Annotated in this window: 34 protein-coding genes (1 of these 34 running past the window's edge); 6 read left to right on the top strand and 28 right to left on the bottom strand. The window is 35.7% G+C overall.

All coding sequences use genetic code 11. The features are described from left to right. Positions 1 to 449 carry the 5' portion of a hypothetical protein gene (locus tag A8L32_RS15640; RefSeq protein ID WP_075590963.1) on the bottom strand. It extends 172 nt beyond the left edge of the window, so 449 of the gene's 621 nt are visible here — the first part of the coding sequence; it begins with the start codon at positions 447 to 449; the stop codon falls past the left edge of the window. A gap of 208 nt (positions 450 to 657) precedes the next feature. Between A8L32_RS15640 and A8L32_RS15635 the strand changes: the two genes are divergently transcribed. Beyond that, positions 658 to 2,094, top strand: a complete 1,437-nt coding sequence (locus A8L32_RS15635) for an alpha-L-fucosidase (RefSeq protein WP_075590962.1) — start codon at positions 658 to 660, stop codon at positions 2,092 to 2,094. Positions 2,095 to 2,201: 107 nt separating this feature from the next. Here the strand turns inward: A8L32_RS15635 and A8L32_RS15630 are convergent, their stop codons facing one another. Then, positions 2,202 to 3,749, bottom strand: coding sequence for a sulfatase-like hydrolase/transferase (locus tag A8L32_RS15630; protein WP_075590961.1), 1,548 nt, complete (start codon positions 3,747 to 3,749; stop codon positions 2,202 to 2,204). A 223-nt stretch (positions 3,750 to 3,972) separates the two neighbouring features. Between A8L32_RS15630 and A8L32_RS15625 the strand changes: the two genes are divergently transcribed. Both A8L32_RS15625 and A8L32_RS15620 read left to right on the top strand, forming a co-directional pair. Further along, positions 3,973 to 6,531 (top strand): glycoside hydrolase family 2 TIM barrel-domain containing protein, encoded by a 2,559-nt coding sequence (locus tag A8L32_RS15625; protein ID WP_075590960.1) that lies wholly within the window; start codon positions 3,973 to 3,975, stop codon positions 6,529 to 6,531. Between the two features lie 7 nt (positions 6,532 to 6,538). Next, complete coding sequence (locus tag A8L32_RS15620) at positions 6,539 to 7,498, top strand: family 16 glycosylhydrolase (protein ID WP_198931797.1); 960 nt, start codon at positions 6,539 to 6,541, stop codon at positions 7,496 to 7,498. Between the two features lie 318 nt (positions 7,499 to 7,816). On the opposite strand, the gene A8L32_RS15615 is transcribed toward A8L32_RS15620, so the two are convergent. The 9 genes from A8L32_RS15615 to A8L32_RS15575 form a co-directional block, all read right to left on the bottom strand. Then, entirely contained in the window at positions 7,817 to 8,689 is an 873-nt protein-coding gene (locus A8L32_RS15615; protein ID WP_075590959.1) for a B12-binding domain-containing radical SAM protein, read from the bottom strand. 321 nt (positions 8,690 to 9,010) lie between these two features. Beyond that, positions 9,011 to 9,997, bottom strand: coding sequence for a zinc-dependent alcohol dehydrogenase family protein (locus A8L32_RS15610; protein ID WP_075590958.1), 987 nt, complete (start codon positions 9,995 to 9,997; stop codon positions 9,011 to 9,013). A 170-nt stretch (positions 9,998 to 10,167) separates the two neighbouring features. Beyond that, a complete protein-coding gene (locus A8L32_RS15605) occupies positions 10,168 to 11,115 on the bottom strand; it encodes an LLM class oxidoreductase (protein WP_075590957.1) in 948 nt (315 codons plus the stop codon). An 81-nt stretch (positions 11,116 to 11,196) separates the two neighbouring features. Then, positions 11,197 to 12,042 carry an enoyl-CoA hydratase/isomerase family protein gene (locus A8L32_RS15600; RefSeq protein ID WP_075590956.1) on the bottom strand — a complete coding sequence of 282 codons (846 nt, stop codon included), beginning with the start codon at positions 12,040 to 12,042 and terminating at the stop codon, positions 11,197 to 11,199. A 20-nt stretch (positions 12,043 to 12,062) separates the two neighbouring features. Continuing rightward, positions 12,063 to 12,401, bottom strand: a complete 339-nt coding sequence (locus A8L32_RS15595) for a nuclear transport factor 2 family protein (protein ID WP_075590955.1) — start codon at positions 12,399 to 12,401, stop codon at positions 12,063 to 12,065. A gap of 179 nt (positions 12,402 to 12,580) precedes the next feature. Then, a complete protein-coding gene (locus A8L32_RS15590; protein ID WP_075590954.1) occupies positions 12,581 to 13,432 on the bottom strand; it encodes an AraC family transcriptional regulator in 852 nt (283 codons plus the stop codon). A gap of 240 nt (positions 13,433 to 13,672) precedes the next feature. After that, the gene (locus A8L32_RS15585; protein ID WP_075590953.1) at positions 13,673 to 15,292 is read right to left on the bottom strand and encodes a sulfatase family protein; all 1,620 of its coding nucleotides are present in this window, start codon (positions 15,290 to 15,292) and stop codon (positions 13,673 to 13,675) included. Positions 15,293 to 15,313: 21 nt separating this feature from the next. Continuing rightward, the gene (locus tag A8L32_RS15580; RefSeq protein ID WP_075590952.1) at positions 15,314 to 16,927 is read right to left on the bottom strand and encodes a sulfatase family protein; all 1,614 of its coding nucleotides are present in this window, start codon (positions 16,925 to 16,927) and stop codon (positions 15,314 to 15,316) included. A gap of 161 nt (positions 16,928 to 17,088) precedes the next feature. Beyond that, a complete protein-coding gene (locus tag A8L32_RS15575) occupies positions 17,089 to 18,684 on the bottom strand; it encodes a helix-turn-helix transcriptional regulator (protein ID WP_075590951.1) in 1,596 nt (531 codons plus the stop codon). Positions 18,685 to 18,951: 267 nt separating this feature from the next. Between A8L32_RS15575 and A8L32_RS15570 the strand changes: the two genes are divergently transcribed. Both A8L32_RS15570 and A8L32_RS15565 read left to right on the top strand, forming a co-directional pair. Further along, positions 18,952 to 20,541 carry an alpha-L-fucosidase gene (locus tag A8L32_RS15570; RefSeq protein WP_075590950.1) on the top strand — a complete coding sequence of 530 codons (1,590 nt, stop codon included), beginning with the start codon at positions 18,952 to 18,954 and terminating at the stop codon, positions 20,539 to 20,541. A 116-nt stretch (positions 20,542 to 20,657) separates the two neighbouring features. After that, positions 20,658 to 22,256, top strand: coding sequence for an alpha-L-fucosidase (locus tag A8L32_RS15565; protein ID WP_075590949.1), 1,599 nt, complete (start codon positions 20,658 to 20,660; stop codon positions 22,254 to 22,256). Between the two features lie 59 nt (positions 22,257 to 22,315). Here the strand turns inward: A8L32_RS15565 and A8L32_RS15560 are convergent, their stop codons facing one another. The 17 genes from A8L32_RS15560 to A8L32_RS15480 form a co-directional block, all read right to left on the bottom strand. Next, the gene (locus A8L32_RS15560) at positions 22,316 to 24,487 is read right to left on the bottom strand and encodes a sulfatase-like hydrolase/transferase (RefSeq protein ID WP_075590948.1); all 2,172 of its coding nucleotides are present in this window, start codon (positions 24,485 to 24,487) and stop codon (positions 22,316 to 22,318) included. Between the two features lie 135 nt (positions 24,488 to 24,622). Further along, a complete protein-coding gene (locus tag A8L32_RS15555) occupies positions 24,623 to 25,999 on the bottom strand; it encodes a cellulase family glycosylhydrolase (RefSeq protein WP_075590947.1) in 1,377 nt (458 codons plus the stop codon). Positions 26,000 to 26,013: 14 nt separating this feature from the next. Next, entirely contained in the window at positions 26,014 to 26,985 is a 972-nt protein-coding gene (locus A8L32_RS15550; RefSeq protein WP_083631369.1) for a cellulase family glycosylhydrolase, read from the bottom strand. 13 nt (positions 26,986 to 26,998) lie between these two features. Continuing rightward, positions 26,999 to 28,627, bottom strand: coding sequence for a glycoside hydrolase family 9 protein (locus A8L32_RS15545; protein ID WP_075590945.1), 1,629 nt, complete (start codon positions 28,625 to 28,627; stop codon positions 26,999 to 27,001). A gap of 11 nt (positions 28,628 to 28,638) precedes the next feature. Beyond that, positions 28,639 to 29,868 (bottom strand): AGE family epimerase/isomerase, encoded by a 1,230-nt coding sequence (locus A8L32_RS15540; protein WP_233145493.1) that lies wholly within the window; start codon positions 29,866 to 29,868, stop codon positions 28,639 to 28,641. Beyond that, positions 29,868 to 31,253 (bottom strand): sialate O-acetylesterase, encoded by a 1,386-nt coding sequence (locus A8L32_RS15535; protein ID WP_075590944.1) that lies wholly within the window; start codon positions 31,251 to 31,253, stop codon positions 29,868 to 29,870. Before A8L32_RS15535 ends, A8L32_RS15540 begins: the two co-directional genes overlap by 1 nt. A gap of 12 nt (positions 31,254 to 31,265) precedes the next feature. After that, the gene (locus tag A8L32_RS15530; RefSeq protein WP_198931796.1) at positions 31,266 to 32,663 is read right to left on the bottom strand and encodes a glycosyl hydrolase; all 1,398 of its coding nucleotides are present in this window, start codon (positions 32,661 to 32,663) and stop codon (positions 31,266 to 31,268) included. An 89-nt stretch (positions 32,664 to 32,752) separates the two neighbouring features. Then, positions 32,753 to 34,912, bottom strand: coding sequence for a glycan-binding surface protein (locus A8L32_RS15525; RefSeq protein ID WP_075590943.1), 2,160 nt, complete (start codon positions 34,910 to 34,912; stop codon positions 32,753 to 32,755). 29 nt (positions 34,913 to 34,941) lie between these two features. After that, a complete protein-coding gene (locus tag A8L32_RS15520; RefSeq protein ID WP_075590942.1) occupies positions 34,942 to 36,174 on the bottom strand; it encodes a glycan-binding surface protein in 1,233 nt (410 codons plus the stop codon). Positions 36,175 to 36,193: 19 nt separating this feature from the next. Beyond that, positions 36,194 to 37,894 (bottom strand): RagB/SusD family nutrient uptake outer membrane protein, encoded by a 1,701-nt coding sequence (locus A8L32_RS15515; RefSeq protein ID WP_075590941.1) that lies wholly within the window; start codon positions 37,892 to 37,894, stop codon positions 36,194 to 36,196. Positions 37,895 to 37,906: 12 nt separating this feature from the next. Further along, the gene (locus A8L32_RS15510; protein ID WP_075590940.1) at positions 37,907 to 41,122 is read right to left on the bottom strand and encodes a SusC/RagA family TonB-linked outer membrane protein; all 3,216 of its coding nucleotides are present in this window, start codon (positions 41,120 to 41,122) and stop codon (positions 37,907 to 37,909) included. A 209-nt stretch (positions 41,123 to 41,331) separates the two neighbouring features. Further along, the gene (locus A8L32_RS15505; protein ID WP_075590939.1) at positions 41,332 to 43,914 is read right to left on the bottom strand and encodes a beta-mannosidase; all 2,583 of its coding nucleotides are present in this window, start codon (positions 43,912 to 43,914) and stop codon (positions 41,332 to 41,334) included. Between the two features lie 16 nt (positions 43,915 to 43,930). Then, positions 43,931 to 45,304: an MFS transporter gene (locus A8L32_RS15500; protein ID WP_075590938.1), complete on the bottom strand. Its 1,374-nt coding sequence runs from the start codon at positions 45,302 to 45,304 to the stop codon at positions 43,931 to 43,933. A gap of 27 nt (positions 45,305 to 45,331) precedes the next feature. Continuing rightward, complete coding sequence (locus A8L32_RS15495) at positions 45,332 to 46,522, bottom strand: glycoside hydrolase family 130 protein (RefSeq protein WP_075590937.1); 1,191 nt, start codon at positions 46,520 to 46,522, stop codon at positions 45,332 to 45,334. 47 nt (positions 46,523 to 46,569) lie between these two features. Further along, complete coding sequence (locus A8L32_RS15490; RefSeq protein WP_075590936.1) at positions 46,570 to 47,664, bottom strand: glycoside hydrolase family 26 protein; 1,095 nt, start codon at positions 47,662 to 47,664, stop codon at positions 46,570 to 46,572. Between the two features lie 129 nt (positions 47,665 to 47,793). Continuing rightward, positions 47,794 to 50,229 carry a GH36-type glycosyl hydrolase domain-containing protein gene (locus A8L32_RS15485; RefSeq protein ID WP_075590935.1) on the bottom strand — a complete coding sequence of 812 codons (2,436 nt, stop codon included), beginning with the start codon at positions 50,227 to 50,229 and terminating at the stop codon, positions 47,794 to 47,796. Positions 50,230 to 50,555: 326 nt separating this feature from the next. Continuing rightward, positions 50,556 to 54,638, bottom strand: coding sequence for a hybrid sensor histidine kinase/response regulator transcription factor (locus tag A8L32_RS15480; RefSeq protein WP_075590934.1), 4,083 nt, complete (start codon positions 54,636 to 54,638; stop codon positions 50,556 to 50,558). A 440-nt stretch (positions 54,639 to 55,078) separates the two neighbouring features. Between A8L32_RS15480 and A8L32_RS15475 the strand changes: the two genes are divergently transcribed. Beyond that, entirely contained in the window at positions 55,079 to 57,520 is a 2,442-nt protein-coding gene (locus A8L32_RS15475; protein WP_083631368.1) for a T9SS type A sorting domain-containing protein, read from the top strand. The last annotated feature ends 151 nt before the right edge of the window (positions 57,521 to 57,671 follow it).

Raw genomic sequence — 57,671 nt, 5'->3', positions numbered from 1 at the left:
TAAATATCATATTCCTCCATGATTGGTACCATCATAAATGTAGTTACATCTCCACTTGTGATAGGGAACATTACAAAACCACTAAATTCAGTTTTCGAATCTATTAGTGTTGGAATTCCGGACATGATTGTACTCTGAGCTATTTCACTTTTACTTTCCACTTCTGTTGGTAATAAGTAATTAGATTTATATTTGAGATAGCTTTTATGAAGTTTTGAATCTAGTTTAAAAATAATATCTGCTTTATCCGTCTGACTTAATTTAAGTAAAGACATCTCTAAAAATAGAATCAGATGCTGCTTATCATTAAATATGCCACCTACTTTACCCAGTTCTGCCTGATTAATTTGTCCGTCATTAGCCTTGGTAAATAGGTTATAAAACCTACCTCCATTATCCAAGTTATGCAATGCTTCTTCTAAATTATGATATGGTTCTATTTTTTTCATTATTAAATCTTTTTAATGCAAAAGCATACTTAATATGCTCTCCTTGAATCATAAAACAATATAATGCTTTTCACGAATTATTATGCTGTGTGACTTCTATATATGATAAGATTGTCTAATGTATTCGTAAATAAATCCAAAGGATTTTGACATTCTTTCATGATATTTGCATTAATTGTAAATAAAATCATCCATACTCATTTTTAATATGAAACAAATCCTTATCATATCATTTGCACTCTTCTTCCTTATAGGCTGTAATAAAGAGCAAAAACTCGATAATAAAGCAAAACATCAGCAAAGACTCCAAGAGTTTGTTGATATGCGCTTTGGAATGTTTATATGTTACAACATTATGTCGTATGGTGCTAAATGGGGAGAAGCAAACTATCCAATTGATTCTTTTAATCCGCAAGATTTAGATTGCGCCCAATGGGCAGATGCTGCTGTCTCTGCAGGTATGAAATTTGGTTTACTAACAACCAAACATCACGAAGGTTTTTGTTTGTGGGATAGTCAGTATACAGAATATGACGTGGCTTCAACTCCATACAAAAAGGACATTGTAAAACAATATGTAGATGCATTTAGGGATAAGGGGTTAGAACCAGGATTATATTATTCAATTTGGGACTCTAGTAATAATATTGATAAAGGCCAGATCGATGATAAGGCAATTAAATTTATAAAGGGTCAGCTAACTGAATTATTAACGAATTATGGTAAAATTAAATACTTGGTTTTTGATGGTTGGTTTTGGCGATTTGGGCATAACAAAGTTCCTTTTAACGAAATAAGAGATCATGTTCGTAAACTTCAACCAGATTGCTTAATTACAGATCACACGCATATGCAATCTACGTTTCATGTAGATATTCCATATTTTGAGGGACCATTTGGCGCTTTTCCTAAAGAGACCAACTCAATGGCTTCTGCGTTGGGACATTGCAGTGTAAAAGGGAATGGTTGGTTTTGGAGCGATAAAACACCCCATGGCTTAATAAAAGGAGAGTCGGCTGCTACTATAAGTAATAAACTAAAGATGCTTGAAAGTAGATATTGTAATTTCCTTTTGAATTGCATGCCTAATCGAGATGGTTTATTAGATACATTATATATTGATTTATTAGAGGAAATTGGAACCTCGTGGAGCCCCAATTCCTCTCGACCAATACTTCCTCAACAAGTACCTCCGGTTATATATGAAGTTCGTCCGGTTGCAGCCATAGCTACAAGTGGTGAAGCCGAGCATGCTTTTGACGCTTCTAAAATTGCAGGAAAGAACTATTACGACTGGCTACCAACCAATGATGGTATTCAGTCCATCACTTTTGACTTAGGAAAAGTGTATAACGGTATTGAGTTAATGCAAATTACACAAAACCATCGATGTAAACCAGCTCCAGAAACAAGTTTAATAGATGGCAACATTAAGCATTGTAAACTATACGGAAGTACAAATGGAGATTCATTTAAACTTATTTCGGAAGAGAAATGGAAAGCAGATGGTGACATGAAAAGCATAGAATTTAACAGTTCAAATATCCGTTATTTAAAACTTGAAATTTTGGATTATGAAGGTAAAAATGCTATTGTAAATGAAATAATTATTGGTGCGCACTCAGAAATACCGACAGTTCGATAAACAGACTTATGACTTTGCAGTTTATAATACCTTGCTGTGACTAAAAAAAAAGAGGCTGAATCAGTTTATTCTGAGACAGCCTCTTTTTTTATGCTTATAAATTATATTTAATACTCAAGATATCCTTCGCATATTTTCTGTATCGCCCATTTATCTTCAATGGCGATTAATTGTTTTACCAAAATTTTCTTCCACTCTTCAACCAGTTCCAAATTCATTTGGTCTCCTTTAATTTTATGCAGCTGATATGGATCTTTTACATTATCGTAATAAAAGGCTTCTTTAAAATCAACGCCGTTAGAGGTTTTAACTACAAAAGTATAATCTCCTAAATATAATCCTCGTTGATTATAATCGAAATATAAAACTGCATTGGGTCTTTGGGTAATATTACTTTCAGGATCTTTAATAATACTTGCAAAATTAGTCCCTTGTACTGTTGCTGGAATAATATCCTCCAATCCTACTAAAGCTAATAGTGTAGGCATTACATCCGGAACACTTAATATTAAATCCTCTACTCTATGGTTTAATTCTTTACCCCACTTTAAAATAAAAGGTATATTAAAAGCTTCCGATTCAGGGTAAGGTTTACCTTTATGTCCGTGGCTCCCTAACATTTCACCATGGTCAGAACTAAAAACGATAATGGTATTATCGGCTACTCCCATTTTTTCTAGTTTATCCAAAACAAGTCCTATGTAGTAATCTACCGCACTTACATTGGCGAAATAATAAGGAGCGTATTCCCCCACTTCCTTATCAGCATTACCTCTTAAAAGTAAATCGTCAATCTCTATATTTCCTTGATTGGTATATTGAGGAAAGAACTTCATATCAGTACTTTCTTCATCCCATGGATTATGCGGTGGGTTTAATGACCAGGTAACAAAAAATGGTTTATCCATATCGCGCTGCCCATGTGTGTTATCTAGATAATTCAATAGCGCCTCTGACTCAAACTCGGCACTAAACCGTTTGGGTTGATATAATTCACCTTCTTTAAAACCTTCAATGGCTTTAGGGTCGTTAGAGTAACAAAGCGGATCTTTGTGTGTATCCCGCAAGGTTTGAAAGAAATATTTATAACCCAAGCGTGGTCCACCAGGAGGCACGTAGGTATCATATCTGTTGATGTAATGACCTCCAGGAGCTTCTGTTGTACCGTGATAAGTTCCTTTTTCATCAAACATAGGAACGGTCTTTTGCCAATGACATTTTCCAAAATAAGCTGTTTCATAGCCACCTTGGGTAAAAACATTAGCTATTGCTTTACCATCTACCTTGATACCTACTTCTCTATCTTTACGACAATTAGCTGTTAATCCATTTTTTGTTGGATACTGCCCCGAAAGTAACATACCTCTATATGGACTACAAAGCGGAAAATTACTCATGGCTCTACTAAATACAACACCATCGTTGGCTAATTTATCCAACGCTGGTGTATTAACCGGATCTGGTTTACCATGAATATATTTGGCATTATCTCCTTGAGACCAAAAACCTAAACTGAACTGACGATATTGGTCTGGAAAAATAATAATAACATTAGGTTTTTCTTCCTGTTTGGCTTCCCCCTTCTTTATATTTGTGCATGAAAATATCATGATAGTAGAAAGTAGAAGTAACCCGTATCTTTTTAAATATTGCATGTGATTGTAATTTATTGAAACATTCGATTCAAAAATAGCCTAATTATAAGTTTCAACAGGTGCATTTTTGTACACAAAATGAATAGAATTGTACTTAGTCTTCTTTCAAACTTATTTGGGTAATTTTATACCATTCACGGGTAATTTTTGCACTCTTCATTCTGTGTACTTATCGTATTTTTCAATCTTTCATTTCTAAAAATTTAAACTTGATAAAATCAAAATGAAGTCGAAGCTATTACCATTATTATTATATATTTTGTGTGGTACATTAATACAAAGTATCGCGCAAAATACAAATCCTATTAGCTTTAATAACGATTGGTTATTTACGCTTTCCGATTCGCCAGAATATAGTTTAACGACATACGACCCTAGTTATTGGAGAAAGCTAGATTTACCTCACGATTGGAGTATTGAATCTGATTTTTCTGAAGAGTTAGAAGGGTGTACAGCATTTATGCCAGGAGGAATTGGTTGGTATTCAAAGTTATTTAATACGGAGATTACTAAAAATCAGAAATGTTATATCATTTTTGATGGTGTTTATAATAATGCTGAATTCTGGTTAAATGGAATGCGCATTGGAAATCATCCATATGGGTATGCTCCTATTTATTATGATTTAACCGATTTATTGGCTCCTCAAGGGCAAGAAAACAGACTTTCTGTACGTGTTGATCATAGCCGCTATGCCGATTCAAGATGGTATACTGGTTCCGGTATATATCGCAATGTTCAAATGCTCATAGTTGATAAATTGCATATTCCGGTATGGGGAACATTTGTTACTACTCCAGAAGTTACCCAAGAAAGAGCCCGGGTAAATATTAAGGTTCAACTAAAAAATGATTATAGCAGCTCAAAAGAAGGACATCTTGTAACCACGATTTTAAATAATGATGGAGAAAAAGTAACTGAGCAAACCACAACAATATCATTAGGAGCATTAAAAAATGATATTTTCAATCAAGACATTGAGCTTAAAAATCCCATTCTCTGGGATGTGGATTCTCCCCAAATGTATATGGCTCAAACAAGCATCGTTGTTGATGGAAAAGTTATAGAAGAACGAAATACTCGTTTTGGAATTAGAACTATATATTTTGATAAGGACAAAGGTTTCTTTTTAAATGGAAAGAACATGAAGATTAAAGGTGTTTGTTTGCACCATGATGCTGGATTGGTTGGAACTGCCGTACCTAAAGATGTGTGGAAGCGACGTTTAGCATTACTAAAAGAAGGTGGTTGTAATGCCATCCGTTGTTCTCACAACCCTGCTTCAGACGAATTTTTGGACCTATGCGATGAAATGGGTTTTCTAGTCCAAAATGAGTTTTACGATGAGTGGGATTTACCCAAAGACAAGCGTTTTAACATGCAAGACAAAGAGGTGGATTACATTACTCGTGGTCATTCTGAGCATTTTCAACTATGGGCCGAAGAGGATTTAAAGAACACCATGTTATCAAGTCGTAACCATCCCTCTATTTTTCAATGGAGTATTGGTAACGAAATAGAGTGGACCTACGCAGGAAATAGAGGAGCAACAGGTATTTTTAAAGAAAGTGATAAGGATAATAAAATGGATTGGACTCTTTGGCGCACAGAGGTACCTCCACATACTCCACAAGAAGTTCGTGATTATTGGAAGAATTTTCCAGAACAAACATTTAACATTGGAACCACAGCTAAAAAGCTAGCAGATTGGACGCGCGAGTTAGATACTACACGTTATATAACAGCTAATTGTATTTTGCCTACTTCAAGCTTTGAAACTGGGTATACCGATGTTTTAGACATTGTTGGTTATAGTTACAAACCACATAAATACGATTATTTCAAAAAAACATATCCAAATAAAATAATGATGGGTACCGAAAATGTACCTCGTTATTATGAGTGGAAGGCTGTTATGGAGAGAGATTATATTTCGGGGTTATTCCTTTGGACAGGTGTAGATTATATGGGCGAACGTAGAGCTAAACATTGGCCCGTAAAAGTTACACCGCAAGGACCATTGGATGTGGCAGGGTTTCCGCGTGGCTCTTTTTACATGTTTAAAGCTTTATGGCGCGATGATATTCCTGTTATCAGCATGTACACGCAAACAGCCAAAGAATCCATCTATAAGGTGGATAGCAACGGTAAAGTTGTAGAAAAAAAGAAAGATTACTGGAAACTGGCTCCTCGTGAGTGGCAACATGTAAATGCATACTGGAACTATAGTAAAGATGAAGCTACTATTGTAGAGGTATATTCAAATTGCGAGAAGGTTGAATTATTTCAGAATGGAAAGTCGCTAGGTACACAATACCTAAAAGATCAAGAAGACTACACTTACAAATGGGCTGTTAATTATAAGGATGGTAAAATAAATGCAAAAGGTGTAAAGGATGGTAAAAAGATATCCATATCCCTAGAAACAGTGGGAGAACCTATTGCCATTAAATTAACTCCAGATAGAACCAAAATGGCTGCTAACAATACTGATGTGGTTCATGTAGTTGCTCAACTGGTGGATAAAAAAGGTAGAGAAGTTAAAAATATAGATACCGAAATTACTTTTGAAATTACTGGAGAGCACCGTTTTTTAGGTACTGATTGTGGTAATACTGCCAAACTTAAAAGCTTTAAGAGCAAAACGGTTTATACCGAATATGGTAAATGTTTATTAGCTGTGCAAGCCACTAAAAAAGCCTCTAATATCAGGATTACAGCTCGTAATAGTGATGGAAATCTAATTTCTAAAGATATAGTTGTAAGCATTGATGCTAAATAATATGAAGATGTATAAAATAATATCCATTATAACATTATTCTTGGCATGTTTGTCATACGCCAAGGCTCAAATTAACCCATTATCTGATCCTGACAACAATGCGGGTTGGAAAATAAATTCAATAGTTAGTGATGAATTTAATGCCAAAGAATTAGACGAGGAAAGGTGGTATATAGTGGGTAAATTCAAGGACGGTAAACCGTTTTATAAACATCCCGATAAACCCAAAAAGAAAGTATGGACAGGTAGAGCTCCCTCTCAGTTTTCGGGATGTAATTATCGTTTAGAGGATGGTATGTTAAAGTTGGAAGTGCGTTGGGAGCCTGATTTTCCGTTTAGTGAAGAAATAAGAGTTCCTGTATTTGGTGATCCTTTACCTTACGAGAATATTACAACAGCGTGTATTATTGGGCGTAAAGCTTTTAAATATGGATATATAGAAATTAGAAGCAAAGCGGCTGATGCCGAAGTTACCAGTGCCTTTTGGTCGATGGGTGAAAAACTAGAGTTTGATTTTTTTGAGATGTATGGCGATGGAAGAGCAAAAGGGAAAGAACATTTAGATTCTGAACTATGGTGGTCTATTCGTGATTGGGAACATTTAAAGGGAAAACCTTCTTATACAGAGCGCAAACAAATGGGATTTAGAGGAGCTGACGATTTTCATGTTTATGGTATTGCATGGAGTGAAAATGGTATTAAATATTATATTGATGGTAAACTCTTTTCTTCGGTTACTGCTGAAGAAGCTACGCAATGGGCTAAAGAAAATAGAGAAGTACCAGAGAATTATAATGGCTATGTGGCTACCAAACCCATTAATATATGGTTAGATAATGAAGTATTTCCTTGGCATGGCATTCCTAAAAGCAAAGAAGACTTGACACTTAATGGCACTCCAGAACAAAAAAAAGGAGGGTACATGGATTTTGAAATTGACTACGTAAGAGTTTGGCAAAAGGAATAATCTATTAAAGTCATATTTTTCAATTAATAGAAGTTAATGTGATAGGTTTGTGAATGTTTTATAGTTAATAATCTTCCTTTAAATAACTCAAAATTTACCTAGTGTAGTTTTTGAGCGTTCGTAAGCCCATCGCGGATATAAGTAACATCCCCAACACTATACGTATTACATTTGCGAATTAATATCTTCAAGTATAAAAGATAAATCCAAACAGACAATTTCTCAATGAGGAAGTGCCTGTTTGGATGAATTATGATGCTAAAAATGAAAAAACAAATTTCAGTTATACGATATATTTACAGTTTTCTCCTATTTCCTTTACCAAGAAAAAGTCTCAATTTTTTCATCTTTGTTTTTAATATTTTCTAAGGCTCCATTTACAACATTTAAAAAACTGACTTTATTGCTTGGAAACTGACCTTTTAAAGAAACCTCATTATTACCATGATCTCCCCAATAGAAAGTGTCAAATTTTAGGTTTTCTAATAAGTATTTTTCTTCTTCCAATACCTGTTGTTTTGTAGGTAATGTGAACTCACCTCTTTCTACCTGAGCTTCCAACTCGGTACCTGGTTGTATAGCCAGAGCCATTGGAGCTAACTCTTCTGGCTGAAGAATATTCAACAGTTTAGTCGTTTCAATAGCGTGCTCTTTGGAGCGTTCCTTGCCTCCAAGACCCCAGATAATAGAAACTAAAACTCTAATTCCAGCTTCCTTGGCTTTGGCCGCTCCTTCTATTGCTTCTTCTGGAGTCATCATTTTTTTAACATCATCAAGAATTTTAGCATCTCCAGATTCGAGACCCACATATGCCATCGTTAAACCGGCTTGTTTAATCTGTTTTAGCTCGTCTACTGTTTTTCTTTTAAAATCATTGTATTGACTATACAACGAGATCTTTTTGCTATTCGGAAATACTTCTTTGATTTTGCGTAGAACGTTTACAATGAAATCTGTTTTCATCACCATCACATTTCCATCAATCAAAAAAAACTCTTCGATGTTAGCACCATAAAGTTGCTTAGCCTCTTCAATATCATCATATATATCTTCTAATTTGCGAACACCAAATTTTTTATCGCTAAACATATCGCAAAAAGTACACGAATTATTAGAACAACCTATAGTTGTTTGAATCAGCAAACTATTTGCCTCCATCCAAGGGCGGTATATTTTTCCTTCGTAATGCATATTTAATTTCCTTTCTTTTAATTTACACCTACAAAAATACGCTTGTAGCTTGGCTTTGATCAGGTATAAAGCAAAGTACTTTTAGTAAAAAACGAGGTTTAATGTAGTCCTATACTAGTCTTCTTTTATTGCACAAAAAAGGAGTACCCTTTAAAGAGATACTCCCATATAAAATAAACCACCTCGTGGCAAGCCCATAAGCATAAATCTGAATACTAACTGTATTAACGAGGTATTAAACCTTTTGGCGACGCCAATAAATAAAAGCTATCGCTTAAAATACCTTTTTTGTCTTTCTTGTTTGAACCTTTCGTAAGTGGATTAGTTTTCAACTACCACTTTTCCAATAGCTTGTCCACTTTTTAAATGGGCATGAGCCTCTCCCACTTGCTCAAGAGAAAACTTCTTCTCGTCAACCACAGGTGTTAATTTTCCTGCTTCAATAATTTCTGCTACTTTACTAAGAATCTCACCATGCACAGCTCTATTAAAATCGTATAACATTGGTATTAACATAAATACTACATGTACAGACAGACCTCTAAAATGTGCCATGGTTAAATCTACTGGACTTAAGGCAACTGTAGTAGCAACATTTCCATTCAATGCTGTTGCATTAAATGAGTTCACTAGGTTTTCATTACCAACAGAATCCATAACCACATCAAAACCTGCACCTCCAGTGTATTTCGCTACATAATCTTCTACTTTTTCTGACTTGTAGTCAATAGCGGTTGCTCCTAACTTTTTAATTAATGCTAATTTATTTTCACTACCATCAGTAGCATACACATCTGTTCCGAAATATTTTGCCAGCTGAATAGCTACATGACCAACACCACCAGAGCCTCCTTGTACCAATACTTTTTGTCCCTCTGTTATACCTGCGCGAGTTAAACCTTCATAGGCAGTAATGGCAACCAATGGTAAAGCAGCTGCTTCTCTCATGCTTATGTTTTTAGGCTTATGCGCCATCAATCTGCTGTCTGCTACAATAAATTCAGTTAATGTACCAGGTAATTCACCTAATCCACCAGCGCATCCGTAAACTTCATCACCAATCGCATAACCTTTTACATCATCTGCTACTTCTTCAACGACACCTGCGAAATCCATTCCTAAAAGTGCTGGAGCATCAGGAGATAATGGTAGATTTTTACCCATTTGTACAATCATAGTGTCAATGGTGTTTACACTAGAGGCTGCAATCTTCACTAAAACATGACCGTTTTTAATAGTTGGCTTCTCAATTTCTGCTACTTCAAATTTAGCATTCTCGCCATATTCATTAATTACTAATGCTTTCATTATATTATTTTTTTAAGTTATAAGTTATCCTTGCATATTTACATTACAAATGTATCGGTATCTATAACTGTGCTCAAGTAAGAAAAATGGTTTTTGTTGTAAAAAACAAGGTTTAACAAGTAAGTATATGACGAAGATTATGGAAAGATATTAGGACATAAGCTTTTGTCTTAGTGGAATTTAGACAACACTTCATCTCCTAATTTATCTAGAGTATGGCTTATATCAGTTTTATTAAAACGAAGATTAAAAGCCAGATGATTAACTCCAATTTCTTGTAATTGGAATAAATAATCTACCAAATATTTAGACCCAATTTTAAAACCTAAATGTATTGGTTCAGGTTTAAAACCTGAATCGGATTGCAAGTCAACATAGAGAGGTTGCATGAATGGCTTACTGGCTTTACTCCCACCAGAAATTAAATCTCTCCAATCTTTTATTGTTTGCCGTTGGCTGTATGCATCCTTTGGGTATGACATCCATCCGTCTGAATTTTCAGCATTCCATTCCAAGGATTGTTGGCTATGTCCAGTGACTAGTAAGGGAATCTTTTTGCCTAAAGGTTTAGGTAGGATATCCAAAGAAGCGTTTAAATTTCCGTAATGCCTTGTTTCAAGTTTTGGAAAGTCCTTTTGTGCGTTCCTAATTAAATTAAATGCTTCACGAAATCGCTCTCCTCTTTCTTCATATTTGATATTCATTGCCGGATACTCCTCCATCCTATCACCTGATGCTACACCTAAAATTAATCTACCATTAGACAATTGATCAATGGTAGCTGCGGACTTAGCTACATGAACAGGATGATGTAACGGTAGAGCAATACTAGCAGTTCCCAATGCAATATTAGTTGTTTGTGCAGCAAGATACCCAAGATAAACAAATGGGTCATACATCTGCCCCACATCACCAAACGAAGGAACATTAAAAGGAACGTCTCTTACCCATGCTGCTTTAAAACCTACAGCTTCAGCTAATTTCACTCTTTCTAAATGCTGTTGCATTGTAGGGGTGGCACCATGTGCATAATTCTCAATAGGAATAACAAGCCCCAGGCTTAATTTATGAGGTTTAAATACACTGTTGTAACCTTTATTAATTTCTTCAAACTTCATGTGTTATAAACTTATGGAGAGAATAAAAGTTGAGGGGATTAATGGTAAACTTTCATCACCCCCTCTAACAATACTCAATCTTTATTTAATTTCTTGCAAGTCCATTAGCATGTTTTCCCAATTCTTTTGATTACCATGGTCGAATTGTGCACCATTTTCATCGGCAATTGTAAAACGTTTGATGGCAGGCGTTTTGCTAGTAGCCTGAAATAACTGATAAGCTTCTTCTTTTAAAGCATCCGCAATGGGTAAATCAATAGATGCATAAACTGCGCGCTTACAAGCCTCAATCGATTCTGCAGGGAATTTAGAAATACGCTCTGCTAAAGCATCTACATACGGTCCTATTTCATCTGCGTCAAGCGCTTTGTTTACCGTTCCAAATTTTTCAGCTTCGTCAGCATCCCAATCTCTTGCACCTAAAATAATTTCAAGTGCTTTTCCTAAACCAACCTGACGAGCCATACGAGAAGCACCTCCACCACATGGTAGTATTCCCATACCTACTTCCATTTGCATGAATTTAGCTTTTCCACGAGCTGCAAAACGCATATCTAAAGCCAAAGCCATTTCATGACCACCACCTCGTGCAAAACCTTCAATTTTTGCAATTGTAGCTTGAGGTAGGTTGCTAATTCTTTCTAATACCGATTGTAAATCGAGTAACTTTACCTCTGATCTAGAAACAGCTTCTGTAGACATATCTCTCAATAGGTTTGTATCGTAGTGGCACACCCAATAATTAGGGTTAGATGATTGAAATACAACAACCTTAACGCTTCTGTCACGTTCTAATCTTAAAGCAAGACTGCTTAGGTCTGCTAACATCTCTTGTCCTTGTACATTTACAGGTCCGAAATTAATTGTAACCGTTAAAATGGCATCTTTCTGCTCTGCTGTAAATGTTTGAAAATTTTTGTAATCCATAGTATTAAAATTTATAGTGTTTATTGAATAATTCCTGCGAAAGTGTGATACTTAATTTTACCATTTTCTATGATATAAGTATCTGTACAAAACTGTACATCCAGTTTTTCATTTTTACCATGCCATACCAGATATACCACATGATTGTAGGTTTCTTGCTTGATGGTTTTAATCTCAAACCCATCCATTTTAGGAAGAAGCTCTTGGTAAAAGCTTTTAATTTGTTCTGCTCCTTTATAGGTACGTTCTGGTGTTGTAAAAACAGCATCCAAAGCATAATCATTAATTACTTTCTCTGGATCTAAAGTACTTACAGCTTTAATGTGGTTCTCAAAAACCTCTTGTGCACTTTTCATCATAAATGATTGTTTAAAGTTTATAATGCAAAAGTATAACACAGCTGTACCTTAAGTCAGGTAAGAAACAATGAGCTTTTAGTAAAAAATGAGGAATACGAATTATTCAATATAAAATGGACATTATCCAAGGAGGAAAAAGGGAATTACAGCACTGTGAGAGCTAATTTATTAGCGAATTATTATTTGTTTTTACTTTGTAGACGAAAAGCGCCTGCAGCAAGACCTTTGTAAGCAATAAAGGTTTTATCTAGATGACTACTATCGGTAAAACCTAACTCCATCGCTATTTCAGAAAGTGTTAGGTCAGTATAATTTAGGCGAGTTTCAGCTAACTTTACCTTGTAAGTTAAAATATATTTTTTGATACTAATACCCATTTGTTTATTAAAATACTGACCAACATAGTTGTCCGAAATATTAAATTGCTCTGCGATAGCTGTATTCGAAATCAAGTCAGCATCATAAATGTTAGTATGAATATAATTAACTATTTCTTGAATTTTTGAAGAAGCTGTTTTGATAGAAACGTAATTTACATTTCGTGAGATAATATGAAGAATAGAATGAAGTGTGTTTTTTAATATTAAATCACTTTTTAATTCCTGGTCATGATACTCAATACATATAATGTTAAACATAGCAAGGATATTATTCCTTTCTGCTTCTGATTTAAGTTCAATATTGGTATTTCGATTGGTGCTGTGTAAAATAGTTTCTATTTTTTTAAACCATTCTTTTCGTTGCTTATCATCATTATCCTCTGAAGAACCCGTAAAAAAACTATTTAAAAACTTAATGGTATTTACCGTGGTAGCTTGTTCTACATTAAAGGTATACTTATCATTAGGAACTAATATAAATAATTGATTATCGCTATAAGGAATGCTATGGCCGTTAACAATTAATTTACCATTACCCTTTTCAATGAACAAGATTTCGAAAAAACGTATGGCTGTATATGGGCAGTATTCAAATGAGGCTTGATTCTCAAAATGTTGAATAACTATATTTTCAAAAATTGTTCTTGGCATTTAGGCGCTGTTCTATTTCAATAATTATTTGCTTAACAAGCATTCAAATATAATACATTATAGCTACAATACTGAAAAATCAGAAACAAGCTTGCATATGTATTTGAGATGCTATTAAGAGCTACCTGCAAACCACAAGAAACAGCTAACATCAAGTATTAAAACAATAACAGCCCCATCAATCAAAACAATGGAGCTGTTATTTTATCAACTATTTAACACAACTTTTTTATATTTTCTCTATATATCAAACTTACCGGGCATACTTGCTAGGTGTTTCTTTAATTCGGCCTTTAATTCGTTTAAAACTTGCTGACTCGATGGGTCATTAAATAGATTATTTTGCTCTTTGGGATCTTCTTTTAGATTATACAGTTGATCCATGTCAAAATATCCCGGCAATTGACCATACGATGCATGCTCTGCTTGCTCTCCTCCTGGAACTAAAGAAAAATGACTGTAAGGAGCCATTGGATTATCTAGGTTTACTGTACCCATTTTCTTTTTAATACGTGGTGAATTGTATCCTTCCAACACTGTAGCGCGTTCTTCCTTAGTTCTGTTTTTAGCAAAAGCTGGATAACGTATGGCATAATATTTATAATCTCCTTTAATAATGGCGCGTGCATAACCGAGTTCAAAAAAGAAAGTACGTTCAGCATCTAAAGTCTCACCATCTAAAAGAGCCTTAAAACTTTGTCCATCAAATTGATTTTCCTCAACATTACCTCCGGCCATCTCAACAATAGTTGGGGCAAAATCAATGTTTTGTACTTTAGTATTACAAATATTCCCGCATTTAAAACCTTTACTTTGCCATACAATACTCGGACTCATTACTCCACCCTGATATAAGGTGCCTTTTGCTTTTTGTCCGTGATCGTTAAAAAAGAAAATAATGGTATTATCCAAAATATTACGGTCTTCTAACTTATGGATTAAAGCACCAAGAGCATCATCTAACCAAAGTAGGTTTTCTTTACCCTTCCCTTCTAATCCTTCTGCTTTTGTTCTCTCAGGAATAGTATGACGTACAGGCATTACATTGGGCGCTTTTTCCAGATAACCTTTAGCCGTTATTAAAGGATTGGCATTCCAAGATCGTTTAGGTTCTGTTGGAGCATGTGGTATAGTAGTAGCAAAATACAGGTAAAAGGGACGCTTATAATTTTTCTCAATAAAATTAACGCCAGCTTCTGCTATCCAATCTGTATTTTGCACCGCAAGCTCGCCTAAACCAACAAAATTAGGGTTATCATGGTAAATACCATCCGCATAATCAAAACCGTTATCTAATATAGCCTGAACAGTAAGATTATAATTCGACTCCAGTTTCTCAACAATCTCAGGCGCTTTAGCATCTGCCCAATAATCAGGAAAATGATATAAGGTTCCCGCTTCAATAGCATGATTTTTACCCACCATACCTGTGGTATAACCAAGCTCTTTAAGATAATGCGGCAAGGCTTTATTTCCGTTTGTAATAAAAGTATTCCAATGGATAACCGTTTGCCCTTCCTGTTCTTTGGTAAATGATGTAAAAGCTTTATTGGTGGCTTTGCTGGCGTAATTACCTGTTAAGCAATTATAACGACTAGGTGTACAGACCGGCGATGCAACCAATTGGTTTTTCATTAGGGTTCCTTCTGCAACTAACCGATCCATATTGGGGGTTAAGTTTTTTCCTTTACCTTCTGGCAAGCAATTAAACATTTCGGGATACATATCATCTGCAATAAAAAAGATGATATTAGGTCGCTTTGCTGTATCAGACTCTTTATTGCTCTTTGTGCTTTTTCCTGAGCAACTGATGATGAGTAAAGCTATGACCGTGGTTGAAAAGAGTTTTTGAAATTTCATTCTCATGATTATTTTAAGCCTTTATTTTGTAATTTCTATAAAGTGTTGATCTAATTTTTCTGAGTCTTTATACTTAACTCTAAGGTCTTCCAGTTTAGCTTTTAATTCCTTTACAGTTTCCTGATAGTTTGAATCTTCGTAAACATTATTCATTTCCTGTGGATCTTTTTTTCTGTTGTATAATTCCCATTCGTTCACATCGTAGTAAAAATGAACAAGCTTATACTCTTTTGTTACTATACCATAATGCCTTTTTACCATATGTACCGAAGGGTATTCGTAATAATGATAATACACCGCATCTCTTGTCCACTTTTCATCTTCTCCTTTTAATAAAGGCATCAGGCTCTCGCCTTGCATATCGCTTGGTGCAGATATTTGAGCGGCTTCTAAAAAGGTTTGAGCAAAATCTAGATTCTGAACCATTTCATCACAACTTGTTCCTGGTTTTATCTGCTTAGGCCAGCGAATAAGCAATGGAGTTTTAAATGATTCATCGTATATAAAACGCTTGTCGAACCAACCATGCTCCCCTAAATAAAAGCCCTGATCTGAGGTATATACAACGATAGTATTTTTATCTAATCCGCTTTCTTTCAAATAATCTAACACTCTACCAACATTATCATCTACAGAGGAAATGCAAGCCAAATAATCCTGCATATAACGCTGATACTTCCAACGCATTTTATCTTCCATACTCAGTTTCATCCAATTATTCTTAAACCATGTATTGATAGAATCAATGACTGGATCATACAAGGATTTTTGCTGGGCATTTGCTCTATTATATGGACCATAAAAACCTTCTCCCCATTCAACAGGTGGAACGTAAGGTGTAATTTCACCCATTTCATTTATCGTTTCAGGTCTTATTTTAGAATCATGACCATATTTCATGTGGGTTAATAGGTTCATTTCAGCTGTTTTTGCGGCGGTTCCTCTGTTGGTATAATCATCGAATAAACTAACCGGTTCAGGAAAGTTTTTAGCGGCGAATTCTTTAAACTTATGAGGGCTGGGCCACCATGGACGATGTGGTGCTTTATGCATATACATCATCATAAATGGCTTGGTTTTATTGCGCTTTTTATTTAGCCAATTTAAAGTTAAATCCGTAATTATATCGCTTACATATCCTACAATTGTGGTATCGCCTTTGGGGGTATTAAAATTAGGATTAATATAATTTCCCTGGTCAGGCAGAATCATAAAATCATCCACTCCTTTAGGATTATTGCCAAAATGCAATTTACCATACATGGCCGTTTCGTAACCTGCTTGCTGAAATAATTGAGGAAAGGTGACTTGTGTTGTATCAAAGGGTTGGATATTGTTTATTTTACCATTGATATGGGTATGCTTTCCTGTTAAAATGGTAGCTCGAGAAGGTGCACAAATGGAGTTTGTTACGCAAGCATTGGTAAACAGCATCCCTTCATGGGCAATTCGATCGATATTTGGTGTTTCAATTAAGTGATTACTATAGGCGCTAATGGCTTGGTAAGCATGATCATCTGACATAATAAAAAGGATATTAGGTCTTTGATCTTTTGTGTTTAGACTTTGTTTACAAGCTATAGCAGTAATTACCCATAAAAGTAATACTGTAAAAAAACTCTTTCTATGTACCATATTCTGTTCAATATATTATTCATCACAATATTAAGCGCTTATTGCTTTATTGATATGTATAAAATGTTTACAGAATGGGATTATTTGTTTCTAATGAACGTTTTTGATGAGTGAAAAACGTGCTGATACAGTAATTAAAGAGCTACCTACATTTAGTTGGATTATAGCTTGCTCAAAAAATTACTCAAATTATCTTCTCTATTCAAATTCATTTTTTTACGAATACGAGAACGCGCCATGTGCACACTATTTACAGAGATGCCTAGTAAATGTGACATCTCCTTACTGTCGAAATTTAGTTTTACCAATGCGCAATGTTTTAAATCTGTTGGTGTTAAATCTGGGTATTGTTCCAATAAATTTTGGTAAAACTTATCATTGGTTTGTGTAAATCTCAAATTAAAATCGTCCCATATTTTTTTATTGCTCTGTTTATATTTTCGTTGCAGTTTTTTATAAGTTTCGGGCGATTTTGCCATAACAGTTTCTAGTAATTCCTTAACGGCCTGCTCTTTTTCAATAATCTGCAGCGCATTAGCAGTAAGTTCTTTGTTTTTAATATCTAAAATGACTTCGCTTTTTTCCTCATTCAACTGTTTTTCGTAGGCAATCTGTTTCATTTTGGCATTTAAACGAATGGCAACAAGTGCCGCAATAGCAAGCAACAGCAGTAAACCAAGCAATAATTGTAATCTGAACCTAGCTTGATTGCTAATATTTAAAAGTTGATTATTAGTTTTTAGCTCCTGTTCTTTGCGAAGCAAATCTTCCTTGTATCTATTTTTTATTTCGAACAAGACTTTATTCTGCTTACTTTGGGTATTAAACAAACTATCGGATAATTGTTTAGCAGCTTTTAAATAGATATAAGCCTTTTTGTTATAGTTGGTTTTGGCGTATTCAAACGCTAATTGTTCTAAAACCAAAGGCTTTAGTTTAAGGTTATTTTGTAAAGAGTCAATGGCAGTTAAGGACTTATTATAATAGTAAATAGCGCTATCTGGCTGGTTTGTTTTAGATTTTAATTTTCCCATAAAATAATTCACCGAAGTTTGAAAACCATTCCCTCTTTCCTCTAAAAAAGGAATTACTCCCTGTAAATAATGCTGAGCTTTATAATAGTTATGCTGCTCTAAATAAACCTGACCATAAATACCATCCACAAAGTGCAATCGCGTATTCGTATTGTCGCTATAATAACACGAATCTAAATATTGAATAGCGGTGTTATACTCTTGCATGGCCACTAATTGTACCGCTACATCTAAATAGCATGAGGTCAATCTGCCTTTAATAGTTGAATCGTTTTGAGCATATTGCTTTGCTATTTGCAAGCCCTGTTTGCTATGGTGCAAAGCAATACTGTCTTTGCCATAAACCTGATATAGAATACCCAGCATCTGATGAATTTCGAGTAAAGGTAATTTGTTGGCAATTTCATTGGCTTTAGGCAGAGCATCCCACAGCAAATCAAAGGCCTCGTTAAACTTAGCTTGTCTATGTTCAATATCAGATAAATGAGCAATGCAATTTAAATGATTTACAGTATCTCCTTTTAATAAAAAATAAGCAGCGCCATCCTTAAAATAGTTATACGCTTGTTCTGTTTCTTCTTGTGCCATTTTGTAACGCTCCCAGCTGAAACGGTTTAATGCATATAAAGAATCAATCGGCTCCTGAGAATATGTACCCTTGAGATTTAGAAAAAACACAAGCAGCAATATCAGCTTTAATAAAAGAGATTTAACATAATGCATACATCTTCATTTAATTCTTTCACAAGGTACGTAAAATGCGTCCTAAATATAGTTTATGTTGGAACTGATAAGTTGAAAATATAGTTATCATATAGTCTTAATTTAGTTGAAATCAATAACAGTATGTAATTTTGAAACATTGTTATTCAATACTTTACACAAACACATTCAGCGTAAGTAAATGTAAAAACTTTAACAAGCACTTACATGATAACTATAGTAGCAATGTTTGTCATATATAGTTCTAATTACAACAAATAATTAAGCATGAAAAAAAAATTATGGAAAGGTTTTATACTATGTTTTACCCTTATTAGTTTTTCCTTAGCGGGACAAAATAAAAGCAAACAAAACATCAGCGAAACCAAGTTGAAAAAAGAAAATGTCCATCAAAAGGTTTACAAAGAAGAATGGCCATCCATAGCTCGTCATACAACTCCCGAATGGTTTAGAGATGCCAAGTTTGGTATTTACACCCATTTTGGCCCAGCTGTTTTGGCAACACAACATAAAACTACCGAATGGTGGGGATGGGCTATGTATAATACCAAAGCAAAATATTGGACAAACGCGATTCGTCCAGATTCACCAGATACAACGCGTAATTTTAAATTGCATCAAGAGCTTTTTGGTAACCAAAATGAATACGGTTATAAGGATTTGATTATGGATTTTCAGCCTGATAAGTTTGATGCAGAAGAATGGGCTGACATATTTTACAAAGCTGGAGCTAAATTTTCGGGGCCTATGGGATGTCATCACGATAATTTTATGTTGTGGGATTCGGAAGTTACTCGTTGGAATATGAAACGAACTGCAGGTATTGATGTTGTGGGTGAACTTGAACAAGCCATACGAGCAAAAGACATGAAATACCTAATTACATTTCACCATGCCTTTTCGTGGTGGTTTTTTACTGAATCGCATAAGTATGACGGCGCAAATCCAGAATACTACGATTTGTATTGTAAACCACATACTTTTTCGAATGACCCCGATAGTTTTGGTGAATATCCAGATGCTGAATACGAAGATTTATGGTTTCGTAAATTAGAAGAAGCAGCGATGAAATACAAACCGGATTTATTCTGGTTTGATATGGGGCTAGAGTTGCTTAGCGATGATATTCGCAAAAAAGCGTATGCTCGTATGCTCAATTTAGCAGAAGAAAATGGACAAGAAATTGGCATCTCTTACAAAACCAAATTTGATATTTGTATTCCTCCATCAGCAGGTATTCTGGATTTTGAAAAAGGCCGTTCACAAAGTGCACGTGAGGATGCTTGGCTCACTGACACCCCACTTGGCGGTTGGTTTTACAATGGACGTAAATCGCGTTCGTCCGAAGCCATTATCGAAATCCTTATTGACATTGTAAGTAAAAATGGTTGCTTGCTGCTAGATGTAAGTCCAAAACCAGATGGAACCATTCCCGACGACCAAAAAGAAACCTTATTGGGGATTGGAGAATGGTTAAAAATAAACGGTGAAGCAATTTACAATACACGCCCGTGGGTAATTGCCGAAGAAGGGCCGACTAAACTTGAAAAAGACGGTCATTTTAACGAAAACTGGGAAGCCATTTATACTGAGAAAGATATTCGATATACACAAAGTAAAGATAATAACACATTGTATGTAATAGTAATGGATGAGCCTACAACAAATACTGTAGTGGCTAAAAAACTAGGTGCTGGTTTCGAATATCTAACACGTAAAATTGAAAGTATAAGCCTTATTGGTTCTGATAAAAACATTGAATGGAAACAGAACGAAACCAACATGACATTCTCATTCCCTGATAATACAAATGGGAAACATGCATTCTGTTACAAAATTCAATTAAGTCCTTTATAATAGAAATAGGAAGAGCATATGATTATGCACAAAGGGGCACGATTATGCAAGTTAATGAGAGTTCCTGAATGTGTAGAAACTTTTGGCACTTTTTCTAATACAAAAATTTTAATCAGATGAAAAATCAAATCATATACTTATTTATGGTTGTATGTATATTTCAATTTGCAAATGTACATGCCCAAAACAAACTGGCTAAAAAGGAAAACGCCAGCGAAGTCGATCAAATTGAGCAAGCTAAGAAGGCAGGAAAAACATTTAAAGAAGAATGGCCTTCTATTGCCAAACATTCCGTTCCTGAATGGTTTCGAGATGCAAAGTTTGGTATTTTCACTTGCATTGGCCCGGCAACTTTAGCCACTCAGCATAAAACCACCGAATGGTATGGATGGGCTATGTACGACACCACCAGTGTATACTGGAATAATGCCCCAAGAGGCGAAGCTAAACCATCTGGCGAATTCATGAGACATAAAAGTCTTTTTGGCGGCGATCAAAATGAGGTTGGTTATAAAGACATCATCAAGCAATTTAACCCTACAAAATTTGACGCAGAAGAATGGGCCGACCTCTTTGATAAAGCCGGTGCTAAATTCATGGGACCTATTGGTGTATTCCACGATAATTATCTGAATTGGGATTCTGATGTAAGCCGTTGGAACAGTAAAGACATGGCGGAAGTTGATATTACGGGTGCGTTAGAAAAAGCCATCCGCAAGCGCGATATGAAATATCTGATTACTTACCACCATGCTTTTACTTGGTATTGGTATTACCATTCTTTTGCCTTTGACGGAGGCCTACCTGGAAATGAAGATTTGTATGGAAAAGTACACGGTTTTTCACCCGATGGCGATAGTTTTGAACCCTATCCTGATGCTGATTTCGAAGAACGTTGGTTTCAGATTTTAAAAGAATCGGCTGACAAATACTCTCCTGATTTATTTTGGTTTGATATGGGCTTAGAGTTGTTAAGCGATAATATCCGTAAAAAAGCATTTGCATATTTATTAAACGAAGCTGAGCTTAAAAAACAAGACATTGGTTTGTGTTACAAAGTAAAGTTCGACGTTTGCATTCCACCCCGTGCCGGTATCCTAGATTATGAAAAAGGACGTTCAACAGGTCTGCGTGCAGATCCTTGGTTGAGTGATACTCCATTGGGAGGCTGGTTTTATAATGGTCGTAAATCGCGTTCGCCCGAGGCTATTGTTGAAATTCTTTGCGACGTAGTTAGCAAAAATGGTTGTTTGCTACTTGATGTTAGTCCAAAGGCTGACGGAACTATTCCAGAAGATCAAAAAGAGACCTTATTGGGCATAGGCGAATGGTTGGATATGAATGGTGAAGCTATTTACAATACTCGTCCTTGGGTAATTGATGGAGAAGGCCCAACTACTTTAAAATCTGATGGGCATTTTAACGAAAATTGGGAAGCTATTTACACCGATAAGGACATACGATATACACGCAGTAAAGATGAAAATACACTTTATGTTATTGTTCTTGATCGTCCAACTGAAGGTAAGGTAACAGCAAAAATGTTATCTACAATCCTACCCTACTTCGATAAACAAATTGCTAATGTTAGTTTAATTGGTACGGATGAAACTATAAAATGGAAACGTGATGAGTATGGCGTAGAGTTATCCTTTCCCGATAATCACCCAGGAAAACATGCTTTCTGCTATAAAGTAGAATTAATAACAGAATAAGCAAAAGAGTCACGTACCCAAATTATCTTAGTTTGGTACGTGACTTTATTTTAACGTAATCAATTCTTTATTAACAAATTTACCTGAGAGCCACACTGATATCCGGATTTACTGGTATACATTGCATTTATTGTGTGCAAACCCAACTCCTGTATTTTCAAGACATAACCCTTTTGTACAGCACTTGATTCATAAATTTTATCAAAATCTACAAATAATTCAACTTTTGATATTTGATTTATATTATCTGCCGAAAAACTTAATTCTATTTCTTCATTAGGTTTGGCATTAATGGTAGTACCATATACACCACTATTTGTGCAAAAATTAAATGGCGCATGACTTATGCCTACTTGCGTAGCTAAGTTTTGTGATGGCATAAAAACTTTTATCTCTGGATTCTTTATCACTTCAATATCTTTATTTGTAGGTACCCTATGAACCAAAATATTCTTCATCCAGTTCATGGCTTTGTCAGTTTTACCCAGCGATTGCAACTGAATGGTTAAGGTTTGTTTACCTGCAGGCAAATGCAAAATATCCGATTTTAGCTTTTTGCGATGATTTATCTCAAAAGAAGTATGAGCCTTTTCTGTAAATAACTCCAATGTTCCTCCTAAATCCTTCTGATCAGCATCAATAAAAATATCGGCATAATAATCGCCTTCTTCTAATACATTAATTTGGTAACTTAAAGAATTGCCTGGCGTATCCCAATTGGTGAATTCAAAGCCTGATCCGTCATCTCTTTTTAAACTTCCTGTTTTGGATGAAATACCATCTAAATTAATAAAGGTAGCCCGTTCGTTCCAATCACCCACATTATAGGTGCAGCTTTTAAAAGCATGTGGCGAATCCAACATATCTTTATACCAAGCGGATAAAGTATCTTTTAATGTTTCTCTGATTTGAGGAAATTCATTGATCACATTATGCGCTTCTTTTTCATCTTTGCTTAAATCATACAACATATAATCAATTCCATCTCTTCCATTAAGTTTATGATTTAAACGGACTAATTTAAAGTTTTTATGGCGCACATACATTTCTCGTATCTCAGGCTTATCCATGTTTATTTTATCCGTTGAAATACGATACAAGTTGGTATTATCGAAGTAATAACGCTCGTCTAAATTACTTGTTTCTCCTAATAAAAGAGGATATAGACTTTGCCCATCAATAGGTAAATTTGTGTCAGGAATTTTAAAGCCACATAAATCAGCTAACGTAGGTAAAACATCAATTACGCCAGCAACAGTTTCAATCTGCTTTCCAACTTCTAACTGCCCTTTCCATCGAATATAACAAGGGGATTTAACTCCTCCCTCGTATATATTTGCTTTGGTACCTCTAAGCTCTTTTGCCCAACCTCTTATGCGTTCAGCCTTTTCTTCTGCGTTCATACGTCGTGTTGAATAGGTCAGATCAAAACCTGGTGAGCAACCATCATCTACCATAAACATGATAACCGTGTTTTCATCTAAACCTAATTCGGTAACTTTATTGGTGATGCGGCCTATGTTATTATCCAATACTTCAATCATGCCATATAAGCGAGCTACATGGTCGGTATACCCTTGCTTTTTATATTTTACAAATAAATCATCAGGGCAATTAAAAGGCTCATGAATAGATTGATATGGGATATAGCAAATGAAAGAGGTATCACGATTTTCTTCAATAAATTGAATGGCATTATCAGTAATTACATTGGTGATAGGTCCATCTACATTTACCAACTTATTGTTGATTAAAACATTCGTATTGTTATACTGATAAAGGTTAGATTCCAGCCCCACATCAAAGCCACGATTCCATGAGTGATACCCTACCGATTTTCCACTGTGCCACTTACCAAAAGCTCCAGTTACATAACCTGCATCTTTGGCTAAATCAGCAAAAGTTGTTTCATCTGTATGAATAAAATCTCGCCCCCAATGTACACCCCAAACACCAGTGCGTAAATGATATCTCCCCGTTAATAAAGATGCTCTGGTAGGTGCACAGGCTCCTGCACTCTGATAAAAGTTAGTAAAGCAAACTCCTTCCTCTGCTATTTTATCAATAGCCGGTGTTTTAATTTGCGTATTGCCTTCGTGGCTAATATCGGCATAGCCATAATCATCCACCAATATTAAAACCACATTGGGCTTATCGGGTTTCGAATCTGCTTGCTTACAGGAATGCATAGCAACAATAAATACAAAGGCTATAAATATTTTTAATTTCATAGGTTCAAATCTAGAATCGTGGTTATAAAAAGAGAATGAGTTTTACTGTCCGCTATACTCAAACCAATTAAAAAATGCTTTGGCTTTGCTTTCACTTGTTTGCTCCCAAAGCATTTTCTCATCATAAAATTTGCTTTACGGATTAGTAGCATTTAGTATAGCTTCTGCTATTTCAGGGTAAACCCATTGATTATTACTGCGGTTAATTAAGCCAAAATGACTTGTCACTCCGTTATCCCACCAAATAGGACAAATACCACGACTAATACATCCATTTGCATAATAGCCCGCATGCTCAACTCGTGCGGAAAAATTATTATGATTTAGGTTACCCCACTCGCCCATCACAACAGGAATACCTTTATCAATAAAGGCTTTTACCACCTTATCAAATTCAGCATCCATTTGAGCTTTTTCTTGAGCGGTTCCCCATTCTGTGTTATAATTATTTTCAGCTAAGGCAAACTTGTATGGAAAATAGCTATGTACGGCTGCAATTAAGTTTTTTGAAGAAGGAAAAACCAAGTCATCCATGGCCGCCTGAGATGTAGAAGCTGCATATGTTGAAATCATGATATAACGATCGGTATTATTACCTCCCGTATTACGAATAGCTGTTATCGCGGAATCATGAAATTGATTGATGCAATCTCTACCTTCCGCTGTTCCTCCGCTCCATTCCTCGGCAGAGCCTTTAAGACGTGTTTCATTGAGCGTTTCAAATATCAGGTGCTCATCATATGCTTTAAGCTGTTGTGCAATTTGAGCCCAAACCTTGGCCAACTGATCTTTAGCTCGATCTACTTCGGCATAGGTGGGAATAAGCCACTCTTCATCATGATGGATATTTACAATCACGTACATGTCATTATCCAGTCCGTAATTAACCACTTCCTCTACCCTATTTAAAAAGCTTTGTTCAATGGTATATTCAGGTGCTGCACCCATATTATATTGCCAGGTAATAGGAACCCTTAACGTTTTAAACCCTTTTGCTTTAACAGCATCAATGAGCGCTTTAGATGCTTCGGGATTTCCCCAATACGTTTTATCCGCATTTTTGGTATCCAAAGTATTACCTAAATTCCAGCCAACACCCATATCGGCAACAAACTTCATTCCATCGCCACTGGGCACATAAACTTCTTTAGTGGTAAATGATATCTTTATACTTTTTTCCAAGGGAACATCAAAAGTATTTATTACAGCTTCTGCAGGTATATTTATGGTGTAAGTAGTATTTGCTTCAAGTGTTTCTTCAAACACAAGCTTGGTAAAAGAAACCACCACACTAGCTGCTTCATCATTAATTGTAATACCATGATCTGAAACCAATTTAACCACTTCATCAAAAACTACTTCAATATCTGTTTGGATGGATACATCACTGGCATTATTTTCAGGATTACTCGATTTAAATACAGGAGCAGGCTTTGACTCCTCTTTACTGTCTCCGCATGCAACGCAATAAGTCAGCGTTAATAGTATTACTAGATATTTAATATACTTCATCTTTCTTATTTTAATTATTTAAACACACTGGCTGCTTTTGCCGTTTGTTTTATTCCTTTGGGTGAGTTAAAAACATCTTCACCCCATTTTGTTAAAGATTTCCAATCTCCATATTCTACTAAATCCAGCCATTTATTTTCTTTATTATTTCCAGTCCACGACCAAGCTAAATATCCAATTTGTAAACTATCACAAGTGTGTAATATTTGATGATGGTTGACCATGCAGTTTAAATTGTTATTCCCGTCATTATAGTTATAACCAAATTCACCAACAATAATAGGTAATGAGAGGCTTTGGGCTTTAGACAAATCACGAATGATTTTTTTCTCATCATTCCAAGAACCATACATATGTACCGAGAATAACAAATTGTGCAATGGATCATGGTTTATTAAATCTGTACCATATTTTAATATAGGCGAACTATTTTGTCCCCAACCTGGCGCATCAATTACAATCACCGATTGAAGACCTTCGCTTCTGAGTAAATCAATGCATTTTATATAGGCATCTCTCCAGTACTCATTTGTCATTTCATTATCGCCCCATTCGTTGGCAATATTCACCAACAAGTACTTTTCATATTTACGAATGATTGTTTTCATTTCAGGGCTCACATAAAACTCCGCTAAATTATACAATTTAGTTGCAGAGGTATCTCCTGTAGCATCGTGTAGTTCCACCATCGGAATCATTTTCAAATCAATACATTTTTGAAGGATGCTATCCAAGCCTTGCGCTGGCTTATGACTTTCCCATACAATCCTAACACAATTAACGTTTTGCTGAGCAATTGACTCAAGGCTTTTATATGACATCTCCAAATGCCAAGCAAATGGCACATTTACACCACACATTATAAACTCGTTATTGTTTGCATCTATTAAATGCCTACCTTCAGTTTTAAATGTACCTCTATCATTACTCGAATTACAAGATACCAACACCAGCATTACAACCGCTATCTTTATTAAATTCATCATTACTTATCTTGTTTTAGTTTTGAACTGCCACTAAAGCATAAACCCATGCAGCTTGCCAGTTGATAGCAATTTCATTGTGGCTATAACTACTTTCCTTATCAACCCAATCGATTGCTGTATGTCCTCCTCCCACTATATAACCAGGCCAAGGATTTTTATTTTTATCGGCTCCACTTCTACGCGAATGCGGGTATAATGGAGGTTGATAACCTAAACCTGTGATGTATGACCTACCATAAAAATTACGCCCCAAAAGGTGAGCAACAATGTTAGTTGTGGCCTTTTTATATTTTATATCAGGTGAAATTTCATTTGCTACCTGAAGGTTTATGGTTTGTCGAGCCACAGTACCATTACATCCCCAATAATACTTATCAAAGGAACGTCCGTACGCATCATTTACAGTTCCATTTACCAAAGTATCGGCTGCTTGAATACAAGCTTTTTCTGCTTCCTGAACCAAAGCCATATTTCTATCCTTACTCTTGGAAAGCACATATGCAAATACACCCAGATTGGAAACATTATCCCAATCCCAATTGGTAACAACCTTTGTATTAAATTGAGTAAAACGTTTTTCAAAATCCTGTAAATATCCGTTTTCACCTGTTGTAACCCACATTTCGCTTGCTGCCCATAAACGATCATCTTTATCATTGGTTTGGTATCCACCAGTAGTAAAGTCATGCTGTATAAACGGGACATGATCGGGGTATTTTTTTAGGCATTCATAACTTAGTTCAGCGGCGCTTAAACATTTATTGGCATACCATTTATTATAAGGTTTAAAAACACGAGAAGCCATGGCCATCATAGCCACAAAATCGGCTGTTGCAGCAGTACTCCAACTAGTAAAATAACGTTTCTTATTATCCTTTTCAGGCATGATAAAACCCGAAAAATTTTTTCGTGTTAACTTATGAGATACTTTCCCTGAACCATCAGGATACTGCATCTTAAAAAGAAAGTCTATTTCATATTTTATTTCCTTTAAAAAGTCAGGCAGGGCTGTTATCTCTTTGTCTTCTGGTAAATCTAAATTAAGGTCCTTAAGTGTTGATTCGAATTGTTGCCACGCCAATAACAAACTAGCTACTGTAACTCCAGCATTCACTGTATATTTCCCATAATCACCCGCATCATGCCAACCTCCAACTCCATCTTTATATGTTTTGTCCGGATCATAATCCAAATAACCATCTTTGAGATGACAGGCCTTGTGATGAAAATGCTCTCCTTTATACTCTCCAGAAACAGCCATACCACATCGCCATAAATAGAAAGCTTTGGTAGAAACTTTTAAAGGCTCTAAAAAAACATTTTCATTAATTTCAAAGGCAGGAGATTGCTCTGAACCTACTTTTATAATGAATGTTCCTCGCTTTTTAAATTCCGAAAAATCAATTAAACTATATTTTTCCTTGGTATCATTTTGCCATTCCTCTTCGCCAGTGCGTCCTTCGAATACCACTTTATTATCTAGGGCATCTATTAATTGAAATGATGAGTTAGCATTTCCTATAATAGTGGCTATTTTATCATCCAGAGGTTGATAACCAATGGTATTTACTCTAATTGATTGCGAAAGCGAACTCGTGATATTTAGTACGAATAGAATTAGTATGGTAATGAATACTTTCATGGTAAAATGTTTTATTTTAGTTTCATTGATTTAATTCGAGTAATAGCTTCCATTAAGGCTCTTGAATTATGATATGGGCATTTCCAAAAGCCTACTTTAGGAAGTGATATATCAGGATTTCCATTTTCATCTACTTTCCAATACCACTCTCCATTTTTTTCATCTTTGATAAAATTTAAAATGAATTGCCATATTTTGTTGGCCGCATTCATGTATTTTAATTCCCCAGAGTTTTGAAAAGCATCTATAAAACCAACCAGAGCTTCCGCCTGTGGCCACCAATGTTTATCTGTATCTAAATGTCCATTTTCAAGTTCATACACCATACTGCCGTCCACATCTAAGCCCGATAAGAGCGTAATCTCTGCCATGTTTAATGACAATTTCTTCATTTTATCCATCAAATTTTGATCTTGGATAACATGTGCTGCTTCGTTGAGTAACCAAGCTCCTTCAATATCATGTCCGTAGGAAACTATATTTGATTTTACAGACCAATCATAATCAAAAAACAGATTGAAGTGATAGGTCTCTGTATCTATAATCTTGTCCTTAAAAACCCTTATCTGTTCTTGAATGCTCTCTTTTAATACCTGGTTAGGCCAAACTCGAAAAAGATTAGTGTATGGCTCAATAATGTGTAAGTGAGTATTCATTGATTTTGGCTCATTAGCATCTTTATCGCTTAAGCGCATATCTTCTAAAGCTTGCCAATTATCACTTAAAGCCTCTATGTAACCACCATGTTTACTGCACATATAATGGTTTTCTATTAGCTTAAATAACTCAATGGCATAATTTAAGCTTTCTTGATTCTTGGATGCTTTATAATACTCAGAAAACCCATAAATGGCGAATCCCTGTGCATAAGCTTGTTTACGATTATTAAGTACGGAACCATCCTTATTTACGGACCAATAAACTCCTCCATTTTTTTTATCCCAAAAGAATTTCACCAAGTAATCATATGCTCTTTTGGCTAAAGTCAAATACTCGGGTTCTTTTAAGAAGTTATAGGCAGCTGAAAAAGTCCAAAGTAATCTAGCATTCAACACCGCACCCTTTTCTGTAGCCTCTGTTTGCTTTCCTTCAGCATTCAACTCAGCTACAAAACCGCCATTTACATCGTCGCAAGTATTTTTGCCCCAAAACTCTAATATGCTGCGTAACTCTCCCTCTAATTCTTTAATTTTAGGAATATTTACATTGATCATAGAAGTATTTAAATCATTTATATTCATTACTCCATATCTTTTTCTGAAGTAAAGCAAGAAGCAGGTAAATCCTCATTATTAAACAAACCAGGTGTGGCAGAACTGCTCCATGCAAAACGAACTCCAACAGGTAGTTTTACTTTGGAATTAGATACTTCAATGGTGTTATTTTTGATTTTGGCTTTGGCAGAATACCAATGACCTTCATTATCTTTTACTTCAAACATATTTAAGGCATCTCCTTTTACATAAAGGCCTTCTGAATAATCGAATGTTACAATTACTTTTTTGCCATTGGTAGAATATGATTTATATATCGGGCCAGAAACAGGTAACTGTGACTTTCCGTATTTCTTATTTAATGCCAGATTCGCAAAACGAATTCCTGCATCAATTTTATTTCGAGGGTGGATATCAATGGTGTCACCAATGTCGCTAACCACTACCATTCCCGTTTTATCTATAACATTTAATGCTCTGCGCTGAGCTTCGCGAACCATCGCCCCTGAAGTTGGACCGTAACCATTCCAAGGCGCAATTTGAGCATAATAAAAAGGGAAATCGTGATTAAAACCTTTGCGCCATGAATCCACTAAGGTTGATAACATTTGAGTATATGCTTTAGGATTAGCTGCATTGGTTTCTCCTTGATACCAAAGTGCCCCAGCAATTTTATATGGTTGTAATGGATGTACTAAAGCATTATATGCCCTACCAGGTTCGTGGGCACTCCATTTCATTTCTTTAATTTTTTTCGATTCTTCGAGTAAATATTCATTCTTAGTAATTCTCTCTTCAGGAATCCAAATTTCAATTGGCGAACCACCCCATGCATTGCTGATTAAGCCAATCGGTACATTTAAGGAATCTTTAAGTGTTCGTCCAAAAATATAACCAAGAGCACTAAAGTTTTTCATGGTTGCTGGTGAACAAATAGTCCATTCACCTTCTAAATTATCCTGTGGATAGTTGGAAGCTCTTCTGTTAGCTTTAAAAAGTCTGATATTGGAATGATTGGCATTTTTAATTTCTTCCTCGCCATTAATTATCCCGTAGCTGGCATTCCATTCCATATTTGATTGACCAGAAAGCAGCCATACCTCTCCCATCAAAACATCATTTAGCACTATGGTATTTACCCCAGATATGGTTATTTTATGTGATTCTCCAGCCTCCGGCGTTTTCAGACTTATCGACCAATTACATTGGCTATCTCCAACAGCTTTTATTGTATCAGTAGTCCAGGAAGTAGTTATTTTTATATGTTCTGTTGGGTTCGCCCATCCCCATAATTTCACCTCACTATTTCGTTGCATTACCATATGGTCGCAAAAAATTGCGGGTAAGGATACTTTGGCGTGAGCTATATTAAAAGCTGAAAAAATCAGCAATAAGAAAAACAATCGCTTCATATATCTTTTAAATTATTTGAGACTTGGCATTTCGTCTCTTGTTATTACTTTTTCGTGATTAATAGCATCTATCCACCAGGCAGCATTGGCAAATTCATGATCGGGACTAGTAAAATCCGCATTGTTTATATCTTTAGTTCTATCATGATCGCACCATGGCATAAACCAGGACCATTTTGCTGCGGCATTCCATTGACTCGAAATATTGGCTACATTTCCACATTCACTTAAAGTAATCATCTTGTTTGGGTAGGAGGTTTGAATAGTTTTAAATAAAGTAGCTAATTCGTCTATTTCGTTTTTGTTATAAACATCTTTGCCTATAATATCTACATAGTCATCTCCCGGATAAAAATCATGATCTTTAGTTTGCGTGGTCCAAACCCATATTAGGTTATTAACTCCTTTATCTTTAAAGTAGTTGAACATATATCGCCAAAGCGATACATAAGCTTCGCCTCCTTCCATTCCCCACCAAAACCAAGCTTTACCGTCATTATATTCATAAATATTACCTGCGGCTTCATGCAAAGGGCGCCAAACAAGTGGAATATTTTCATCTTGGAATAATTTGATATAGCCAATCAATTCATCAAAATCAGCTGTAGCTACTTGATTTTCCCAAGTACCTTCTATAGCTACATTGGATGGTTTAAATTGAACTTTTACGCCATCATCATTTTCAAGACGGAAAGTAAATTCGGTAATATCTGTAATTTCTTGAGTTGGTGGAATATTCCAGTGCCAAGAAGCTGTAAGTAATCCATTGTTGTTCCACCAGTCTTTTAAAACTCCTATTTCATTATAATCTATCCAGTTGGCAGGTGACCAATGTAAAAATAAATAATCGATGCCCAACATCGCAGGATATTTATTAGTATGATACTTTACCCATTCTGCTTCATTGGTGTCCATAGCACCATTACTTACTACAGATGATATGGTATTTATTCCATAATTATCCTTTAAAAAGTTGTAAACATTAACTGCTTGTGAAGATGGAGATTCTGTTACTAGGTTTTCTGTAATAATAGTTTCAATATTTTCTTCTGTTGTAAAGGAAAATTGTTGCTCTTGCTGAAGAAAAATTCCGAAAGTATTTACAACAGCTCCTTTGGGAATTATTATTGAATAAGTAGTTTCTTTTTGCAGTTCAAGGGTAAATATAAGTTTAGTTTGTGATGCCTTTACATTTGCTTCATTTCCATTTATGGTAATATTATGAGTATTGTCAAGTGATATTACTTCATCAAACACAACCTCAATTGTGCTTACAATAGGTACATTTATAGTCCCATCTTCTGGAGTAGTCGATTTTATAACTGGTGGTTCATGAACTTCTTTGTCCGTATTTGATGAACAAGCTACAAAAAGATATAAAACACAAAGTATTGCGATAATCTTATTCATACAATCTCTCTCCATTATCCTAAATATCATGTTTTGAAATAAAACGAGGTTGTTAAAAACAACCTCGTTTAACTAATAGTTAAAATTCATTACTTTATTTCAAATCTTACATTATCTATGCCCATATTAACTTTAACAGATACTCCTGAAGCCCAAATCATGCCAAATTCAGTTCCTCCTTTATCAGCACTTGGCATAACATTTCCGCTACCATCTTTAAACTCAGATAGAGGAATCTCTACAGAAATCCATCCTTCTGTTTTGTATCCATCAGCATTTCCTGCCCATGGTTTCCATTCGTACCAATATCCATCGCCTCCATCATCAGAAGAATTACCCATTCTTATTTTTAAAGCACCTTCATTTATTGCTTCTCGAATATTCACATCAAACTTGTAAACATCTCTTGATACATCAACACCATCAGTAACAAAATTATTACTACCATTCCTAAAGAATAATCCGTCCCAATTACCATCTCCACTCATTCCATCAACATTCCAAAATGATGAACCATCTGCAGAATTAGCTTCATCGACCAATATTCCACTACCAATTGCATTACCCCACCATGAATCTTTACTTCCGGTTCCATTAAAATCAAAAAATACTAATGTTTCATTTTCAACAGGATCAATACCTCCAAAGAATAGCTCAGGTAGTAAACCCTCTTCTCCTTCATAGGTTATCATCGAAATTTGACCAAAACCTACGGGCACATCTTCGGGCACATAAACCTCAACTTTAGAATCATTTTTCTCACCATAAGCCGTTGCGGTATAATTGCCCGGAAATATTAACTCTTTAATAAGATCCATTTTGGTTCCATTAAGTGTTAATATTTTACCTGGAACACCTTTCGATTCAGAAAACGAAATAAAATTTGGTAGATTTTGGAGTACTTCTAATTCTCCAGAAGACATGACCTCTGTGCCATTGATTGCTATTAATTTAATGGCACCAGTAATAGCACCTACCGGGATAGTTACCGTTAAGTCTGTTTCTAACTTCGATATAATAGCGCCTTCAATATCTCCAGCAAATATTACTTTTTTAACTAAATCAAGATCTGTTCCGGATATAACAACATCCGTATTTGGTTTTGCTGAACTTGGAGCGAAAGAAGTGATTACAGGGTTAACCAACGTTAACTCTCCTCCTGAAACAGATTTACTAGCTTTCGTTTTAAAGACAACTTCTCCTGTTAGAGCAGCATCAGGTACGGTGACCATGATTTCGGTTGCACTTCCTCCTGCTTCAATGGTTCCCATTGCTTCACCAGCAAATTGAACTTCACTGATCAAGTCTAAATTTTCACCTGTTACAGTAAGCGTTCCTCCATTTTTAATTGTGGTTGGAGATACAGAGAGAGTAGGCACAACCATTACTAAATCATCAGAAGAAGTAACCATTAGGCCTGATGCCAAATTAAGCATCACCTTACCATCCATGGCTGATTCGGGAACTTCAACAACAATCGTAGAACCATCTTCTTCAAACTCTTCTACCTCTAAATCACCTCCAAAGGTTATACTTGTTACTAAATCTAAATCAGTACCAGTAATGGTTAAGTCAGAACTAGCTTTAACAGGATTAGGTGCAATAGCTGTTAAAGTAGGAATCGTTACACTTAAGTCTGTTTCGGAATAAATAATAATTGGTTCATCGGCACCATTTGAAACAGCTATTTTACCTGTTTGAGCTTCTGCAGGAACCTCTAAAGTAAGTTGTTTGCGTGATTTTGTTATAAACATAGAGCTATCTATAGCCACTCGGTCAGTAAAAATCACTTCACCTACCAGATTTAAATAGTCACCATCAATGGTTAAAACAGCACCTGGCTTTATTGATTGAGGCGTAAAACTAGCTATTGAAATAGGTTCAGAGAATCCTATTTCGGTTTTAGTGGTAATACTAGTTTCTCCTGCTAATAATTCTACATAGCCTTCAACAGCTTCTTGCGGAACAGTTAGCATGATACCTTTTTTATCCTGTGCAGTAAACTCAGAACTAATAATTTCAATACTTGGAGGGATAATAATACTGGTTACTTTATCCAGATTTTCTCCAATAAATTGAAGCTCGGCTCCTCTAGCTATAGGCATTGGCCCATAGCTGTATAATGTTACTTCGTTTGTACCGTTTTTTTCATCCTTTTCGCAAGATGTTAAAAGCGAACCCAAACCTACCATACCAATAAGGCACAGCAATAAGTATGTTTTAAAATGTTTTATATATGTCGTTTGCATAGCAAATCGTTTTTTAGTGATCAAATAATTTACATTGGTACAATTCGAATATTATCAATACACATATGTACTCTACAATCCTCTCCTTGAACGCCTCCGTTCCATACAAAAAAGGTAAGTCCACCAAGCATTTCTGTAGTTACATTAGCTCCTGCATCAGCACCGCTCGCTGTATAGTGAAACTCGGACATAGGTATAGCAACTGTAGTCCAACCGTCGGTACTATAAGAGCCAGAAGAAGCCCATGGAATCCATAACCCGCGCGGAACACTATCGTCACCAATATACCCGTTTGTTCCACTCACTTCATAAGGTGTAAATATCATTTGTAATGCAGCAGATTTCCAATCTTCAAGTATGTTAACTTCAAATTTTAGGTAAGCACTATTTAGATCGCCATCATAAAATGGTTCATCTGTCCGTCCGTTAGAAGCATTCCAAAGGTTAAAACTAAAAGCGTCTTCATTCCATGCTCCTTCAGTCATATCTCCTTCAAATCGCACGTAATTATCTTTAATACCAGTAGGGGTTGAATTGGCAATATTACCAGATCTCCATCCTCCTGCAGCATCCAAGTTATCCCAATCAAGAATATAATTTCTATCATCGCGGAAATAAAATGAAGAACGTGAAGAACCATATATACTCTTTACAGTAAGCTGTCCAACACCTGCTCCTGCAGGTACTTTAACTACTATTTCATCAAAATTACTACTCACACTAACCACTTCTCCTGATAATTCACCTGGAAAAATAACTTCTAAAGGAACATTAGGATCATCGATAAAGTAACTTCCTTTGATTACGGCCTCTTCTCCATCTGATACAAACTCGCATAACATGGAGTTTGGGGCAGGCGGGGGTACGACTACTTGAAAATCATAGGTAACAGTATCTTTACCTGCAACCATATAAATTTTGTCAGAAACAACACCTGGAATTTCATTAGGAATCGTTACGATAAGAGAGTTAGCAGTCATAAAACTGGTGTTTAAATATGCTTCCTTATCATTAAACCACATTTCTGTGATACTAGTAAGGTTATCGCCGATTAGAGATATAGTCGCATTTACAGCTGCACTCACAATCAGAGAATCCGATTTATCAGGGTCGGTCATTCTAATGTAATTTACATCAGGTACACCACTACTTATTTCGTATTCATGCGGATACTCTTCGCATGATTGAAAAGTCACTCCTACTGACATGCTTACAAGTACCAGGAGTGCTATAAATATATTTTGTTTACGTATCGTTTTCATATTAAACGTTTGAATTGAATTAATTATAACCAATTGAACCAAAATCAAAGTCTACCGGATCATCCATTAAACCAGGATTTAATGATAGATCTACCTCGGGGAACGGAATTAAGAAATCATCGTCCGTCAAACCTGTTACTTTATGACTATTGATTTCCAAGTTTGATGCATCATTATTTATATAAAAATCATCCAAACCAGCCCATGATCCACGCTCTTGATCTTCAATGATCGCAATAGCTACTGATGGTTTATAATAATGAAGTCTAACTAAATCAAACCATCGGTCTCCTTCTAAGGCAAATTCTAATCGTCTTTCCAAATCAATATCATCAAAATCAATGCTCACCGCGTCCACATGATTGGATTTTAAAGCTCTTGCTCTAACATCATTATAGGCTTTTAAAGCACCTGCATCTGTTGTAGAAGCATTATTTCCTAATACAGCTTCAGCATAAACTAAATATACATCGGATAAACGCAGAAGATGAGTATTTAAAGGAGTATGCATTCTGTCTAAGGTTCCGTAACCTTGAGCAGCTGCATCTGCTAATCGGCCTACAATGTGTTTAGCACATCCTGAACCAGTGCCACTCACAAAAGCTAAGCTACCTCCATAAATTCCTTCAACTGTACTGTCCCAATTATAGATAAATCCACCAATTTCAGTCCACCAATGATCATATCTATCACTATACATCATTATAGTAGCTTTACGTCGGGTGTCACGTAAATTTCTGGTTAATTTATCTGCGCCCTCTTCAAAAGCAGTTTGTAGATCAATGGTTGGGTAACGCCAATTACCCCATGACATAACTGCATCAGAAAAGTTTGTCATAGATAAATCGGATTGCATAGAGTTTTGAGAAGTCCATTGCGTACCAACAGTCCATTGCCAAGTTATTAAACTTTCTTGGTTGTTATTTCCTATCAATTGAAATAGCTCATCATATTCAGGATGTAAAGCTTTACCACTTTCATCGATAACTATTTTTGCATATTTAGCAGCATTGGCCAAATCAGAATCATTACGAGTACCGCTCATACCATAACCCGATTTAGTCAAGTATACTTTAGCCAACAGACCGCATGCACTATATTTATCTATTCTTCCTGTAGCATTACTTTCTGGCAATAAATCAATGGCATCTTCTAAAATTAAAGTAATGTACTTATACACATCCTCAATTTTATTACGCTTAAGTGTAGCTGAAGAGTTGTCTGCAATAATGGCTGCATTATCGTGAATAATAGGTACTGCTCCAAAACAACGTACTAGGTAAAAATAAGCCATTGCTTTCCATACCATGGCTTCACCTTTAACTGTATTTTTAGCTAATTGTGTAACCGCAGATCCCGATTTAGCATCTACATTTTGAATAACACCATTACAATATGCGTTAACAGACCATAATGACGCCGAAGCATTTGCAATTACTGGATCAGAAGAATTTAAGGTAAAATTCGTATAACCATCTTCAACCGATACTACGTAGTTACCCGCTAAACAATCGCCTATTTGAATAAAACCACGTTGAAAGTCGTACCAAGGAGAGTTATAAATTGGATTAACTGATTGATACAACTGCTCATCATTTTGATAGAAACTATCGATGGTATATGTATCCTCTGCTGGTCTATCCAAGAAATCCTCACAAGACACTGCTCCACCCATTATTAGGATGGCTATAATTAATAATTTTATATTATATATTTTCATCTTAACAACAATTTAGAATGAAACATTTAAACCGAAGGTAAATACTTGAGGTGCAGGATAACGTCCGTTATCTAGCCCATATACATTACCGTTAGAACTTTGCGTACTGGCTCCTACTTCTGGATCAAACCCAGTATAGTTTGTAAACGTTGCCAGATTTTCAATACTCGTATAAGCTCTAAGATTGCTTAAGTGTAACTTTTTGGCAATTCGGCTAGGAATAGTATAACCAAATGTGATGTTTTTTATTCTAATGAATGAACCATCTTCAATGTAACGATCTGAAATTCTATCGTTATCATTTGGATCAGCAGCAACAGCTCTAGGAATTTCAGTTCCTGAATTGCCTACTTTCACATTACTTACATTAGTCCACCATTCGCCGTCATAATTACCATCAATTGGTACTAATCTAGCTCTTTGCGTTACCACACCTAATTGGTTATTAAAAATACTTTTCATACTAGATAAAGTAATGGCATTATAGTTCATCACATCATTTCCATATGAACCATTAATAAAGATACTTAAATCAAAATTTTTGTACGAAAAAGTATTATTGAAACCAAAAGTAAAATCTGGCATAGGAGAACCTATATTAGTACGGTCAAAAGAGTCAATTTTACCATCTGGTTTGCCGTCAGGACCACTAATGTCCTTGTATTTTTGATCACCAACATAAGTTGTTCCCCCAAATTCAAATGTTTCTCCATCGTTTGGATATTTGTCTGGCTTAGGACTATTCTTTAAATCATCTAAATCTTGATAAATTCCATCAGTTACATATCCATAGAAACCAAATAATGGATCACCTACTTCAGTTAAAGAAACAACATCACTCCATTGTCCGTATCCTTCAATATGAGCAGATGGGGTACCATCTAAGGCAACTAATTTATTTCGATTCATTGAAATCTGGAAGTCTGTATCCCATTTAAACTCTTTTTTTAAGTTATGGGTAACCACCGTAACTTCTAACCCTCTATTTTCAATTTCACCATAGTTACCCCATGGAGCAGCTAATGCACTTGATTCATTACCTCTGGTACCCATATAAGAAGGTAACTGAAGAGGCATTAACATATCTTTAGAGGTCTTTTTGTATAAGTCTACCACAACATCTGCAAAACTATACACCGAGAAATCTAATCCAAGATTTAACTGTTCTTGTTTTTCCCATTGAATATAAGGATTGGCAATATTAGATTGGCGATAACCTGCACCTAGACCTGTATCCATTCTAGATACACTAGATCCCCACCTATATCCACCTATACTTTGATTACCAACTTGCCCCCAACCAAAGCGAACTTTTGCATTGGTTAAAACTGGTTTAGCCCAGTCCATAAATGTCTCATTGCTTAAACGCCATGATCCTGCGAATGAATGGAATCCCGCCCATCTATTTTCTGGTCCAAAATTAGAAGAGCCATCTCTACGATAAGTGTAAGTTAACATATATCGATCATCGTAGTTATAGGTCAACCTTCCGTATAGTGATGACATAGAAGAACTACCGAAGCCATAACTTATTTGTGGCTCTCCATCTCCCAAAGCAGGATTCTTGATGTCGTTACTTGGTAGGTTTGTATTATATACGCTTTGAAACTCATAGCTACTTTCCCACATTTCTTGACCAACCATTACTGTTCCCCTATGCTTACCAATATTTCTTTTATAGGTTAAGTAGTTTTTAATTTGCCAAAATGTATTTTTGTTAGTTTGAGAACGCATATTGTTTATAGGTCGCTCCCAATTACCATATTGAATAGCTGGTCTAAAAACCTCACCTTTAGAATAGTTTAAATTTAATGCCCCTTCAGTATGTAAAACCAAATCTTTTATGATGGTTGCATCAAAAAATACGGTATTTGCGAATGTACTTCTGTTTAGCAAGTTATCATCATCCATGGCCATACCAATAGCATTTGGCTGACTCGTTTGACCTTCTCTAAATACACTAGCATAAGTACCATCCATATTATAAATTGGTAAATCAGGAGTAGTTTGTAAAGCTACACGAATAATGCCTGCCTCAGAATCAGCTAAACCAAGTCTTTCCTTCGTATGAGAAAAGCTAGAATTAACCCCCATCTTAAGCCATGGTTTTAGTTGTGCATCCAAGTTACTTCTGAAAGTGAAACGTTCAAATTCAGTACCAATTACAGTACCATCCTGATCCATATATCCACCAGAAACCATGTATGTTAACTTATCACTACCACCAGATACGTTAATTTGGTGCTGCTGAATAGGAGCTATTTGAAAGATAGCTTCTTGCCAATCTGTACCATGACCTAATAATGAAGGATCAAGTAGTTCTACTCTTTGATCTCTTCCTTTCGTTTCTTCAGAAACACTATTGCTATACTCTGCAAATTCTTTCAGATTTAATATATCAATACTTGTAGCCTGACGCTGTACTCCATATGATCCTGTGTAATGAAATTTAGCATCCCCTTTTTTACCCCTTTTGGTGGTAATTAAAACAACACCGTTTGCACCTTGAGATCCATAAATAGCAGTTGCTGATGCATCTTTCAAAATTTCCATGGATAAGATGTCATTCGGGTTAATGCTGGATAAAGCAGATACCCCAGATGTTGGAGAATTACCTAATGCACCACCTAAACCTAAATCTTGTCCACCTGTATTAGTATTAGAAATTGGTACTCCATCGACTACATAAAGTGGCTCAGCACCTGCATTTACTGTACTTTGCCCACGGACGCGTACACTTACCGCACCACCTGGTTGCCCAGAAGTAGATACGGTTGTAACACCAGCTGCTCTACCTTGTAAGGCTTGATCGATATTGGCCAAACCTGCCGTTTTAAGTTTATCTGCACTTAATGAAACAGAAGCTCCAGATATGTCACTTTTTTTCATGTTACCATAACCAACCGCAACAATTTCGTCTATACCAACCGTTTCAAACTCTAAAACTACATTAAGATTTGATTGGTTTGTTACATCAATACTTTGGTCTTTAAAACCAACAAATGAGAATTGTAACACTACATTTCCCTCGGGTACATTTAAGTTAAAATTACCATCAATGTCGGAAATGGTTCCAGTACTTGTACCTTCAATCCGAATAGATACGCCAGGTAAGGGTTCCTGTGTATCATCCGTTACTGTACCTTTTACTGTTCTGTTTTGTCCCACAATAACTTGTGTTAAACAAAGCATGACAATAAAGGTAAAGAGTCGCAGATTTGTTTTCATAAAAACTGTTTTAATTAAAATAATAATATTCACTTATTGTATATTTCACACTATCTAAAATTGACAAAAAAAATCATGATTTTGATTTACTCTCTATCATGCTCTATATTTTAAGGAGGAACAAGCTTTAATTCCTCCTTATGTAGTTCAATTGGAAATTACGATAGACCAAATGTATATTGTTTAATGTTAACAAGTGTGATGATTTGTTAACGCCTTATGTACCTATAGTTAACTCTATCACTAACCACTGTATTTGTGTTACTTATAACCTTAATAACTTTTTTATCCCCTGGTAAAAGATCAAAGTAGTTATCATTTAACATCATTCCACCACGCGCATCATATAGGTATAAATTCCTTACTAAGGTATTAGGTGACACATGCAGCACATATCCATCTTCCGTTTTCTCAGATTTAATAGAAACCGTTGCTTCTTTTAAATTAAGATCTTTAGGTTGAGCAAAATAATGATATTTAGACGCCAGTTCTTTTCCATTTCTGATCACATTAATAACCATTACACAATTACTCTTATCTAATTTAGCAATTTTTTCTATGTTAAAATCACGTAATTGAGTACTTGTGTTTTTATTTATGATGATATCTTTATTTTCTTCATGTAGAATATTTCCATCAAAGTCCATCAGCTTTATTTTAAGCTCAGCAGCATTATCTTCTTGTAAATCAGAAACCACAAATAGTTTTACTTTATTTCCTTCATTTACACTACTAATCATGATCGGCTCAAAAGCCTTTTTTACTGCATAATGTGCCGCTTTCCACTGGTGATAGTAATCTGTACTGCTCCAGCTAGCCACTGGCCAACAGTCGTTAATTTGCCAGTACAAGGACCCCATACAATAAGGCATAGCTCTGCGGTGTGCCTCAACAGCCATCCTAATTCCATGCGCCTGTAATACCTGACTCATATATAAGAAATCTTCAAAATCCTTTGGCTGAGGATAATACCAACTCAGATATTCTTTAATACGTAAATTACCTATCCCACTTCTTTGGTGTGCAGCCATAACCTCTGATTCAATATCGTAATCCTCAGGCAAAGTGTAGGTTTTTACAGTTTCAAAATTGGGGAATGATTGAAAACCATATTCACTCATAAAACGCGCCTTATATTTATCAAAATCTTCAAATCGATGCAAGCCGTGCCATACGCCCCAATAATGCATATCCCCTGATTTAGTAACATCGCTGGCATGTTGATCTATTTGATAACCTGCTTGTGGAGACGATGGCCAATAATCCATCTGATCGGTATATTCTCCTACAACCAAAGGAAGAACCTCGTGAAAAATAGATTCATAAGCTTGGTGAATTTCTTCTTGCTGCTCTTTGGAATAGCGTTGTTTCCAGCCCCAGCCTCCTTCGCCAAAATGATGCCAGGCTGTATTAATTTCGTTATTCCCGCACCATAAAACGATAGATGGATGGTTACGCAACCTAACCACATTATCAATGGCTTCTTGCTGAATATTTTTAAGCATAGCATCATCGCCGGGGTACATGGAGCAGGCAAACATAAAGTCCTGCCAAACCATAATACCGTTCCTATCACATAACTCGTAGAAGTAGTTATCCTCATAAATACCTCCACCCCAAACACGTAACATATTCATGTTTGCATTAACAGCATCAGCCACTACTTTTTCGTAATCTGACTTTTTAACGCGTGGTAAAAAACTATCGTTAGGAATGTAATTAGCACCTTTTGCAAACACTCTAACCCCGTTTAGCTCAAACATAAAAGATTCACCATCTTTATCTTCTTCTCTAACTAATTTTACAGAGCGTAAACCTGTTGAAATAATTTTATTTGAAATAGCACTCCCCTGCACGACTACCTGTACATTAAAATCGTACATATTAGGAGCTCCTAAACCTTGGCTCCACCAAAGTTTAGGATTTGCTATTTCAAACGGAATTGAAACACGATTATGACCTTTTTTAAGAACTACTGTTTTGTTTGCAGCTACAGTTTGTCCTGCTGCATAGGAAATAATAACCTCTGCATTTATTAGATCTTGCGCTTCTATAAGTATATCAGCCTCTAGTTTTGCCAATGCGGCGTTTACTTCAGGCTGTTTAATGTAAACCGATTCTATATTTAGATGATTCCAACTTCTTAATTCTATGCTTCGCCAAATTCCGGAAGTAACAAATCGCGGACCCCAGTCCCAACCGTAATGATAACCAGCTTTACGGGTAAAAACCGATACCTTCTTATCTTTTAAATCTCCATTTTCAGATTGGTCGTTATTGGCAGGGTATGAATAAGGAGAAGCATCATATAATTCAAGTCCCTTTTTTATGGGCGAATGGAAATATACCTTTAAATTATTTCGCCCAACCTTTAGCTGTTTCTTCACATCAATTGTCCATTCTCTGTGCATATTAAAGGCTTCCAGAATCAGCTTGCCATTCAAGTAAACATCGGCGTAGGTATCTAAACCATTAAAATGAATTACAGTTCTATCTTTTTTTATAGTTTCCTTGCTGACCACAAAGGTGGTTTCATATACCCAATCTTTTTTATCTATCCATTGTAAATCCTTTTCATTGGTTCTGTAAAAAGGATCTTCAATTTGCTTATTGTTAAGTAAATCGGTATGTATAGTTCCAGGGACAGTGGCTTGACCTTGATGTTCCCCATCTACTTCCTGATAGCTCCAACCAGAGCTCAATTCCATTACCGTCATGTTTTCTAATTTAGATGATTGACATGATGAAAACATCAGCAAACTGCTTATAATGATTAAAACAACATTTCTCATATGATAAATTTTCAAATTATTCTTGTCTTCTAGCTTCTAAATCGGCCATTATTTTTACCATTTTTTTATCGCTTAATTGATAAAACATGATGGTTAATCCAGAGATTAATGCAGCCACTCCAGGCACATAACTCATCATATATTTTATTCCTTTAATGGTTTCTGGCGATTGTTCCACATTGGCCTGAAAACCATAAAAAGAAAGTAACCATAGTGTTATTGAACCTCCAATGGTCCACCCTAACTTTTGCGACATGCTAGATGCTGAAAAAACAAGGCCTGTAGCTCTTCTTCCTGTTTTCCATTGCGAGTAATCGGCTGCATCAGCATACATTGACCACAATAATGGAAAAATAATACCAGCACAAAAACTGATTAAAGCTTGTAGGGAATATATTAACCATATATCATCATGATTGGCATAATAAAATAAACAACTGAATATGGCTGCTAAAAACATGGCGTACATAAAAGTTTTTCGCTTACCCAAAAACTTAGATACAGGTTGAGCCATTATTACGCCTAACATATTGGTTGTTTGTCCTAAAAACAGAAAAGCAGTACTATAACTTAAGGTGGTAAAGGAAAGGGTTATGGCAGCATCATCCATCACATAGTATTTGAAATAATACAGTGCTACCCCATCACGAACGGAATTGAATATTAAGGTAGCCACTCCTGCTCCTAAAAGTATAAACCATGGAATATTACCTGCGAGATTTTTAATATCTTCCTTTAAGTTATTTTTTTGCTCTTTAGGGGGAGTGATGCGCTCTCTAGTCCATAAAAAGGTGAGAATAAAAAAGATGACTGCTATAATTCCCACAATTATCATGGTAAATTGATACGAAGAAGCTTCACTAAAACTACCTTTAAACCAATCTACCAAGGGTTGATAAATACTAACGACCAAAATGCTACCTGCAAACGCAAAAATCATTCGATAAGAAGCAAAGGAGGTTCTATCATTTGATTTTGAGGACATCACCCCGAGTAAGCTTGCATAAGGTACATTAATGGCGGTATAAGCCATCATCATTAAGGTATAGGTGACATAGGCATATATTATTTTACCAGACAAACTTAGGTTTGGTGTTGTAAACATCAACACTCCTATAATTCCAAAGGGTATGGCTATCCAAAGTAAATACGGCCTAAATTTACCCCATTTTGTATCTGTTCTATCGCAGATGATGCCCATAATAGGATCATTGGCCGTATCCCAAATACGCGTAACCAATAGCATGGTTCCTACTGCAGCAGCTGAAATTCCAAATACATCGGTATAAAAAATGGGTAAAAATATGGAAAATATCTTCCAAAACATGGATGACGCAGCATCCCCAAATCCGTAACCTATCTTTTCTTTTATAGAAACTTTATCGTTCATAAACTTGTCTGTCGAGTCTGGATTTATTTAATCCAGCAAATGCATAAATGGCTTATTACTATCTACTAATTGATTAATGGTATTTACACTCAAATGAGAATGTAACTGGTCTTGCGGTGAGTTAATACAATAATCCAATAGCTGGTCGATGCTTGTGGTAGCTACGTGCATTCGAGTATCCGACGAAGCATAATAGATAAATACCTTTCCATCTTCGTCTGCTATCCAGCCATTCGAAAATACTACGTTAGACACATCTCCAACGCGTTCTTCTTTTAAAGGAGCTATTAAATGCCCGTGTGGTTTATGGGTTACCAACCAAGGTTTTTCCAAATCAGTGATAAAAGCGTATAAAGTATATCTTAAGCCTGCTGCAGTATTGCGAACACCATGTGCCAATTGCAGCCAACCTTTATCTGTGCGAATAGGCGCTGGACCAAGACCATTTTTTACTTCGTATATTGTATGATAGGTTTTGGCATCCACAATTACTTCTTCTTTTACTTCTGGTTTCTCTATCGTTTCAGAAAGGCCAAATCCAACACCGCCTCCTTTGCCAGTATCTATAAATCCATCTTGAGGTCGTGTATAAAAAGCATATTTACCTTCAATTAAATGAGGGAATAGTACCACATTACGCTGTTGTCCTGTGGTAGAAATTAAATCGGGTAATCGTTCCCATTTCAATAAGTCTTTAGAGCGGGCAATTCCTGCTGCAGCAACAGCACTGCTTGTATCTCCACTTGCGGCATTCGGATCTTTACGTTCTGTGCAGAAAACACCATAAATCCATCCATCATCGTGTTGGGTTAAGCGCATATCATATACGTTGGTATCTAGCTCCTCTGTTTGTGGTAAAGTAATTGGTTTATCCCAAAACTTAAAACCATCTACTCCATTATCACTTTCGGCAATGGCAAAAAATGATTTTCTATCATTCCCCTCTACTCGAACCGCCAATAAATACTTACCATTTAACTTAATAGCTCCAGAATTAAAGGTGGCATTAAACCCTATTCGTTCCATTAAAAAAGGGTTGGTTTCCTCATTTAAATCGTAACGCCAGTGCAACGGAATAGATTCACGCGTAAGGATCGGATTTTTATATCTACAGTAAATTCCATTATCGCTAAACAATGCTTCATTGCTTTGTAAAAGCGTTTTCTGATGTCTTGATTTTAAAACTTGTAAGCGTTCCTCAAATATTCTATTTTTCATAGCTGACTTCTTTTTCTCAAAATGGAGTTATTGTATTCAATGAAGATTTATTGTTGCTTCTTAAAGGTGGTTAAATCGTTTAACAACCACATCTCTTCTCTTTTTAAAAACTCCTTGGCATATTTTGCTGAAGGATGTCCTGGATAAGGAAAAAAGAAATGTTTTAATGGATCATTTCTCCATACCAAAGTATAACTGATATTTTCAGCTACCTTTTTATCAGCCAACACTTTCCCCAATTTAGAGGTATACCAAGTTGAATCTGGTATATTTTCATAACCTGTTTCTGTTAAGGCAGATACCTTGCCTTTTTCGTTGGCATAATCAATAACGATATGTAATTTATCAATGGCTTCACCAACTAGACCATCCGTGTATAAATCGTAGTAATTATCCATTCCAATTACATCAACATACTCATCACCCGGATACCAAGTCAGGTATTCTTGGCGTGTATAAAAATTTCTATCGGGAGAATAAGCAACTAACATCTGATTTACGCCTTTTTCATTCCGCAGATAATCTATCGAAAACCGAAAAAGTTCCTTAAGTTCTTCTGGCGTGCAACTTTCAACACCCCACCAAAACCAAGTTCCGTCCATTTCGTGCCAAGGACGAAAAATAAAAGGTACCTTAATTCCTTCTTCGGTAACCACACTGTTCAAGAAATTAGCCAAGGCATCTAAATCTTTTTTAAAGGCCTCGTGATGACTTCCACCAGGAATAATTTTATCGACTACTTTATTATCGGTATTCCATGAATCAACTCTATCTACTACAGAAAATGGATGCCAACTAAAAGTGTTTATGCCTCCCTGGTGGTAGGCCTTAATGGCGTACTTTCTAATGTTATCAAAAGAAACCGTATCTAAATTGGCTACGACACCTTTTTCAATACCGCCTAGCTCCCATCCAAATACAGCAGGATAGTCGCCCGTAACACGTTTAACGTCGGAATTTCCTTCAACATCATTCCAGGTGTAACCATAAGCATAGGTGTCCTGATGGCCAAAAAGAATTCCATGCCCCTTAACCGAGAGTAGCGTTTCAAACAGTTTTTCCTTTTCACTTTTTACCTGTTCAGGAGCCGAACAACTTAGTGTTAATGTTAATATTAAAAACGACCATAAATATGCCTTCATCGTAATTGTCTTTTTTTAGTTCATTTAAATTAGTTGATTTCTATTTATTTAGCCAGAGCAATAAACATATGCTACATTGCTTGTAAACATTTGAACCAACAACTTCTTTTATCCGTACAAAACGAGCCTTTAAAAAAGGGTAGCTTCTACCATGTGCTCTTTTCCTTCAGCTTGTAACGGAATCACATTTCCTTCAACTAACATTCCATTTACCTTCAAGGCTTTTAGTCCTTTGCCTTTAGTCCCGTTAATAATTTGAATTTTATATGTAGCACCACGAAACTTTCTAGTAAACTCATATTCACCTATCGATTGTGGTAAACAAGGATCTACAATTAACCCGTTATAATCAGGACGAATTCCAAGAATGTATTGTGTAATGGCATAAAAGTTCCAAGAGGCAGTTCCAGTTAACCAGGAATTTTTAGCTTCACCAGGAATATATGCATCCTTACCTGCAATCATCTGTGCATATACGTAGGGCTCAGTTCTGTGCAAATCACTGATCTCTTCGAGGTAAGCAGGAGCTATCTTTTTATAATATTCCCAGGCTTCTTCTCCTCTACCAAGCAAAGTTTCTCCAATCATAATCCAAGGGTTATTATGGCAGAATATACCTGCATTTTCCTTATACCCTTTAGGATAGGTTGAAATCTCCCCATATTCTATCATATACTTCGTAAAAGCTGGATTATTCAACACAATACCGTAATCGCAATCTAAACGTTCTTTTACTGAGTTTAATGCTTTCTCACAATAACCTTCTTCTTTACCTATTTCGGCCATGGTACACCAACCCTGCGATTCAATGAATATTTTTCCTTCTTCATTCTCGTAAGACCCTACTTTATTTCCGTAATAATCATAGGCGCGTAAAAACCATTCTCCATCCCATCCTTTTTCTTTCACGGCAGTTACCATATGGTCTACCTCGGCTTGCGCTCTATTCGCTTCCTCAGTTTTGCCTAACTGTTTGCAAAGTTGAATGTAATCTCTTCCGTAAACCACAAACAAACCAGCAATCATTAAAGACTCAGCCTTAGAACCATCTGTATTATTTTCAGTGGTCTGGAATGATTCGTTGGGATCCTTTGAAAAGCAGTTCAGGTTAAGACAATCATTCCAATCGGCACGACCAATTAAAGGCAGTCCATTGGGACCTAAATTATTTATCACATGATTAAAAGAGATAGTCAAGTGCTCGAACAACGTTTTGGCCACGCTTTCATCATTATCAAAAGGAACCATTTCATCCAAAATAGAAAAATCACCTGTTTCTTTAATGTAGCTAACGGTTCCTAGTATGAGCCAAAGTGTGTCGTCATTAAAACCACCGCCAATGGCATCATTTCCCCTTTTAGTTAAGGGTTGATATTGATGATAACATCCTCCATCAGGAAATTGTGTGGACGCAATATCGATAATCCGTTCTCGGGCACGCTCTGGCACTTGATGTACAAAGCCAATTAAATCTTGATTGCTATCACGGAATCCCATACCTCGGCCGATACCAACCTCAAAGAAAGAAGCAGAACGCGACATATTAAATGTGACCATGCATTGGTATTGATTCCAGATGTTCACCATTCGATTGAGCTTATCATCCTTGCTTTTTATGTTGATAACGCCCAATAATTCTTCCCAATATTCTTTAAGGTTACTTAGCGCTGCTTCTACTTTTTCAACCGTATTGAATTTTTCCTGAATAGCTATAGCGGGCTTTTTATTAATAACGCCTTTGCTCTCCCACTTTTCATCCTCAGGATTTTCTATATATCCCAATACAAAGATTAAATCTTTCGATTCTCCGGGTTTTAATTCTACCTCGATATAATGCGATGCAATGGGTGACCAACCGTGCGCTTCTGAATTTTGAGGAGCGCCATTCAATACGGCTTGTGGCCCCGACAACTCATTGTACAATCCCACAAAGCTTTCTCTATTGGTATCATATCCATTTATAGGTGAGTTTACACTATAAAAAGCATAGTGATTGCGACGTTCTTTATATTCGGTTTTATGAAATATAGTTGAACCTTCAACCTCCACTTCGCCTGTATTTAAATTACGTTGAAGATTGTTTTGGTCGTCTTCGGCGTTCCATAAACACCATTCCATAAACGAAAAGAATTTTAACTTTTTAGTTTTACTTCCTTCGTTGCTTAACTTAACATGATGTACTTCGGCCCATGTTTTTAACGGAATGAAAAAAGTACTTTCTGCTTTTATTCCATTTTTAACGCCTGTTATCTTTGAATAGCTTAAGCCATGGCGACATTCATATTTATCCAATGGTGTTTTTACAGGCTTCCATCCAGGACTCCAAACGGTATCTTCATCTTTTATATAAAAATAACGCCCCCCATTATCCATTGGGATGTTATTGTATCGATAACGCGTTAATCTTCTAAACTTAGCATCCTTATAAAAAGCGTATCCTCCAGCAGTATTGGATACCAATCCGAAAAAGTCCTCATTGCCCAAATAATTAATCCAAGGAAAAGGCGTTTCAGGATTAGTAATAACGTATTCTTTATTTAAATCATCAAAATGTCCGTATTTCATTTTTCTTTTGCTTGATATGATTGACCCAATTGTTAATACAAATGTAAAGAGTGCCATTTGTACACAGGTGTATAGGATGTTTCTGAAGGGTACTTAAATGTTTCCAATATCATTAAGTACATGAATAGTGACTATTTGGTGCAGTAATAGAAGTGCTGGAATTTCTTATTTTCAGTATACTACATTACCTCTTCACTAATCAGTGGTTGATAGTGAAGAAGTAATATGGAATGCGAAGTATATATTTCTCGAACAACTGTTACGAAGGATTATCCGAGATGGAGCAAAAAGCACAAATTAAAAGGTAGGTTAAACCCTATTTAAAACTAAGCTTTTGCTTCAGTTGCCTTGGCCTTTACATAAGCGGTTGGCAACATGCCATACTCTTCTTTAAAGTATTTACTAAAGTAGCGCGGACTATTAAACCCTACTTGATAGGCTACTTCAGCTATGTTCATTTGGCTTTTCTCTAACAACTGAGCACCGCGTTTTAGGCGTATGATGCGCATAAATTCAATAGGAGATTTACCCGTAATAGCGGTCAGTTTTTTATACAAATAAACGCGACTCATACCCAACTCTTTACTTAAATCTTCTACACTAAAACCAGCCTCGGCAATATTTTCTTCCACAATGGCAACGGCTTTTTTAATCAGTTTTTCATCCATCGAGGTTATTTGTACTTCGCTCGGACTAATATCTACCGTCTTTTGAAACTGCTTCTGCATCTTGCTTCTTTTCTGCAGTAGATTATTCACCCTCAGCATAAGTAAGTCCATATTAAATGGCTTGGTGATATAATCATCTGCGCCAATCTCTAGTCCTTTAATCTTGTCTTCGTCAGCGGTACGTGCAGTCAACAATATAATTGGAATATGAGAGGTGCGAATATCCTTACGTAACATTTGGCATAATTCAAGCCCATCAACATTGGGCATCATCACATCACTAATTATTAAATCGGGTAATACATTATGCACCGAATCGTAGCCTATTTGACCATCAGCAGCTTCATGAATAATGAATTTATCCTGCAACGTTTCCTTCATAAACGACCTAAAATCTAAGTTATCTTCTACTAGTAGAATAGTGGATTTTTCTTTTTTCTCTTCTTCGTTAACTTCAGGTTCTAGCTCCTCTACTTCATCCAATATTTCTTCCTCTATAACCGCTTCTTCAATAACTTCAACAGGCAAGCATACTTTAAAAGAGGTTCCTTTACCCATAGTGCTATCTACACTAATGGTTCCATTATGAAGCTGAATCATTTCACGGGTTAAGTTTAAACCAATACCACTACCCGAATAACCCATCTTTTTATTGTTATCCGATTGAAAGAAACGCTCAAATATTTTATCTACATCCTCTTTTTTAATACCTATCCCCGTGTCCGACACCGAAATATGAATTAAATCTTTTGCTTCATCTACATTTAAGACAATAGTAACCTTTCCATTTTCTGGTGTAAACTTTAACGCATTGGATAACAAGTTCATCATTACTTTATGAAGCTTATCACTATCAAAGCTGAGCATAAACTCATTTACTTCATGATGAAAATCAAAATCAATATTTTTCTTACTAAAAGCATCTTCAAAGTCCTTCATCACCTTTTGTAAAAAGACGACAATATTACCAAACGAGGGATTATAACGCATTCCATGAAGTTCTAGTTTTCTGAAATCGAGTAGTTGATTAACAAGCCCCAATAAATTACGCGCGTTACGATCTATTACTTCCAACAATTTTTTATTCCCTGGCGATTCTGTTTGCTCCAGCAACTTATGAAGCGGTGTTAGTATTAAAGTAAGCGGCGTTCTGAACTCATGACTTACATTAGTCAGGAAGCGTAATTTCATTTCGTCCATTTCATGATTCTGTTTAGCTAGCAAACGCTCCTGTTCTATGGCAAACTTCATTCGTTCTTTACGAACCATCATATATCTATAATATATCACCAAGCCAATGATAATCAGACCATAAATGATAAAAGCCCATTTTGTAGCAAATAACGGAGGTAGAATAATAATCTTTAATTCTGCATATTCTTTATTCCAAATGCCATCATTATTGGCCGCTTTAACTTTTAACGCATATTCTCCTGCATCTAAGTTGGTATATGAAATTTTAGGTTGCTTATTATCTAACAATAGCCACTCATCATTAAAGCCTTCAAGTTTATACTGATATTGAATTTTATCAGGAATAAAGAAGTTAAGCGCCGAAAAAGATACTGAAAAGATATTCATGGCATGCTTAAGCTCAACCTCCTCTGTTAAAGAAATAGATTTATCCAAAAGCTGTACATTCTTGACCTTAGCTTCGGGAAAAATACTTTGGTAATATACCTGCAAATCGGTGAAAACCACCTTAGGTAACACATTGTTAGAACGTATATTTTTGGATTTAAAAATATTAAACCCGTTCACTCCTCCAAATATCAATTCATTATTATTTGTTTTGTAACAGGCATTGGGATTGAATTCATTCGATTGCAAACCATCCTCTTCGGTAAAATGTGAAAACTCAAAACCATACGCTTCATCACCTTTAGATTTACTAACAACAATCTGACTTAATCCAGTAGATTTACTCACCCAAATAGTTTGAAATTCATCTTCTACAATACCATTCATAATATCCTCTGGCAAACCATCCTTACTATTGAACTGTTTTAAAAAAGAAGTCATTGGGTCAATCACTATTAAACCTTCATTTGTAGCAATCCAATATAAACCACGTGAATCTTCATAAACTGCATTACACGATTTATTATTAGATTCGTAACTATCTAAACCTACTATATTTTTATAACGCTTTTCCTTCGTATCGTACAAAAATGCACCAAAAGCACTACCAATTAAAACATTCCCGTCGGATAAAATATGTAAATCAGCTACATGATTGGTAGGTACATCTATCTTACCTTGATTAACAGGTTTATAAAACGAATCATTAACAGCGTTATACTTTTCTATTCCTCCTCCATTTGTACTAATCCATATATTTTGTTCTTCATCCTCTACAATAGACCAAATATTATTATGACTTAACCCTTGTGCTGATTGAGTTTTAAACTGATATCGCTTAAAATATTTTCCATCAAAACGATTTACTCCTCCTGCATAAGTCCCAATCCACAATTCTTCATTATGGTCGATTAAAAGAGCCATCACCACATTACTACTTAATGAATTAAGATCATCTTTTCTGTGCTTATAGGTCGTATATTTATGTTCCTTTCGGTTGTAATAAATTAAACCTCCTCCGTTGGTTCCTATCCATAAATTACCTTTTTTATCCTCAGAAAAGCAGTTAACATCACTAAAAGGAAGACTTTTATCATCGGATGATAGATTTCGGTAATGCGGAAATTTGTGTATGCTTTCGTGGTAGTAACTAACCCCACTTTTATTGGTTGCTGCCCAAATAATGTTATTGTCATCCATATACAAATCCGTTACAGAATTATCTGCGATACTTTTAGGATTTTCGGATTGATGATAGATATGGCTTACCTGACCTGAGTACTTGTTAATAATATTTATACCTCCGTGGTCTGTAGCCACCCAGATTAGGCCTTTATCATCTTGAATGATTTTATAAATGATATTATTTGACAAACGAATTTTACCTGCATTTTGCGAATAGTTGTACCAATCGTGTGTTAATGCGTTAAAATGATAAACGCCATTATTATTCCCATAGAACCAGATATCATTTTCCTTATCCACATACAAAGCAGGCGTAAAACTGCCACCTTCCAGCTTACCCACTAAAAAATCATCTTTAAATTTTAATCGATAGGTAGAGTCATAACACTCTATTGTACCATCCGAGAATAAATAGTAATAATTACCATTGACATGCTTAAAATCCACGGTTTCTATGCCAGGCTCTTTTTTATAGGGAAATAAATCTTCCGTGGTATTTTCTTTTTCATTTACTTTATTATAATACGCGTGTTGATGTCTCTTTATCCACATATTAGAACCTTCATCTTTATATACTTTTTCTATATATGGCAAACCAGCTTTTAGTCCAAGATATTCATTTATATATCTTATAAAACGTTCCTTAGTTACGTCGAATACAAAATGACCTATGCTGGAATGAATCAATAAATTACCTTTGCGATCTTCGGTAATATTTAAAATGTAATTATCAAATATAGAAGTTGAATCAGAGGAATCGTGTTTGTAGTTTACAAAACCAGAGCCATCGTAACGACTTAAGCCTGCCTTTGTACCAAACCATATAAAACCCCTTGAATCTTTATGAATACATACAACCCTATCGTTTACCAGTCCATCCACATTATTCACTTGTAAAAATGAATATTGCTTTTGTGCTGACACAACACTTAAAAAGCCAATAGAAACAAGAAGTATTATTAATATTCTCTTCATAAATTTGATAATTGAATTTAAAAATAGATAATTAATTCAAAGATATAAGCACTTGTATACTTCTATATTAATTGCTGATAATAATAACTGCTAAAATGTTAACAAATATGTTTGTTTTGATGCTTTATGATGTATAAAATGATTCTATCAACAAAGACTCCATCTACGATTCTACAATTTAAGTTCATAAACAATCATAAGGCATTATAATCATACATCTATTGAGTTAACACGTTAAAGGTTACACCTACATGTAAAGTTTGTATAGTTGTATAATACAAGCACAAGGTGGGTAATAAAAAAAAACCCACCTTAATATTGTATTTAATACATGGCAATATTATAACTGATCAGCTAAAATTGCGTATTGTAATTATATAAAACATGCCCAAAAGGTATAATCATAATCAGGTTCAATAAGTTTATTTAATTTATATCATATGCAAAATTCTACTAATCGAATTAGTCTCATGTTACTTTTTGCTTGCTTTGTAGTTAGCATAAATGCACAGCAGACACACCATGTGTATTCAACCGATATTCCGTGGAGTGACACAACTCCAAGTGAAGAAGCTGGAAAAATGTATTCTATAACAGATGCCATTGCCGCAGCTAGTTCTGGAGATATCATCCTGGTACATGAAGGTATTTACCGAGAAAAGATTGTGGTAAATAAAAACAATCTGCAAATTAAAAGCTTTGAAAACGATTACGTATTGGTTTCTGGTGCCGAAATAGTGGATGGCTGGACTGAAGCTACAGGTATGCACGAAGGGGTTCAAGTGGCCGATATTTCAGGTTTTGATATTGAAACAGACTATACTCAGTTATTTGCCGATGGAAATAGTCAGATGATGGCTCGTCACCCCAACAATAAAACAGGTGACATGATGGATCCGATGAATATTAAAAGTGGTTATGCACCTTTGAGTAATGTTCATAAAGATGCTGGCGAAAATGCGACAGGAAGAGCGACTCTTGACGATACAACATTGCCAAATGTGGATTTAACAGGCGGAATTTTTCGTGGATTAACAGGCAAAATGCGCCAGTATGTGTACGGAAATATTACCAGCTCTTATGGCAATACAGTGTCGTTTAATGCTATGAACAATGGTGAGTGGAAAGCCGAAGCAGGTTTTAATAATACCAAGCACAAATTTAGTTGGGGTTTTGTTATGCATAAAAACCTGATTGACTATCCGGGCGAATGGTATGCTGATGGTGATGAGCTGTATTACTTACCTCTTAATAAAGAAACATTTGAAGATACTCGAATTGAAATTCAGGTAAGAGAAAGAGTATTGGTTCTTAATAATACGTCGGGAGTTACTATCAAAGGAATTCATTTTGTAGCTGGAAACATGGATATACAAAATGCAACTGGGGCAACTATAGAAAGTGGTAGTATTCGTTATGTACACCCTTTATGGATTCCTAAAGGCTATGGACAGGGTGATAGTGATCCTAAAGGAATTTATCTAAGAAATAGCTCAAACAATACATTTAAAGACTTACATGTAGCTCACTCGTGGGGTAATATGTTTTCAGTAAGAGATGGAGAGGGTAATAGTTTCCAAAACTGTATTATTGAAGATTTTGGTTGGGTTGGTATTTTTACTTCGGGTGTACATATTAACACCAGCGATAAAACCAACATTAACAACTGTACCTTTGGTGATGCCTGTCGATTCCAGATTAGAATTGATGGTAATGATGCACAGGTAAATATTATGGATTGTGATTTTTACGGTTCCATGAAACTGGGTGAAGATGCGGGTCCTATAGAAGCTACCAGTACGGGTAAAATAGGAACTATTAATCTAAAAGATAGTGAAATTGCCTATAATAAAGTACACGATGTGGTAGGTGTTCCCGTTTCTAGTTTTAATTATAAAAGGGTTAAAGCTACTGCATTTTATATGGAAGATGTGGAGAACTATACAGCGCATCATAACTTGATTTATAATATTAAACATACCGTAGAGCATGATTTTGAAATTGAGCCTGTGGGTGAGTTTTTGTATTTAGGACCACGTTATAACGCCATGCACCACCCTGTAAACTATTATAACAACACCATTTGGAATGTGGATGAAAACATTGGTATTTGGAACATTGCCATTGCCAATTGGCAAGAATTAGGTCTGGCCGAATCGGAGAATACTGGTATGATGGATGATGGGCATTTTGCCAATAATATTTTTATGAATGGACCTGGTTATAAATTATCGTATACTACACAAAAAATAACCAGCACTGGAGGCAAAGTTTCGTGGGAAGATTCTCCCGCTGGTTCTAGTATTACTACACACGATTTTAATGCCTATGTAAACCACAGTGCTAACTGGGGGTATCATTTTAATCCTGAAAACAACCAGTTCTTTGATTTTGCTGCTGCTGGTACACATTTTGAAGATGCAGCCAATGGCGACTTTACCTTAAAAGCGGGTTCTGCAGCTAAGGGTGCGGGTGCAGAGTTAACGGGTTATACAAGTTCTACTACACCAGATTGTGGAGCATTAGAAGGTAGTGATAGAGTTTTAAATGCTGGTGCAACTATATCCATACCTGACTATAAAGAGGTAAGCGAAATTATTCCGGATGATGACAGTGCAGTAAATCCAATTATTAGAGATAATACAGTTATTTTTCCTAATCCTGTTTCGGATGTTTTGTATGTTAAAAACAGCATGGTTGATTTTAATGCCCATGCACTTAGCATCTATACCGTATCTGGAAAAAAGGTAAGCAATCCTAATTTAATTCAACGTGCAGGTGAAGCATTACAGGTAGATGTTAGTCACTTACCTACAGGAATGTATTTTGCTCGTATTGAAGACGAAGGTGAAGCTTATCACTTTAAGTTTATTAAGAAGTAAGATAGAGTAATAGAAGAATAGTTTTTAGGTCATTAGTAAATAGAAACTAAAAGGATATTACAACTCCCCCATGATTTATTTCGTGCGGGAGTTTTTTTGATGAAAATTCTATGCCTATAAAATTAAATCCTTTAGGCATAGGATTTTTATT

The organism is Labilibacter marinus (genome assembly GCF_001659685.2).
In the GTDB taxonomy this organism is placed as follows: Bacteria; Bacteroidota; Bacteroidia; order Bacteroidales; family Marinilabiliaceae; genus Saccharicrinis; species Saccharicrinis marinus.
This window is presented reverse-complemented; position numbering and strand designations above follow the sequence as displayed.

What these genes read in the sequence shown, in the direction of transcription:
- A8L32_RS15625 (WP_075590960.1), top strand. Translation starts at nt 3,973, where the DNA reads ATGAAGTCGAAGCTATTACCATTATTATTATATATTTTGTGTGGTACA.
- A8L32_RS15545 (WP_075590945.1), bottom strand. Translation starts at nt 28,627, where the DNA reads ATGAAAGTATTCATTACCATACTAATTCTATTCGTACTAAATATCACG.
- A8L32_RS15535 (WP_075590944.1), bottom strand. Translation starts at nt 31,253, where the DNA reads ATGAAGCGATTGTTTTTCTTATTGCTGATTTTTTCAGCTTTTAATATA.
- A8L32_RS15515 (WP_075590941.1), bottom strand. Translation starts at nt 37,894, where the DNA reads ATGAAAATATATAATATAAAATTATTAATTATAGCCATCCTAATAATG.
- A8L32_RS15475 (WP_083631368.1), top strand. Translation starts at nt 55,079, where the DNA reads ATGCAAAATTCTACTAATCGAATTAGTCTCATGTTACTTTTTGCTTGC.
- A8L32_RS15635 (WP_075590962.1), top strand. Translation starts at nt 658, where the DNA reads ATGAAACAAATCCTTATCATATCATTTGCACTCTTCTTCCTTATAGGC.
- A8L32_RS15585 (WP_075590953.1), bottom strand. Translation starts at nt 15,292, where the DNA reads ATGAAATTTCAAAAACTCTTTTCAACCACGGTCATAGCTTTACTCATC.
- A8L32_RS15505 (WP_075590939.1), bottom strand. Translation starts at nt 43,914, where the DNA reads ATGAGAAATGTTGTTTTAATCATTATAAGCAGTTTGCTGATGTTTTCA.
- A8L32_RS15510 (WP_075590940.1), bottom strand. Translation starts at nt 41,122, where the DNA reads ATGAAAACAAATCTGCGACTCTTTACCTTTATTGTCATGCTTTGTTTA.
- A8L32_RS15605 (WP_075590957.1), bottom strand. Translation starts at nt 11,115, where the DNA reads ATGAAGTTTGAAGAAATTAATAAAGGTTACAACAGTGTATTTAAACCT.
- A8L32_RS15595 (WP_075590955.1), bottom strand. Translation starts at nt 12,401, where the DNA reads ATGATGAAAAGTGCACAAGAGGTTTTTGAGAACCACATTAAAGCTGTA.
- A8L32_RS15580 (WP_075590952.1), bottom strand. Translation starts at nt 16,927, where the DNA reads ATGGTACATAGAAAGAGTTTTTTTACAGTATTACTTTTATGGGTAATT.
- A8L32_RS15630 (WP_075590961.1), bottom strand. Translation starts at nt 3,749, where the DNA reads ATGCAATATTTAAAAAGATACGGGTTACTTCTACTTTCTACTATCATG.
- A8L32_RS15540 (WP_233145493.1), bottom strand. Translation starts at nt 29,868, where the DNA reads ATGAATATAAATGATTTAAATACTTCTATGATCAATGTAAATATTCCT.
- A8L32_RS15570 (WP_075590950.1), top strand. Translation starts at nt 18,952, where the DNA reads ATGAAAAAAAAATTATGGAAAGGTTTTATACTATGTTTTACCCTTATT.
- A8L32_RS15610 (WP_075590958.1), bottom strand. Translation starts at nt 9,997, where the DNA reads ATGAAAGCATTAGTAATTAATGAATATGGCGAGAATGCTAAATTTGAA.
- A8L32_RS15590 (WP_075590954.1), bottom strand. Translation starts at nt 13,432, where the DNA reads ATGCCAAGAACAATTTTTGAAAATATAGTTATTCAACATTTTGAGAAT.
- A8L32_RS15565 (WP_075590949.1), top strand. Translation starts at nt 20,658, where the DNA reads ATGAAAAATCAAATCATATACTTATTTATGGTTGTATGTATATTTCAA.
- A8L32_RS15480 (WP_075590934.1), bottom strand. Translation starts at nt 54,638, where the DNA reads ATGAAGAGAATATTAATAATACTTCTTGTTTCTATTGGCTTTTTAAGT.
- A8L32_RS15620 (WP_198931797.1), top strand. Translation starts at nt 6,539, where the DNA reads ATGTATAAAATAATATCCATTATAACATTATTCTTGGCATGTTTGTCA.
- A8L32_RS15600 (WP_075590956.1), bottom strand. Translation starts at nt 12,042, where the DNA reads ATGGATTACAAAAATTTTCAAACATTTACAGCAGAGCAGAAAGATGCC.
- A8L32_RS15485 (WP_075590935.1), bottom strand. Translation starts at nt 50,229, where the DNA reads ATGAAATACGGACATTTTGATGATTTAAATAAAGAATACGTTATTACT.
- A8L32_RS15500 (WP_075590938.1), bottom strand. Translation starts at nt 45,304, where the DNA reads ATGAACGATAAAGTTTCTATAAAAGAAAAGATAGGTTACGGATTTGGG.
- A8L32_RS15530 (WP_198931796.1), bottom strand. Translation starts at nt 32,663, where the DNA reads ATGAATAAGATTATCGCAATACTTTGTGTTTTATATCTTTTTGTAGCT.
- A8L32_RS15555 (WP_075590947.1), bottom strand. Translation starts at nt 25,999, where the DNA reads ATGAAGTATATTAAATATCTAGTAATACTATTAACGCTGACTTATTGC.
- A8L32_RS15615 (WP_075590959.1), bottom strand. Translation starts at nt 8,689, where the DNA reads ATGCATTACGAAGGAAAAATATACCGCCCTTGGATGGAGGCAAATAGT.
- A8L32_RS15520 (WP_075590942.1), bottom strand. Translation starts at nt 36,174, where the DNA reads ATGAAAACGATACGTAAACAAAATATATTTATAGCACTCCTGGTACTT.
- A8L32_RS15560 (WP_075590948.1), bottom strand. Translation starts at nt 24,487, where the DNA reads ATGAAATTAAAAATATTTATAGCCTTTGTATTTATTGTTGCTATGCAT.
- A8L32_RS15525 (WP_075590943.1), bottom strand. Translation starts at nt 34,912, where the DNA reads ATGCAAACGACATATATAAAACATTTTAAAACATACTTATTGCTGTGC.
- A8L32_RS15495 (WP_075590937.1), bottom strand. Translation starts at nt 46,522, where the DNA reads ATGAAAAATAGAATATTTGAGGAACGCTTACAAGTTTTAAAATCAAGA.
- A8L32_RS15550 (WP_083631369.1), bottom strand. Translation starts at nt 26,985, where the DNA reads ATGATGAATTTAATAAAGATAGCGGTTGTAATGCTGGTGTTGGTATCT.
- A8L32_RS15575 (WP_075590951.1), bottom strand. Translation starts at nt 18,684, where the DNA reads ATGCATTATGTTAAATCTCTTTTATTAAAGCTGATATTGCTGCTTGTG.
- A8L32_RS15490 (WP_075590936.1), bottom strand. Translation starts at nt 47,664, where the DNA reads ATGAAGGCATATTTATGGTCGTTTTTAATATTAACATTAACACTAAGT.